Raw genomic sequence first — 57428 nt, 5'->3', positions numbered from 1 at the left:
TCGGGTAGATGCCGGCGTTGTTGACCAGGACGTCGACCTCGACCCCGTCGGATGTCAGCCGCTGCGCGCAGCGACGGACGCTGTCGGCATCGGTGACGTCGAGCTCCACCGCCCGTGTCCGGGCACCACTCAGCGCCTTGGCGGCCGCGGTGCCGCGGGTGAGGTCACGGGCGCCCAGGACGACGTCGAGGCCGGCGCGGTCCAGCTGACGGCAGGTCTCCAGACCGATTCCGCGGTTCGCGCCGGTGACCAGCGCGGTCCGGGGGCGTACCGGATTCACTGTGCGAACTCCTCTGTGGGCAACAAGTGTGAAGGGAGTGTCCCTGGACGTCAGAGGACGTCAGACGGCCACGTGCCCGGATTGCAGGGCACTGTCGTCGCGCAGGGCACGGATGATGGGAGACGGGTCCGTGTAGGACTTCCAGCGGACGATCCGGCCGTCGCGGACCGTGAGCCATTGGACGAATTCGATCTCGAACGTGGCGCCGGTGGCCCGCACGCTGGACAGTTCATGGACGACGCCCGCGGCCTCACACCCGTCGACCACCAGGTTCACCAGTTTCTCGCCCCGCACGTCCACCGCGTCGTGGAATATCTTCAGCGTGGCGAGGACGGCGTCCCGGCCGCGGTGGGTGCCTATCCACTTCATGTCGTCGTTGTAACTGGGGACAGGAATGTAATTGATCCACTCGACGTCCTCGGCGAGCGTGTCGACGGCGGTGTCGAAGTCGCCCGATGTCAGTGCGTCGAACCACCGTTGAGCGACTTTCCTGGTCTCTTCCGTGGCGTTGCTCATGGACTCTCCTCGAAGTCGCCGCTCAGGAATTGTCGGACTGAGCCTGCGCGGCGCGGGCGAACAGATGCTGGTTGCCGTCGGCCCAGGTGGCCGTCATCACGATGCCGTCGATGCGCCAGCCTTCCGCCGTCCGCTCCAGGCCGATGCGGTACGTGCCGGCGAGCGTCCACAGCGGTCCGCCGTGCTCGTTGGGCATGCGGTGCGTGGCCTGGAACATCGCGGTCGCCACCGCGCGGTCGCCGTCCACGTCGACCAGGAAGTTGCTGAGCAGGTGCTGGGTGGCGGCGAACTGGCCGAGCAGCCCCGACCAGGCGCTGATCAGGTCCTTCCTGGACACGGGGCCCGGCTCACCGCCGTTGAGGCTGGTGTAGTCGAGCATGATCTCGTCGCTGAAGACACCGTCCAGCGACCCCCATTCGCGCTGGTCGATGTACCAGCCCATGCGGGTACACGTCTCGACGATGTCCAGGCGGTCGGCCACGGAACTCACGGCGTGTACTTCCTTTTCAGTGGTAGAGATGTGCCATTTTCTTGGTCCAGCGATGATCGCTGAGCAGGGCGGCGCCGATGAGGACACCGAGCAGGACGACTTCGGCCACCGCGGATTTCATATGGCCCACCGGAATGGCCAGTACGGCGAGGAACGCGGCGGTGAAGTGGAAACGTTGCGGGCCGATCTTCAGAATTCCGTGGAACCAGGCGATGCCGCCGAGATACAGCGCGACACCGCCGGCCAGCGCGACGGAAGGGGCCAGGCCCAGCGGATCGTAGGGGTGCACGATGGTCTTCTTGACGGCCGCGGCGATGAGGATCAGCCCCAGCAGCATCGGGACGTGCGCGTAGAAGAAGGCGGCCAGCGCCAAGCGCGAACGGGGCACCGCCTCTTGGCGCTCCAACGCGAGTTCGGCACGGTAGGCCTTCTCCGACTCGTCGAAGTACACCCACCACAGACCGGCCGGGATGACGAAGATGAGTACGGCGGTGGTCACCACGGACGGCGGGGTCTGGCCACCGTCGGTGCCGATGCCGAGCGCGAGGAACGAGTCGCCGAGCGCGATGATCATCAGCAGTCCGTGCCGCTCCACGAAGTGGCCCGGCTTGAGCTCGAAGCCCGATACGCCGGTCACCACGGGCGCGATGACCTCGAGTCCGACGGCCGTGATCCACAGGGCGTAGACGATCCAGCCGTCGAGAAAGCCCGCGCAGATGATGAGGGCGGCGCCCACCGTGTGGAACGGGGCGATCCGCAGCATGTTGCGGGCGGCTCCCGGGCCGCCGAAGGCGAAGAGGGCGGCGTGCACGGAGACGATCACCAGGTAGCCGATGCCGAACGCCACGCCGTTGCCGTGGAAGGCGTTGGGCGTGGCCAGACCGATGACCAGGAACGACGCCATGCCCAGCAGCAGCAGCACCCGGTGGTGACGGCGGTGCGGCGGAAGGTGGTTGGTCAGCCACGCGTACCCGCCGTACATCCACCACAGGAGCCAGAAGATCAGCAGTACCTGGCCGACGCCGCGCGGCGTCATGTCCCGGCTGAGCACCCGGGCGAGTTGTGTGAAGTTGAAGACGAAGGCCAGGTCGAAGAAGAGCTCCAGAGTCGTGACCCGGGCTCCGCTTTTCGGGGAGGGTTCCGCGGACGAGACAGCGAACTTCGCGGGTTCTTCTGCCCTGCCCTCGGAATGCGGGGCCGGCATCGATTCCGAACCAACCGGGACGCCTTCTACATCTCGTACGGAAGTCGTGTGAGACATGTCTGCGAAGGTAATGGCGGCAGTGGTGGTGCGGTCAACGCGATCACACAGACATCAAGAGGTCGGGGCGCGGGCCGTCGCCGCGACGCTCCAGCACGGAGTCGTAGACGGCCTGTGTCCGCTGCGCCGCGACGTCCCAGCCGAACTCCGTGCGCGCCCGCGCGAGACCGGCCGCGCCGAGCCGGGCGGCGTGGTCCGGGTCGGCGAGGAGCCGGTTCACCGCGGCCGCGAGGTCGGCGGCGAAGTGCCGGGGGTCCAGGGGCGTGCCGCTGCCGTCCTGTTCCTGCTCGACGGGGACCAGCAGCCCCGTCCCGCCGTCCGCCACCACCTCCGGGATGCCGCCCGTCGCGGTGGCCACCACCGCCGTCCCGCAGGCCATGGCCTCCAGATTGACGATGCCCATCGGTTCGTAGAGGGACGGGCAGACGAAGACGGACGCATGGGTGAGGAACTGCAGCAGGGAGGTCCGGTCGAGCATGCCGTCGATCCGTACGACCCCGTCCCGCACCCGGCGCAGCTCGTCGACGAGCGCCGCGGTCTCGGCCGCGATCTCGGGGGTGTCCGGCTGCCCGCAGCAGAGCACGAGCTGGGCGCGGGGGTCGAACGCGAAGGCGGCGCGCAGCAGTTGGGGCAGCCCCTTCTGGCGGGTGACGCGGCCGACGAACAGGACGAGGGGCCGGTCGGGGTCGACCCCGTACCGCTCCAGTGCCGCGGTGCCGTGGTCGGGCCGGTACGCCCGGGTGTCGATGCCGTTGTGCACCACGTGCACCCGGTGGGGATCCACCTCGGGGTACACGCGCAGGATGTCCTCGCGCATGCCGTGCGACACGGCGATCAGCGCGTCCGCGCTCTCCAGCGCCGACCGCTCCACCAGGGACGACAACGCGTAGCCGCCGCCCAGCTGTTCGGCCTTCCAGGGGCGCAGCGGCTCCAGGCTGTGGGCGGTGGCGACATGGGGGATGCCGTACAGCGTCTGCGCGAGCCGGCCCGCCGCGTTGGCGTACCAGGTGTGGCTGTGGACCAGGTCCGCCCCGGCGCAGGCCGCGGCCATCTCGACGTTCACGCCGAGGGTGCGCAGAGCGGGGTTCTGCTCTCCCGGCAGCTCGCGCTCCGCGTAGGCGCTCACGTGCCGTTCGTCGCGCGGCGCACCGAAGCAGCGCACCCGCAGATCGACCAGGGCGCGCAGCTCCTTCGCGAGTTCCGCGACGTGCACACCGGCGCCTCCGTAGATGTACGGAGGGAACTCCTTGGTGAGCAGGTCGACACGGAGGCGCGGCGAAGGGGCGGCGGGCGGCTGCACATACATGACGACTTCCCTTGGTCCGTGGGTCGGTGGCGGGCGGTGGCGCGCGGCTCGTGCGGACCGATGGCATCCGGGCCCGGCGCTACACGGCGGACGGCGGCGCGATGACGGGCCAGCCCCGCTCCTGGGCGAGCCTGCTGCTGTCCGCGCTGCAGGCGATGACGCGCGGGTTCCCGACGACACTGAGCAGCCCGGTCCCGGCGCACGGGTCCCCGTAGCCGAAACAGCTGGCCGGATCGATGCACAGCCGGGTCATCGCCTCGACGACCGACGTGCACGTGTCCAGGTCGCGGGTGGCGGAGGGGGGCAGCCGCAGCAGGGTCCCCCCGGCGGACAGCTGCTCCGGTACCGGCCGGCCGGCCTCCACGACCAGGACGACGAGGTCGCCCTCGGCCCGGTGGCCCGCCAGCGCGTCCCGCAGCGCCATGTCCTCATGTGCCGAGCGCCGCGGATGGGTCAGGTCGAAGAAGGCCGCACGCCCATTCGGTCGGAACATGCCCCACTCCTGTCTCGCACCCGCAGGCAGTCGTCCCGCTGCCGTCACTCGGCGTGACCATAGTCAAGGCCGGAAGAGATCGCGACAAGCGGAGTCGGACAACCTGAAGTCGCCGTGGCCCGGCGGCGGGAGCACCGAAGATGTGACTTCCTTCACCCGAGATGGAGACAATTGTCAAACTTCCTGTAAAATCTCGCCGACCCGGTACCACCCAGCAGCAGCACCCAGCGGCAGCACCCGCCGACGGTACGCGGCAGGCACCCGCAGCAGGCCCCGAGGAGACATTGTGGACAGCACCGCCGAAGACGGTGAAGGCACCGGCCGACGGCTGCGCGAGCTGCGTCGCGCTCGCGGTCTGAAACAGCAGGACCTCGCCAGCGACGACGTCTCGGTGAGCTACGTCTCGCTGATCGAGTCCGGCAAGCGGACACCCTCCGCGGCGGTCGTGGCCCTGCTCGCCGAGCGCCTCGGCTGCACCCCCGGTTATCTGCTCACCGGTCAGGACGACACCCGCACCCGCGAGCTGGAGCTCAAGGCCGCCTTCGCCGACCTCTCCTTGCACAACGGCGCCCACGGCGAGGCGCTCCAGGCCTTCAGCGAGGTCCTCGCCTCCGCGCCCGTCCTGCCGGACGCCCTGGTGCGCCGGGTCCGCCTGGGCCAGGCGCTCGCGCTGGAGCGGCTCGGCCGCCTCGAAGCCGCCGTCCAGGCCTTCACCCTGCTGTACGAGGACCCCTCGTGCGTGGCCGGATCGGCGGAGTGGAGCCTGCTGGCCACGGCCCTGTGCCGCTGCCACCACGCGCTCGGCGACCAGGTCCTGAGCGTCGAGACCGGCGAGCGCGCACTGCGCCGGCTCGACCGGCTCGGCCTGGACGCCACCGACGACCACCTCCAGCTCGGGGCCGCCCTGGTCGACTGCTACCGCACCCGCGGCGACCTGGCCAGGGCGCGCCTCCTGGCCGACCGCCTCACCAGGATCGCCGACGACCGAGGCGGCCGGACGGCCCAGCGGGACATCTACTGGAACGCCGCGCTCGTGGCCCGGTCCCAGGGCCGGACCGACGAGGCCCTCGCCCTGGCCGAGCGGGCCCGCGCGCTGCTCGCCGAGAGCGACCACGTACGCCACCACGCCCTGCTGCGCCAGGTGCACGGCACGCTCCTGCTCGACGCCGCGCCCGCCGACCCCGAGCGAGCCCACCGGCTGCTGGAGCACGCCCATGCGCAGCTGGTGGAGGTGGGCACCGCGCTCGAACAGGCCACGGCGCAGACCGCGCTGGCCTCGGCGTGCCTGCGGCTGGAGCGGGCCGGTGACGCACAGGTGCACGCGGCCAAGGCGCTCGGCCTGCTGGGCGAGGAGCCGCGCGCGGAAGCGGCGCTCGCCCGGGCCGTACTGGCCCGGGCCCAGTTCGACGCGGGGGAGGACGCCCAGGGCGAGAAGACGCTGCGGACCGCCGCCCAGCACCTGCGCGAGCTGCCCCCGGCCCGCTCGTCCGCCGCGGCCTGGCGCCGGATCGCGGACATCTGGCAGCAGCGGGGGCAGGCCGCCGAGGCCGCGGCCGCGTATCAGCAGGCGCTGGCCGACGCCGGTCTGCCCGGCCTGGTCAGCGAGCCCGCACACCCATGAAGACACTGGCCATGACGGCCGGTTCGGCGCTGCGGTTGACCCAGGAGTGCCGGTTGCCGCGCAGGACGACGCAGCTGCCGGGGGCCGGCCGGGTCTCGGAGCCGTCCTCCAGGACCACCCACAGCTCGCCCTCCAGGATGATCGACATGTCGGCGGGATCGGCGTCGGGACCGACGATGCGCGGATCGAAGGTGAAGTCGAGGAAGACCTCGGTGGCTCCGGCGTCGTGCATCTGCTCGATGTCCGACCGGATCTGACCGAGCGAACCGTTGCACGGGGCGCGACCGGAGGCCGCTTCGGAGCCGAGGAAGACGGTGGCCCGCACGACGATGCGCAGCTCGTCGGGGGAGCGCCCGGCGCGTTCGGCGGCGGCCCGGGCCCCGGTCGCGGCATCGGCGACCTCCGCCACGGTGACGAAGCCCGGACTGACCCAGCCCTGACCCAGCCCTGGGCCAGGCGTCCGGCCCGCGTCCAGGCCTTCTCGGTGGAGCCGCCGAGCAGCAGCGGGAAGACCGGCCGGACGGGCCCCGGCCGCACCAGGGTGCGGGGCAGTTCGGTGAACTCGCCGCGCCTCGGCCCCTTACAGCCGGGTCGGGCTGCCCGGCGGGGCGATCTGACCTTGCGTCATAGTCGACTCCTTGTTCGGTGACCGACCGAGATTGACTTTTTGATGGCTTGAATGTCAACGAGGTAGTCATACTCGGTGCACGTGAAATGACTCGCTACTTGACAAGTAGTCAAAGCGCTCGCTTACCATGCATCACGGAGCGCAATGAGCGCTGGCAGGACCCTGGAAGGGAGACCCATGACCCCCAACGGTGATGTGCGTGTCGAGGGGGTGACCCTCCCCAGTGCCGGGGTCGACCTGCGCGGCGATCTCTACCTGCCGACGTCGCAGTCGGCGGGGCAGGCGGCCCCGGCCGTGCTCGTGGTCGGCTCGTGGCTCACGGTCAAGGAGCAGATGGCGGGCCGGTACGCCGCCGGTCTCGCCCGGCGCGGACTGACCGCGCTCGCCTTCGACTTCCGCGGATACGGGGAGTCCAAGGGCGATCCGCGGGACTTCGAGTCGCCGGAGCGCAAGATCGAGGACATCGTGAGCGCCGTCGCCCACCTGCGCTCCCGGGCCGACGTGGACGCGTCCCGGATCGGCGCGCTCGGCATCTGCGCCGGCGCCGGGTACGTCGCGGTGGCCGGCTCCCGCGAGCCGCAGCTGCGCTCCGTCGCCATGGTCGCCCCCTGGCTGCACGACGCGACCCTGGTCGAGGCGATCTACGGCGGCCCGGACGGCGTCCGCGAGCGGATGGCCCAGGGCGAGGCGGCCCGCGCGACGTACGAGTCGACGGGCGAGGTCGAGTACATCCCGGCGGCCAGCGCCACCGACGAACGGGCCGCCATGTACGGGCCGTTCGACTACTACCTGCAGGCCGACCGCGGAGCCGTCCCGCAGTGGGGCAACCGGTTCGCCGTGATGAGCTGGCCGCAGTGGCTGACCTTCGACCCCATCGCGGTCGCCCCCCACTGCACGGCCCCCACCTTCATGCTGCACAGCCCGGACGCCGCCGTCCCGGACGGCGCCCGCCGCTTCCACGAGGCGCTGCCGGCCTCCAAGGAACTGCGGTGGACGACGGGCAGCCAGTTCGACTTCTACGACCAGGAGCCGACGGTGGAACCGGCCCTGGACTCCGTGCGGGACCATTTCGAAAGGACGCTGTGACCAGGCGAACCGCCGCCGCTCCCGGCTCCGGCCCGACGGCCGGGCCGCGGCCGGTGCTCAGCCCCGACGCCACCGTCCTCGTCGCCTGCCTCGCCTTCTTCGTGATCACGCTGGACACGACGGTGGTGAACGTCGCGCTGCCGAGCATCGGCGCCCAGTGGGACGGCCAGGTCTCCGCGCTGCAATGGGTGGTGACGGCGTACACCCTGCTCTTCGCCGCGCTGCTGCTGTCGGCGGGCGCGATCTCCGACCGCATCGGAGCGAGCCGGGCCTTCACGATCGGCCTGTCCGTCTTCACGCTGATGTCCGCGCTGTGCGGCCTCGCGCCCAACCTCGACGTGCTCATCGTCGCGCGGGCGATCCAGGGCGCGGGCGCGGCAGTGATGATGCCGGCCTCGCTCGCCCTGGTCCGGCAGGCCTATGACGACCCGGAGCTGCGCGCCCGCGGGATCGCCTGGTGGACGGCGGGCGGTGGGGCGGCCGTCGCCGCGGGCCCGGTCGTCGGCGGCGCCCTGACCTCGGGGCTCGGCTGGCGGTGGATCTTCTTCATCAACCTGCCCGTCGGCATCGTCGCCCTCGTCGGCATGGTGCGCGCCCCGCGCTCCCCGCGCGGGCGGGCCCCGATGGACCCGGCCGGCCAGATCACCGCCGTGCCGGCCCTCGCGGCCCTGGTCTTCGCCGTGATCAACGGCGGCTCCGGCGGCTGGACGGCGCCGGCCACCCTGGCCGGCTTCGGGGTCGCGATCGTCGCCGGGGCGGCCTTCCTGACCGCCGAGTCCCGGCAGAGCGACCCGGCGGTGCCGCTGACCTTGTTCCGCAACCCCGCGGTGGCCGTGTGCACCAGCGCGGGCCTGGCCCTCAACCTGGGCTACTACGGACTGGTCTTCGTCTTCACGATCTTCTTCCAGGAGCACCGCGGCGCCTCGGCCCTGGTGGCCGGACTCATGTTCGTCCCGATGACGGCCTTCACCACGATGGTCAACCTGCTCGCGGGCAGGCTCACCAACCGCCGCGGGCCGCGCTTCCCGCTGATCCTCGGCCAGATCATCCAGACCGTGGGCATCCTCGGGCTGCTCGCCGTCGACGAGAACACCCCGACGCCGCTGCTGTTGGTGCTGCTCGTCCCGCTGGGCATCGGCGGCGGCCTGGCGATCCCGCCCCTGACGACGGCGATGCTGGAATCGGTCCCGCACGAGCGGGCGGGCCTTGCCTCCGGCGTGCTCAGCGCCGCCCGCCAGTTCGGCGGCGCCATCGGCGTGGCCCTGCTGGGGGCGCTGATCGCCGACTCGGCCCACTTCATGACCGGGATGCGCATCAGCCTCGTCATCGCGGCCGCCGTCCTGGTGGCCACGACGCTGGGGGTGTTCCGCTTCCTGCCCGCCGGCCACCAGCACGCGGACTCCGCGGAGCCCGCACCGGCCGGGGCCCGGAGCTGACACGTCCGGTCCCGCCGCCTTCCTCGCCCCCCCCGGGGGGCGACAGGGGGTCATGACGCGGGCGCCCGGTACCGCCCCCGGCACGGGGTGGACGACCTCCGTGCCGTTCCGCGGAACCGGTGCTCGTCAAGCACTTCGCCTGACCGTGCCGCCCGCGGAGACCTAGGCGGCCCCCGCCACCCCCGGCAGCACCGTCGCCAGGATCTCCTCGACGCGCTCGGTGATGTCCTGGCGGTCGTGCAGGACACCCGAGATGTGCTGTGCGCCGAAGAAGGCGGCGACGATGACGCGGGCGAGCATCTCGGGATCGGTCGACGCCGGCATCTCGCCCGCCTCCACCGCCTCGCGCAGCGCCGTGGCGACCATCGCCTGGTACCCGCGGTAGGGGACCGGCAGGTCGATGCCGATGTACGCGCGCTCGATCTGCAGCCGGGCGCCGGCCTGGATGGTCATGTTGTCGCGGAAGGCGCGCGCGGTGCGCAGCAGCAGCTGCTGGACCCGCGCCACCGGCGGCAGGGCCTCCGCCCTGACCGCCGTGGCGATCGAGTCGAGGTAGGCGTAGAAGTCGTTCGCCACCGCCTGGGCCAGGGCTTCCTTGTTGGCGAAGTGGAAGTAGACCGCGCCCTTGGTCATGCCGGCCAGCTCGGCGACGTCCTGCACGGTCACCGGCGGGAAGCCCCGGGCGGCGAAGGCCTGGGCGGCGGCGGCCAGCACCGTCTTGCGGGTGCGGACGGCCCGCTCCTGCTTCAGCTCCTTGACCGGGCGGGCACGGGTGCCGGCCGACGCCGTGGCTGACGTCCTTGTCGGCTGGGCAGAGTCCATCGGGCTTCCTCGCTCTTGTGGGGCCGTACATCCAGGTGCCGGACCGGCCACCCTCTTGAAATATACCTGCGTGAAGGTATTGTACGCGGCCTGTAGCTGATTGGAGTCAGTCATGCAGTTGGAAGTGCCGGGGGACGCCTCCGAGATGACGTCTGAACCACAGGTACGACCCTTGTCCCACGACCAGCCGGTCCCGCGCCACCTGGTCCACCGGGCGGCCGTCGCGGAGGTGTTCGTCACCGACGCCGTACGGACCGGTGAACACACCTTCCGCGTCGCGGCCCAGTGGCCCCGCGACCACGCGCTCTACGGCCCGGGGGCCGGCGCCGTCAGCGATCCGCTGCTGTTCGCCGAGACGCTGCGCCAGGCGATGGTCTACCTGGCGCACGTGCACCGCGGCATCCCGCCCACCCACCAGTTCCTCGGCAACGCGAGTTCGTTCGAGATAACCGACCTGGAGGGCCTGCGCGCCGGCGGCGCCCCCCTTGACGTGGAGTTGGAGGTGACCTGGCGCTGGACCCCGGAGTGCCGGGCGCCGCAGCGCTTCGGGTTCCACGTCGAGGCCCTGCTGCTGATCGACGGCCTGGTCCGCGGGCGCGGCTCGCTCGGTGTCGTCACGATGGACCGGCGCCTGTACGCGCGGCTGCGCGGCCAGGACACGGCGACGAGCCGCCTTCAGCCGGACGCGACCCTGCGCCGGCTGTCCGCGGCGACCGTGGGCCGGCAGCGCGCGTGGGACAGCGTCCTGGGGGTCGGCCGGGACGGCCGGTGGCAGGTGCGTGCGGAGCCGCGGCACGCCGTCTACTTCGACCACCCCACCGACCACCTGCCGATGATGGTGATGCTGGAGTCGGTGCGGCAGGTCGGTCACGCGGTGCAGCGCACCTCCGGCGACGGCGCCCGGGACGGTTTCCTGATGGTCGGCGCGGCCGGCACGTTCCACGCGTTCGCCGAGTTCGACGCGCCCCTGTACGTCGTGCCCCGCAGGTCCCTGGTGCCCACCGGCACGCAGCGGCGGTTCGACGCACGCGTCGACCTGGTCCAGAACGAGGCCGTCGTCGCGGAGTTCACCGCCACCTGGGAGCGCGCCCCGCACGCGGTGCGCAGCCGTCCTCTCGTGCCCGCTCAGGCCTCCGCCCCCCAGGCCGGCAGTCTGCTGGGGGCCGGCGCCAGGAAGGCGTCCCACAGGCCGCGCACGCTCGCCGGCACGCCCTCACGGCCCGTCGGCGCGATGTAGTAGGAGCCCACCAGCAGGATCAGGACGAAGTCGGTCAGCAGCGGCGCCGCTGACCGGGGCACATCGTCGTGCCCGCTGCGCCGCAGCGCGTCCTCGACGAACGCCCGCAGGGCCACGAAGGCCGGTGGTTCCTGCGGGCGGGAGAGCGACTGCTCCACCGTCAGGCGCAGCGCCGCGCCACTGCGCACGTCGGAGGCGAGCAGGTCGGCGAGGACCAGGGAGATCTCGCGTACGGAGGACACCCCCACGGCGGGGGCCGAGCCCGAGCGCACCCGGGCGATCAGCCCCTGCACCCCCGTCTCCAGGTGGGCGACCAGGGCCTGCGCCAGGGCGTCCTTGGAGCCGAAGTGCCCGTACACCGCCCCTTTGGTCAGACCCGTGTGCTCGGCCACCCGCTGGATGTTGGCGCCGAGGTAGCCGTGTGCGGCGAACTCCACCGCCGCGGCGTCGAGCACCAGCTCACGGGTGCGTCTTGACCTTTCCTGCTTCACCGATGACTCCTCGCGGCCCGACGGAATCCGACATCCCGACATCCCGACAGCTCATTCATACGTTCTCGAATGCATTTTTCTTACCAGAACTCAGGAGACTCGTTGTGTCCTCCACCGTTCTTCGAGCCGACGACGGCGTCCCCGCTGCCGGCACAGCCCGTCCACCCCTGTCGCACCCGCCTGCTCCGCCCGGCGCCGCTGCCCTGCGGGACACGGCCCTCCTGGCCCGCGCGGACGCCCCCCGGGCCGACGCCGAACAGCGGCTGGCCCCCGCCACGGTCGAGGCCCTCGGCCGCTCCGGCCTGCCCGCGCACTTCGTCCCCGCGCGCTGGGGCGGCGGCGACGCGACCTTCACCCGGCTGCTGGAGGAGGTGTCCCTGCTGGCCGAGCACTGTCCGTCCACCGCCTGGTGCGGGGCCCTGTTCGCCGCCCACGGCAGGTTCTGCGCCTACCTGCCCGAAGCGGGGCAGCGGGCGATCTGGCGGGACACGCCGCACACCCGGATCGCCGCGGCGATCGCACCGCCCGCCGGCACGGCGCGCGCCGGCGCCGACGGCTGGACGCTCAGCGGGACCTGGCGGCCCGTCAGCGCGGTCAGCCACGTGCAGTGGGTGCTGCTGGCCGCACCCGTGACGGACCCCGCGGGCGCGGCGGGCTCCGCCGTACGGGTGTTCGCCGTCCCCGCCGGCCGGCTCGTCGTCGAGGAGTCCTGGGACGCCGTCGGCCTGCGGGCGACCGCCGGGCACACGGTCCACGCCCGCGCCGTGCACGTCCCCGCACACCTGACCTTCGACCTGGCCGAGATGCTCGCGGGCCGCGCCGGACCCGGGCGCTCGCGCACCCACGCCGCCCCCGCCCAGCTGGCCGGCGGCCTGATGTTCTGCGCCACCGCGTACGGTGCGGCCCGCCGCGCCCTGCACCTGTGGACGCAGTGGGCCACGACCCCCGCGAAGACCGGCGCCGTACGCACCACCGCACCGGCCGTCGCCACCACGCTCGCGACCGCCTCCGCGCGGATCGAGGCGGCGGGCCTGCTGCTGGAGCGCGCGGCGCACCGCGCCGACACCGAGCCGGTCACCGGGAGCCTGGTCGCGACGAACCAGCGGGACGCCGCCGTCGCGGCGCAGATGCTGGCCGACGCGGTGGGGGAGCTGGTGCGCGGCGGGTCCCACATGCTCGACGCACGCGGGGAGTTGCAGCGGATGTGGCGCGACGTGCACACGGTCGCCGCCCACGCGGTCCTGCGCGTCGAGGCGACGGCCACCGCCTTCGCCGCGGCCGTGGGCGGCGCCGGGCACGGGGCGGGATCGCTGCGCGCGCCCGCGGGGGACGCCCCCCGCTGAGTGAGGACGCCCCGGCAGGGCCGGCGGCGATGACGCTCGGAGGTGCGCCATGACGGTCACCTCCGGGCGGGCTCCGCGGGACGGGACGCCCGCCGCTCCGCCGCCGGGCGGGCGCTCATGGCCCGCTCGCGCTCGAGGTAGAAGCTGATCTTCCAGTCGAGTTGGCGCAGGATCGCCGTCACCCCCTCCACCTGGGCGCTCGCGCGCGAGCGGTGCACCTCCAGCAGGTGGCGCCGCTCGGCGACCGTGGCGTCCCCGCCGCGGGTCAGCTCCATGTACCGGCTCATCTCCGCGAGCGGCATCCCGGTGCTGCGCAGCTGGTTGAGGAACTCCAGCCAGCGCAGGTGGGCCGGGTGGTAGGCCCGCTCCCCGGCGGCCGGCGCGGGGTCGGTGCCGAGGTCGATCAGCCCCTCGTCCTCGAACCAGCGCAGGACGTCCGGGGTGAGTCCGGTGAGGCGGGCCAGCTCGTCCCGCGTGTAGGTGATGGACCGCGACGAGGAGGGCATTCGGACGTCCTTTGCTCGGAAGGTGCGTGCTCTGGGGCGGGTGGGGGCCACTGCTGCCGGCGGCCGGGCCCGGGGAGCGGGGCACGGTGCGCGCCGCGGCCGGTCGAGGACGCGTACGAGCGGACGGTCCACCGATCGCCCGTGTGCGAGCCGTGGGGTCCGGGCCGAGAGGTCCGGGCATTTTTGATTCCTTCGTAAAGGTATTTTATGGCGTCGCCAAGCGCAACTGTCCGTCGCGACCGGCGATCGGCGCGGGGGAGTGAGCGGCGGGGGCGGCGTCGCACGGTGCGAGGTCGGTACGCCGCTCCGCGCACGGGACTCCAACCATCTGGTTGGTTGATGCGGCGTGCGTCAGCGACGCGCCTCCGGAGGCCCGGGTGCCCGCGGGCGGCTCGCGCCGGCTCACACGGCGCTGCGCTCCCCGATGACGCTGTCGATGATGGCCTCGCCGTGCCGGACGATGCTGGTCCGCAGCAGGCTCCAGCTCGCCTCGGTGTCGTGGCCGGGGCCGAGCATCAGGCGCCGCTGCTGCGGCACGATGAAGGGCCAGGACGACAGGCCGACGAGTTCGAGCAGGATGCGCGCCGCCTCGGTGGGGTCCTCGATGCCCAGCGCCATGCTCAGGGCGACGGTCTTGCGGACGTAATAGGTCTCGCGTTCCTTCTCGTCCGGGATCGGGCGGTCGCGGTAGTGCAGCCCCTCCCAGGCCAGCAGGGAGACCAGGTCGCCATGGGTGCGGTGGTAGTCGAAGACGTCGCCCACGTAGGAGCGCAGCCCCTCCTCGGTCGTCGGGATCGGCACCAGGGACCCCATGTGCTGGTACACCTTGCTCATCACGGCGGAGAAGAGCATCTCCTTGTTGCCGAAGTAGGCGTAGATGCGCTGCTTGTTCACGCCGGAGCGTTCGGCGATCCGGTCCACGCGGGCGCCGGCGAGGCCGAACTCGGAGAACTCCGCCTGCGCGGCCTCCAAGAGCTTCTCGCGGGTCTGCTGACTCTTGGCCGTGGGTGTCATGGAGGAAGGGTAGCGCAGGGGCCAACCAACTGGATAGTTGGCTCCGCCGAGGCCAACCGCCGAGCCGCCTGGACCTCAGATAAAAACCAACTGGATGGTTGTATTGGGGGCGGCGCCGCTCTAGCCTGGGGCCACCGGAACCGCCGCCGAGAGCGAGGCGGGCCCCGAGCTCTACGACATTTCGCCATCACCGCAGGCCCCGCCCCGCCCGGGCACGTCCTTCCGAGGAGATCCAAAATGCCGAGCGCGACCGAGCCCCTCCTGCTCGTCGGCGACCGATTCGCCGGATTCACCGCCCAGGACGGCGTCCAGACCGTCACGCAGCTCATCGACGGCCTGCGCCAGGGCCGCTACGACCACGGCCACGGGCCGATCCGCATACGGGCCGGCCAGGGCGTCACCGCGGAGGACCACCGGGCGGTCCGGGACGCGTTCGTCCGGCGCGGCCGCGCGGGCGACCTCGACTTCCCCTACGCCGAGCCGGCGCTCGCGAACCGCGGCGAGGCCCACAAGCACCGCGCGGCCAACACCCTCGTCGCCGACCTGCGCCGCGCCGACGAACTCACCTTCACCGCCGCCCTGCGCCTGCACGACGACAACGAGATCCTGCTCGACCACCAGACCGGCGAGCACGTCCAGGGGATGGTCGCCGTCGAGGCCGCCCGGCAGATGTTCCTCGCCGTCAGCGAGCGCTACTTCGCCTCCCGCCACCCGCAGCGGCGCTACTCCTACGTCATCGAGTCGATGCACACCGACTTCGAGAACTTCCTCTTCCCCCTCGACGCCACCGTCGAGTACCGGCTCACCCGCGCCGACACCGCGGACCCGGCCCGCCTGGCGTTCGCCGCCGACATCAGCATCCTGCAGGCCGGGCGCCGTTCCTCGGTCACCGCGGTCGCCTTCACCGCCTTCGAGACACACGTCCTGCAGGCCAAGGAGCACCGTCGCGCGCGGCACGCCGTCGCCCACCAGGCCCGGGAGGCGGGCACCGCGGTCCCGGCGGCCGCCTCCGCGCCCCTGCCGCAGCCGGCTCTCGCCGCCGTCTGACCGGCCCGGTGTCCGCGGTGCGCCGGGCGGCAGGCCGCCGCTCACCTCCCGTGCGCCGAGCAGCGGACCGCCGCCCCCGGAACGCCGGCCGGTGATGTGCGCACCCATCAGCTCCCCCGCTGCGCGCCATCGCCGGCCGGCTCACCACCCACGTCCCGCATCGGAGCGACCATGCCCCTCCCCGAGGCGACCTTCGCCACCGCCCGCACCCGCAGCTACGACCTGAGCGTCACCACCCAGGGCCCGCTCCACCCGCCCAGCGAGATCGTCGACGAGAACGGCGACTCCGTCGTCATCGGCATGACCGACCGCGCGGCGCCGGACGGCAGCGCGGTGGTCTCGTCCGACAGTGCGCCGCCCGTGCGCCATGGGGACGGCACCGCGGTCCGCGAACCGCTCCGGCTCGCCCAATGGGCCAGGGCGCGCGGTCAGTTGACCGTGCACGTCCCAGGGGACCGCCGCACGGCCGACTTCTCCTTCACCTTCACCGGCCTCATCCCCGACAGCCTCTACGCCGTCATGTCGCTGCGCGAACACGGCCTGGACCCCGCGGGCCCCGCCCGTCCCGGCCCCCTGGGCATCCCCGGCGCCTTCCTCAGCGACCGGCACGGCACGGCCCACTACCAGGCCACCCTGCTCAACCCCTTCCCCGGGCGAGCCGCCGGCTCCTCCCGCATCACGAACGTCGTCGTGCTGTGGATGAGCAACCAGCTGACCTCCTGCGGAGCCACCGGCTCCCGCGGCCCGGGCGGCGACCTCCATGCCCAGCTCACGCTCCGGGGCCCCGCCTTCCAGGAGTTCACGACCGTCTCCGGGGGCTGAGAGCCCGGGGGGTGCGGGCCGGGCGTCGGGGCGCGGACGGAGTTCACAGGCAGGCTCTCAGCCCCCGCACCGCCCGGTCGGCGTCCGCGACGGCCTGGAGGATCCGGTCGGTGCGCGCGAGCAACGCGGCCCCCGCCGGGGTGAGTTCGACCGGCAGCCGCCCGCGGCGACGGAACAGCTCGGTTCCCAGTGCCCGCTCCAGCCCCCGGATCTGACCCGTGAGCGTGGACTGGGCGCAGTACAGGTTGCCGGCCGCCTTCGTGAAGCTGCGCGCCCGCGCCACCTCGCGAAACGCCCGGAGCTGGTGCAGTTCCATCCTCAGTTCCCCTTCCTGGCCGGAGCCCGTCACCCGACCGGTTCGCCGCGTGCTGTCCAAGATACCTCCGCGAATGTATTTTATTGACCAGCACGTCCCTGCGATGCGCGAAGGCCCGCAAGGGGAGTGTGGAGCGCCGAACCAGAAATCCCTGGCGGCTCCGTCTGGACATAAGATACCTTCGCGAAGGAATACGTACGGCACGGAGACTCAAGGGGTGGGGACCACATGAGCAGCACGGCCACACGGACCGAACCGGCATACCTCGTGTTCAGCGACGTCGACGAGACGCTCATCGACTGCAAGAGCGTCTTCGACTTCCTGCACTTCGCCCTCGTACGCCTGCACGGCGCCGAAGGGGAGACGCTCTACCGGACGACCCGTAGCCGCTTCGAGACGATGGCCGCCGCAGGCGTGGCCCGCGCCGAGCTCAACCGGGCCTACTACCGGACGGCCTGGGCCGGCTACCGCGCGCAGCGGCTCACCGAGCTGGGACGGGCCTGGTTCGCCCAGCGCGGCGCGCAGTCCGGCTTCTTCATCGAGGAGACCCTCGACGCGCTCCGCCGCCACCAGGCGCAGGGTGCCGCGGTCGTCCTGGTCAGCGGCTCCTTCGGGGCCTGCGTCAACCCGATCGGCGAGGCGGTGGGGGCCGCGCGCGTCCTGAGCACCGTACCCGTCGTTCACCAGGGCGTCCTGACGGGCGAGGTCGACCAGTCCATGATCGGTGAAGGCAAGCGCGCCGCGGTGCTCCGCGTCCTGGCCGAGCACCCCTCCCTCGACCCGCAGGCCTGCTACGCCTACGGCGACCACCCCTCCGACGCCCCGATGATGGACTGCGTCGGCAACGCGCGCGCCGTCGGCGACGACCCCGGGCTCCACACCTACCTCGCGCAGCGCGCGTCGACCGCGGCGCGGGACCGCATCCGCGGGGCAGCGGCGTTCACCTGCTGGTCGACGGGGCGCGCCGAGCACCTGGTGGCCGGCCCGGGCGTCTGCGCCCGGGCCTGCTGACCGCCGCCTCCCCGTGAGGTCTTCGCGCCCCGGGTGCCGGTACCTGCCGGCGCCCGGGGCGCGAAGGCCGGTGGCGGGGGCGGGCCGGAGCCCTACTTCCCGGCCGTCCCCTTCTTGGCCGGGCGGGGCAGGAGCAGCCCCGTGCCCGCGGCCGTCACGAGCAGCATCACCACGCTGATGACGAAGCTGGTGTGCATGCCGCGCTGGAAGTGCGCGGTGTCGGCGATGAGCGCGCCGAAGGCCGCGACGGCAATGCAACTGCCCACCTGACGGAAGGTGTTGAGCATGGCCGCCGCCGTGCCCGCCCGCTCGCCGTCGATGTTCTCCATGATGGCGGCGGTCAGCGACGGCACCGCGAAGCCGCCGCCCAGACCGATCGGGACCAGCAGGAGCACCGGGATCAGGTAGGACGTGGAGGAGGTCACGGTCAGCATGAGCAGGCTGCCCGCCGTCATGATCAGCTGCCCGATGGTCATCGGCAGCCAGGCACCCTTGCGCCCGGCCAGCTTCACACTGGCCATGTTCACCACGGAGATCAGCGCGCACATCGGGATGAACATGGCGCCCGTGCTGATCGGGGAGGCGCCGCGCACCTGCTGGAAGTACATGCCGAGCAGGAAGATCGCGCCGTAGAAGACCGCGTTGACGGAGAAGCCGGCCGCCAGGCAGACGACGACGATGCGGGACTTGAAGATGCTCAGCGGCACCATCGGGTGGCCCAGGCGCGTCTGTCGGCCGGCGAAGACGACCGCGGCCACGACGGTCAGGACCAGGGAGCCCAGGACGGTGGCGCTGCTCCACCCCTCGCGGCCGCCCTCGATGACGGCGTAGGTGAGGCTGGACAGGGACGCGACGACGGAAAGCTGGCTGAAGAAGTCGATGGGCGCCCGGCGGCGCGTCGAGGCGGGGATGCGGGTCAGCAGGGCGAGACCGACGGCCCCGACGGGGATGTTGAGGTAGAAGACGGCGCGCCAGCTCAGACCGCTGGTGAGCATGCCCCCGATGACCGGCCCGAGGGCGACGGCGACGGAACCGGCCGCGGTCCAGATGGCGATGGCGCGGGCCCGCTTGCCGGGGTCGGAGCAGGTCTGCCGGATCAGCGCCAGGGAGGCGGGGACCATGAGCGCGGCGGCGCCGCCCTGGACCATGCGGGCACCGATCAGCGTGCCGAGGTTCGGGGCGACGCCACAGGCCAGGGAGGCGACGGTGAACAGGCCGAGCCCCCAGGCGTAGGCGCGGCTCGCGCCGATGCGGTCCGAGAACGTGCCGGCGGTCAGCATGAACGCGGCGAACATCAGCGTGTATCCGTCGACGATCCACTGCAGGTCGGCCATCGAGCCGCTGAGGCTGTCGGAGATGGCCGGCAGGGCCACGTTGACGACGGACCCGTCGAGGCTGATGACGAAGAAGGCGAGCAGGGACGCGGCGAGGACGATGCCCTGGGACGAACTACGGCGCTTCGTGGGCGGGTTGGGTACGCGGACCGGTTCGGACAGGGGATGGTCGGCGCGGGGCGGCCGGGTCTGTACGGGGGCGGGCGTGCGCACAGGGTTCCTCTCTTCACCGGGGACTTCCGGTGGGGGTGGGGCGGGGCCGGACATGGCGAGGCGGGGGCGAACCTCAGGCGGGCCGGCGAGGAGTGACAGGCATGAAGCTAGCCGGTTACGGATCCTTCCTGCAACCATCTAGTTGGTTTTAAAAGGGGAGCACGCGCGGAAACCGTTGCCGCGACGCCGTGCGGTGGAATCGCCCCTTCGCTTGGATGTCCCACGTGGGGGGCGGCGGGAGGGTGCTCGGGGGCGGACCGCGAGCGACTCCGCGGCCACCGATAAAACCAACCGGATGGTTGTAATCATGCGACTGCACCCGCTACCGTCCGCGTCGGCGCCCCCCGGGGCCCCGGCGGCGTCTCCCGCACTTCCTCCGCTCATACTTCTTCCGGCGGACCCGCCCCTGACCGCCCCCCGAGGAGAGTTCCCGATGCCCACCACCACCGCGCGACCGCGGGCCTGGCTCACCGACCTGCCCGTCCTGCTCGTCGCCGTCGTCTGGGGCTCCAGCTACCTCGCCACCAAGGGCATCGCCCGCCCGGACGCCGTACTGAGCCTGCTGCTGCTCCGCTTCCTCATCGCGATCCCGCTGCTGGCGTTCGCCGCCCGCCGGGCCCTGCGCGCCCTCACCCGGCCCGAACTGCGCGGCGGCCTGCTCCTCGGCGCCATCCTGGCCGCGGTGTTCCTGCTGGAGACCTACGGCGTCGTCCACACCTCCGCCACCAACGCCGGGCTCATCATCAGCCTCACCATGATCTTCACGCCGTTCGCGGAGGCCGCGGTCGCCCGCAGGCCCCCGGCGCCCCGCCTCGCCGGCGCCGCGGCCCTGTCCATCGGCGGTGTCGCGCTGCTGACCCAGGGCGCCGGGTTCACCGCTCCGTCCCCCGGCGACCTGCTCATGCTGCTCGCCGCGCTCGCCCGCACCGCGAACGTGCTGGCCACGCACCGCCTTCACGCGGTGCGCACCACCGACGACGCCGCACTGACCTGCCTGCAACTCACCACCGCGGTCGCCGTGTTCGCCGTCCTCACCCCCCTGGACGGTACGACGCCCTGGAGCCTGGCCGCGCACTACAGCGCGGTGCAGTGGCTGGACCTCCTCTACCTCGCCCTGATGTGCACTCTCCTCGCCTTCTTCGTGCAGCTGTGGGCCGTACGCCGCACCAGCCCCTCCCGCGTCAGCCTGCTCCAGGGCACCGAACCCCTGTGGGCGGCCGTCATCGGGATCGCGCTCGGCGGCGACCGCCTCGGCTGGGCCGGTCTGCTGGGCGCGGCACTCGTCCTGGCCGGCACGTTCTGGGGCCGCCGCGTCACCGAGGCCCCCGCCCCGCCCCCGGACGTGCCCCCCGTGCACCCGGCCGACCGCCGGGTCCGATCTGCGACAATCGAACGATGAACGCCGCATCCACCGCCCTCGAACCCGTCCTGTCGATCCAGGCCCGGGACGAGTACCGCGCCCTCAACGACGAGCAGGCCAGCATCGTCGACCGCGCCATCGGGATGCTCGCGCGCAACCCGGAAGCCCGCGGCACGGTCGAGGAGGGCCAGGGAGCCCGCCGCGCCTTCGTCTCGCAGGACCTCCAGATCCGCTACGGCACCCACGAGAACTACCTCGTGATCGCCGAGATCATCGTCACCGGCGGCGGCTTCCTCCTGGGCGCGGGCTCCTGACCCTGGCAGCCGCGGCCGGGTACTAGACCCGCGCCGACTCCCCGGGCAGCACACCGGACACCCGCAGCAGCTTGCCCTGCCGGTTGCTGACGTAGACACAGCCCTGGTCGTGGTCCGGCACGACACCGCACACGGTGCCGAGTCCGTCGGCCACCACCCGCCGGCGCCCCTTGCCCTCGCCGTCCGCGATGTCGACCTCGTACAGCCATCCGTCGGCCGAGTCCGCCACGTACGCGTGCGCGGCCCCGCCCGCCGCCACCCGGACGCTGTACCCGAGACGGGTCGCCAGCCTCTTCGGCGCGCGGGCGGCCGCCTCGTCCGCCGCCAGCTCGACCTCGTACAACTCCCCGCGGTCGTACTGCCCGACGTACGCCCTTCCCCCGCTCAGCGCCACGCCCGCGGCCCGCGGTACGTCCCAGGTGCGTTCCTTCACCGCCCGCTCACCGCTCACGTCGTACTCGATCAGCTTCCCGGCGGAGAGATCGCTGACGTAGACCCTGCTGCCCGGCAGGTCCAGCGCCACCCCGTACGCGTACATGCCCTCGGCGACCACGACCGGCCGCGCGGCACCGGAGCCGGACAGGTCCACGGTGCACAGGCGCCGGCCGCTGTAGTCGGCGTAGTAGGCCTTGCCGCGCGGCAGGTCCAGCGCGACGTCATTGATGTCGCCCAGCCCTTCCAGGACCGACTCGGTGCGCCCGTCGGCTAGACCGACCGTACGGAGCCTGCCGCCGCCGCGGTCGGTGACGTACGCCTTCTGCTGCTGCGGGTCCACCGCGAGTCCGTCACCCGAACCCAGCCCGGAGGCGAGCTCGACGGGCCGCTCCCTCTCGCTCTCCTTCTCCTTGCCGGAGACTTTGTGCAGCGGGTGCAGCTTCTCGACGAAGTCGATGTTCTCCAGCTCGAAGACCTCGTGCACCCCGGCCAGCGTGGAGACGACTTCGGCCTGCCCTTTCTGGAAGAACGGCTTCTCCTCGTCGTTCAGGTCGAACGTCGCCTTGTCCGAGCCGGTCTCCCCGAGCTTCCAGGCGATCACCCGGGCGAACTCCGGATGCCGGTCCTGCGGCCCCTGCGGGCGGACCTCCTTCACCTTGACGGGCTCGGGATAGTACAGAGCCACCCAGCCGCCGAAGGAGACGGGGAACTCGTAGTCGAACCGGCGCACCTGGCGCCGCTGCGTGGCCAGGACGTCGACGCGGCTGGCCACGTCACCGCTCACCGTGGACGTGGTCTTGAACGCGGTGCTCAGCGAGCCGCTGACCGAACCGGTGATGCCCAGCATCAGCTGCGCTGACAGCTCCCCGGTCCCCGTGGCGGTCCCGGTCGCCGTCGCCGTGTTCGTCGACTGCGACTGGGACTCCTTGTCCATCCCGATGTTGTCCTTGCTGTTCTTCACGGTGGTCTTCTCGGACTGGTTGGCCGCCATGCTCTGCTGGAGCTGCTGCTGAAGGGCCGCGGTGACCTTCGCCCCGAAAGTGAGCTGCACCTGCCCCTGAAGGGACCAGCTGATCGTGTTCGTGATGGAGAACTCGACCGAGTGCGACCAGTGTTTGGCGACGGGGTCGGTGCGGTTCACGTACGTCTGCTTGGAGATCACGTCAGGAGGCGGCTGCGCGATGTCCCCGCGCTCCTCGATGAGCGGCACCCCCACGGTCATGTAGGCGTACCACCCCCGCTCGTGCGCCGTGGCCTGCTCCTCGGGGAAGCCCTCGAACCGCCCGCGGTTCAAGGAGAAGCCGACGGGGGAGACGTACCGCTCCGCGCCGTCCGGATCCTTCTTCTCGGCCGGCCTCTCCAGCTTCTTCTTGTCCCGCTCCAGGATGGCGGCCGCCCGCTCGGCGACACCGAGCTCCTTCAGGTTCCGCCCGGTCAGCGGGTGGCGGACGAACCGTTCACCGAGGTGCGCGGTACTCACGTTGTTCTTGGTGGCTTCACCCATGCTTCTGCGGCCTCCTTGTACAGACGGGACGCGACGACCGTCACTGCTCGGTGCCGGAGGGCTTGTTGGTCTCCGGCGGAGTGACAGGAGGCTCCTGCTCGGACTTCCCCTGCAACGTCTCCCGCTCCTCGGCCCCCACCTTCGGCCGGTCCCGCTCCGCGATCTCCACCTGCACCTTCTTGAAGGAGGTGTCCTTGGACGACGAGGCCATATCGGAGGTCGATCCCGGGCTCTCGCTGGCCGCCCGCTGCGTCTCGCCGGCGCTCTGCGTGTTCTTGAACAGAGGGGCGAGGAAGGTGTTCACGAGGGTGAGCGCCTCGGGCGAGGTCTCCCGCATGATCTTCGGATCACGCACCGCATCCGGAATTCCCTCGTAGAGTTCCGGATCCACGCCTTCCCGTTCGGGCCGGGCGCCGGGAATTCGCCCGGCGGCGCTCCGCGCGGCGTCCTCGGCGGACTTCGCCTCACTTCCGCCGCTGTCGAAGATGTTCTTGAACGTCATGGATCTCTCTCCGCCTTCCGTGAGTTCGCGCGGCCTGGCGGTCGGGCCCGATCGAGTGACTCACCCCCTGGTACGGCGCCGCCCCGGCCACCCCTGGCCTCCGCGCCACGCCAGCTTCCCCGCACCCCCCTCCGCGCACACAAGGCGCAGGCACCCCGCGCTTTCCCGGACGCACTGTCGTCCGCGTGCGCCGCGAAGCCAGGCACGACACACCTGCGCCCGACACGGCGCGCACCAGGCCGGGCGCCCGGAAGGCGCCTCCACACACCCCTGCGAAAACGTTTGACCGAAGGAGATGTGCCAGAACAGCGCCCGGACCAGGCGTTGGTGACAGAGAGACACTCTGCGCCGCCTGTGACAGAACGAAGACGTGGCGGGGAGCCGCCTGTGACTCGGTGCGCGGTACAAATACTTTCGACCGCAGCACAGCGCAGACTCTGGGGGAACACCGTGAAGTACACCCGCGCCACCGCTCTCGCCGCCATCGCCGTCGCCACCACCCTGTCGCTCACGGCCTGCGGCGGCGGAGCTACGGGCAAGGACACGTCCGCGAAGGGCTCCTCCGCCTCCGGGTCGTCCGCCGCGTCGAAGCAGTCCCCGTCGGCGGACGCGTCCGCCCCCGCGTCCGCGTCCGCGGGCAACGACGCGAAGGCGCAGGGCGACACGACGTCCGGTGACGCAGCGGCGGGCAGTGCCCGGGCGGGCTCCGGCAAGGACACCGAGGCCGGTGCGGCGAACGGCTCGACCGGGACCAGCAGCAAGATCACGTTCTGCAGGACCGCGGACCTGGCCATCGACGCCGTGGACGCCGCGCCCGGCGGAGGCGAGGGCCGGATCGACATCACCATGGTCAACCGCGGGTCGAGGACCTGCTCGGCGACGGGCTTCCCGGGCGTCGACATCACGGACGCGGACCACACCTCCAGCCCGATCGAACGCGGCCCGGCCCAGCCCCGCGTCACCACCCTGAAGCCCGGCGACGCCGCGATCTTCGACCTCGCGTACACCGTCGACCCCAGCGGCGACGGCCTCACGACCCCGACGGCCATCATCGTGACGCCCCCGAACGAGACCCACCCGGTCACCCTCAAGTGGCCCGCGGGCGCCGGAGCCATCAAGGGCGCCTACACGGACGTCCAGGTCTACCCCACGCACACGACGAAGTGACGCGGCGCCCGCACCCCTCGGCAGCGACCGAAGCGACTGAGTCTCCATCTATGACTCACATGTGCACCACTGGTTCGCGCTGATAGTTCGGAACTCGCGTCGCTAGAGTCGCTGTCACAGGGATCTTACGGCTCTGACCTGGTGTTTCCATCAGCTTCTGACGGCAGCTACCGAAGCGTCCCCGTCGCTGGACCGCCGGTCTCCACACCCGCAGCCTCCGCACCACCCGGCAGAGCGAACCAGCGTGACGCCGTTCGGTCGCTGCCCGGTGGCCGTCAGCTCTTGGGCAGCTCGATGCCGAGTTCGCGCATGGCGTCGGACGGGGGCCCGCCCTCGGACCGCTCGGTCTTGTACCCCTTGGTGCCCGCACCGAGGGTGCGGGGGTCGACCGCCTCGGAGGGGGCCGCCGACGCGTACAGCCCGTCCGGCCGCTGGTCGCGGTCGTGCGGGAGGAGCCAGAAGACCCGGCGCAGGAAGGTGCCCGAGGCGCGGGACGCGCGGGCGTCGGCGGAGAGGGTCGCGTAGCCGACCATGCGGCCGTCGCGGTGGTAGGCCGGCCGGCCGCGGCGGGTGGGCAGCCGGTCCAGGCTCTGGCGGACGTAGTCGAGGGCGTCGATGTCCTCGAGCCAGATCAGGTCCTGTTCGTGGGCGATCTGGCTGGGGTCGATCAGGGAGCTCATGCTGTTGCTTCCTCCGCCTCAGCGTTCAGCCCGATACCCGGATAGTACTTCCGCTGGTTCGACAAGATCATTTCTCTGGGGGAGGAGAGGCCGACGGTCTCCCGTACCCGGGCCGCGAAGGCCCTGGACGAGACGGGGTTGGCACCCTCCAGGGAGCACCACTGTTTGTAGGACGTGTACAGCTGGGCCTGTTCCGCCCGCATGGCGGGATCCAGCGTGCAGCGCTCCGTGAGGAACCGGCCGGTGTGGTCCTCGGTCTCCGCGTACGCGGTGGTCGCGGTCCGCACCTGCTGGGGACCGGTGAGGTCCCGCTCTCCGGTGAGGTAGCGCCGGGCTCCGGTGATGAGCCAGTGCAGGATGGCGGGGCCCTCCTCGGTGACCAGGACGTCGGCGAGGTTGTCGACCTTGCGGTGGTCGGCGACGACCCGCTCGAAGGGGATCAGCTTCATCCTGCGCCAGAACGCGTATCCGCCGGTGTTCACCTCGGGGCGGTGGTTGCCCAGCAGCCACAGCTTGTGCGTGGGCGTGAAGGAGAAGAAGTCCTGGCGCATCCGGCGGGCCTTGATGCGGTCGCCGCCGGTGAGGAGCTTGACGCGGGCCTCGTCGAAGCGGTCACCGGGCTTGAGCTCGGAGCAGACGATGATCCGCCGCCCGTGCAGCTCCGCCAGGTCGGTGGGGTGCCCCTCGAACGGTTTGGCCATCAGGAAGCCGGGAGGCGCCGCGTCCGCGTAGTCGCCGAGCAGCTTCACCATGACGTCGAGCAGCACGCTCTTGCCGTTCTTTCCCTGTCCGTACAAGAAAGGCATGATCTGCCCGCCGACGTCCCCGGTGATGGAGTAACCCAGCAGCAGGTGCAGGAAGTCGATCATTTCCTTTCCGTCGGTGTCCTCGCCGAACGTGTCCAGGAGGAAGCGCTGCCAGCGCGGGGCCTCCATGGCGCGCGGGGCGAGCGCGGTGGAGCGCGCGTGCAGGTGCTTGTCCGGGTCGGGGCTCTGCAGGACGCCGGTGCGCAGGTCGACGACGCCGTCGGGGGTGCACAGGGCATAGGGGTCGGCGTCGAGCAGCGCCGCGTTGAGCACCATGCCGGGGGCCGCTTTCGCCTGCATGAGCATGGCCTTCATGCCGGACGTCGACAGTGCGCGGCGGCGGTGCCGGCGCAGCACGGTGGGGGAGTGGCGCCCGCTCGGGTCCTCCTCGGCGAGGGACTCGGCCATCTCGCCGGCCGCCCACAGGACCGCGTCGTCCTCGTCCGTCTCCCAGCGGAACCCCGACCAGCGATACCAGCCGAGCCCGGGGACGTGCCGGAAGTCCCGGCCGTAGAGGTGCACGAACAGCTTGGCGTTGCCGCGGTCGCTCAGCGAGTCGGGCAGCAGTCCGTAGGAGGTGACTCCGGTGGCGGGTGCGGGTGCGGGCCGGTTCTGGGCGGGCAGCGCGGGCGGGCCGAGAATCTGCTGGGCGATGGCCACCGGGTCGAACTGCCCCTCGCCGGGGTGGTTGTGGTTCACGGGCGGCCGTCTTTCAGGGCGAGGGGACGTCGTACGCCCAGCTCAACCAGCATGTAACGCTCCCCCCAGCGACCAAAGCGACGCACCATCGGAATATGTTGCGCGCACAGGTTAACTCTTCGGGGAGACCGCAGCCGGGGGCATGACCGCGACGGAAGAGCACAGCGTTCGGGTAGGTACGGCTGTGCGTCGCTTCGGTCGCTGGCAGCACGTGCCCGCCGCGCCCGCACGGGCCGGCAGCGACCGAAGCGACTGAATCCGCGCAGGGGTGAAGCGCCGCGGCGGACCGAACGGCGCCCCCGTCGGGGGCGCTGCTCGCGGGCCGCCGGGCGGCGCATCGCGCGGGGGGCTTCTCGCGGTCTAGAGGGGTACGACGGTGGCCAGCGCGGAGAAGGCGGGGCGCTCGTACTGGTGCGCCTCGACCGACACCGTCGTACTGGTCCGGCCCGCGGCGGCTCCCACGGAACTGCGCACACGGCAGGGGGAGTCGAACTCCACGTACTGGTTGAACGTGACGTCCATACCGCTCACGACCGCGGGTTCGGTCCGGCTCAGCGCCGCGTGGGCGCACTGCCGGACCGCCTCCAGGAGCAGCATGCCGGGGGCGTGGTCGAGCGGGTGGTCGAACAGGATGGGGTGGGCCGTGTCCATCCGCAACAGCCATTCCCGCGGCGCGTCGGTCACGGCCAGGACGACATCGCGGGGCCGGGCCCGTCCGGCCTGTGCGGGCGGGACCGTGTCGGGGAGCAGCGAGACCGCAGCGGCCTGCATGAGCGACGCTGCCTCCGTGCGGCCGCGCCGCAGGCGTTCGTAGACAGCGGGGGCGTGGCACCCGAATCCGGTCTCGGCGACGGCCATCAGCTGGCCGTCGCGGAAGACCTCGATGGCCATCGACATACGCGTGGGGACGGCGCGCTGCCGCTTGATGTCGTGACAGCGCACACGCAGTTCGAGCTCGGCCGGGCGCTGGCGTATGTCCATCTCCTGCGGGTTGACCGAGTACTGGAAGCGGCTCCAGCTCAAAAAGTGCCCCATCGGCATCCCGTAGGCCGCGTGCGCGAGCAGGGGGAAGGTCTGGCGGATCGTCTCGCACAGCAGCATCGGGTCGTACAGACCGGTCTCGTCCGCGTAGAAGCTGTGGAAGCGGGGCCACTGGGCGGTGACGCGGAAGGTGTCGGCAGCCGTCTCCTGCCAGCCCGTGAGGAAGACCTCCGCCAGTGCTGCCCGGTGTACGTACTCTCTGGCCACTGTGGTGGTCAGGGCGAGCCCAGGTTGTTCAGAACGCGCAGCTGTAGCCAGCATGTTCACTTGTACCCCCTGTGGTGAGGCCGCCCCGAACGTGGGCTGGCCGCGTTGATCTGTAAAATAAGGGTTGTTCGTTTTCTTTGTCGAGGGAGTGATGGACCCGTGAAGTCAAAGGTTCGTCAAGAACGCGCGGTCCGGACTCGTGAGGTGATCCTCCAGGCGGCGGCCGAGGTTTTCGACGAGGTCGGTTACGCCAAGGCCAGCATCCGCATGATCATGGAGCGGGCCCAGGTCACCCAGGGGGGCATGTACTTCCACTTCAAGTCCAAGCAGGGCATCGCCGAGGCCGTTGTCGCCAGCCAGCAGCAGTTCGTCCAACTGCCCGACGGCACGGACGGACTGCAGCGGCTCGTCGACATCACCTTCCACCTGGCCGGTGAGCTGCAGACCAACGCCCGGTTCCGCGCCAGTGTCCGACTGGCGGTGGAGCAGGAGGAGTTCGGCGGCGGCCGCGACGCCACGGCCTACGTCGAGTGGGCGGAGCAGTTCCACCGCCAGCTCCTGGCCGCGCGGGCCCAGAACGAGCTCCGCTTCGGCGTGGACGAGCAGGAGTTCGCCACGCTGCTGATGGCCGCCTACACCGGGGTGCAGATCTTCTCCAACATCTCCACCGGACGCGACGACCTGGTCGAGCGGGTGGCCTCGCTGTGGCGGTACTTCCTGCCCGCCCTCGCCCAGGACGACGTCATCAACCGGCTGCGCATCTCGCCGCCCGTCTCGCTCCACACCGTCTCGCTCCCCGTCACGGAGAAGGCATGAGGCCGCGATGCGCATAGTGATGACGGGGGCCACCGGATTCATCGGCTCGGCCGTGCTGCACAGCCTGGCCCGGGTCCGCGACGCGCAGCCGGGCGGCCTCCACCTCACGGCGCTGGGACGCGAGGCCAGACACACGGGGGCGGCGGCCCCCTGGGACGCCTGGCACCCCGCGGACCTGTCCGCGCCCGCGTCGCTGGCCCGCTCCTGCCAGGACGCCGACGTCCTGCTGCACCTGGGCGGCACGCTGAGCCCGGACGCGCGCACGTGCCACACCGTCAACGTGGCAGGGACCGCGGCCCTGATGGCGGAGGCGCGGCGGGCGCGGGTCCCGCGGATCATCCACCTGTCCACCGCCGCCGTGTACGGCAGAGGGCCGCACCACGGACTGGACGTCGACGAGATCGAGCCCGCTCCCGTCTCGCCGGCCAGCGCCTCCCGTCTGGAAGCCGAGCGCCACACGCTCGCGGCGGGCGCGACCGTGCTCCGCCCCGGCCTGGTCCTTGGCCCCGGTGACCGCTGGGTCGTCCCCGCGCTCAGGGAACTCGCCGAGCGGGTGCCGGCCCTGTGGGACGGCGGCCGGTCCCGGCACTCGGCCGTCACCGTCGCCCGCCTCGCCGACCTCATCACCGCCCTGACGCTGCGCGCCGAGCCGCTGCCGGCCGGCGTCCTGCACGCCAGTCATCCGCGTCCCGTCACCACGAGGGAGCTGCTCACGTCCCTCGCCGAGCTCGGTGTGCTGGGCCCTCTCACCGCGTCATGGTCCTGGGACCGGTGCCTCGCCGCCTTCCGCGCCGCCGACGGAAGGATCAGTGAACGCCAGTTCCATCTCCTCGCCCAGGACCACTGGTACCTCAGCGAAGCCGCCTGGCGCCGGGCCGGTGTCGACCCCGGGCCCCCGCCCCACCTGGAGCTCGTCCGGGCCGCCGACTGGTACCGCGGCCTCGTCACCGCCTAGAGCACCCCGCTCGGCGCGGCACCGCCGGGCTGCGCCCCCCGGAAGGCCAGCTCGCACACTTCCTTCAGCGGCCGGCTGTCACGCGGCGCGGCCGCGGAGGAGCGGCGCCGCGCCTCGGCGCCGCGGGCCAGGTACTCGGCGAGATCCACCACGTGCTGGGCCAGTACGTCGGCCCCCAGCAGGCCGTCGGCATCGGCCCGCCGGACCAGTTCGGCGACCGTGGGCAGCCAGACGGCCGTCAGCAGGTCCACCGCCGACCGCTCGTGCGCCAGCCGCAGCGCCGCACGCACCATGACGTCCTGCTCCAACAGGTCGGCGAACGCGACGACGAGTTCGGTCACCGCCCGGACCAGGGCGTTCGCGGACTCGGCAGCCTTCAGCACCGTCGCCGCGCGCTCCCGGCCCTCCCGCTCCACCGCATCGGCGAGATCCGCCTTGCTCGCGAAGTGGAAGGTGATGGCGCCGACCGACATCTGCGCGGTGTCGCACACCTGGGCCAGGGACGTGGAGTTGTAGCCGGCGTGGTCGAAGTGGTGCGCGGCGGCTTCCAGCAGGATCGCCCGCGTCTTGGTCGCACGCACCTGTCGCTTGGCCATGTTGTCTCCGGCGTCGAGTCATGACGGGTGGGGACCGCCGTCGGCTGTCTTGGGCGGGGGCCCCGCCTTCACTCCCGCTGCCTGCGGGGACTGCAGTGTGTAGCGCCGTCCGAGCACACAGCAACACAGAGTTGCCGAAGCTGAAGGATCTTTCCGCGCGCCTGCGGTCCGTGGGGGACGAAGGGGTACCGGGTAGCGGCCAAACTAGCCCAACTGTCGCGATAGTGCGCCGACTTCCTGAAGTTGCGTCGGAGGGCACCCCGCCACTGGAAAAAAAAGGGTCGATCGTTATTCTTTTCGTGTGCCGGTGGAACGCCGGCGCACAGAAGGGGGAGGATCTCGTGGACGGACTCACGCCGCAGAGACAGCAGCAGCTTCGCGCGTTCACCGCCGAGCTGTTCGTCGGACTTCCGCGTGCGGACCAGCGCCGGTGGGCCAGCACGTACTTGGAGGGGCTGCTGACCACGCCGGGCAAGAAGACGCTGCGCCGCATGGCCGAGGCGCTCGGCGCCTCGGCCAGCGCCTCCCAGAGCCTGCACCAGTTCGTCAACGCGAGCCCCTGGGACTGGGGCCCGGTCCGTGACCACCTCGCACGCTGGATCCTGCGGCACCACACCGCGGACAGCCTCGTCATCGACATGGCCTACCTGCCCAAGCGGGGCAGCCAGTCCTGCGGCGTCCACGCCCGCTACATCCCCGGCCAGGGCGTCGGCTCCTGCCAGCTCGGCATCGCCGCCATGCTCGCGGGCCGCCACCACATCGCCCCCGCCGACTGGGCCCTGCACCTGCCCGCCGCGTGGACCGAGAACGAAGCCGGCCGCGCGCGCACACGTGTCCCCGCCGAGGTGTCCGCGAGGACAGCCGCCCAGCAAGCTCTCGACCTGGTCGACGCACAGGACCGCGCGGCCACCGCGGGGCTGCCGGTCGTGGGCAACTTCGTCGACGCGGACGAGATCGGCTCCCTGGTCAAGGGACTCACCCTGCGCGGCAGGGAATTCGTCCTGGCCGTACCCGCGACGGTGCGGCTGCGGACCGAACGCGGGGCCACGGTGCGGGCGGGCCAGCTCTGGGAGGCCGGCCAGCGGGCACGCGAGGAGTCGCCCGATCCCGCGGCCGACTGGCTCACGCCCCCGGCCATGGCGACCGCCACAGTCCGGCTCATGCCCTACCCGGGCACGAGCCCCTCGCTCCAGCTCATGACCGTCAGGCCGGCCGGTGGCAGCCGCAGGCCGCAGCTGTGGCTCAGCAACATCCGCGACCGCCGGCGCATGTACCTGCTGGCCGGGCGCCTCGACGACTCGGCGCGGCTCATCAGAGGTCTCGAGGCGGACTTCGGTCTTGCGGACTTTGAAGGCAGGTCCTACCCGGGGTGGCACCACTACATGACCCTGGTCTCCGCGGCCTGCGCGTGGAGCCAGGTGAGCCGCGCCTACGAAACCGTGTGAGCCGTGCTCCGCGGCCTGCGGGGCCCCTTCACAGACCGGCTCTCAGGGCGTCGAGGCGCGCACGGACGTCGCGCACGAGCCGGTCGCGCTGGCCCACCAGATAGAAGTGGTCGCCGGGCAGGACCGTGAGGGAGAAGTCCACCGAGGAGGCTCTGGACCACCCCCGCATGAGCTCCGCCCCCACGTCGGGGTCGGCGTCGCCGAGATAGGCGACGACCGGGGACGGCAGGGCCACGCACTCCCGGGGCGGGTAGCCGTGCACGACCTTGAAGTCGGCGAGCAGCGCGGGCAGGACGAGCTCGCGCAGGTCGGGATCGTCCAGGAGCCCGGCATCGGTCCCGCCCAGCCGGCGGACCTCGGCCAGCACCGCGTCCACGTCGTCCGGATCGGGCAGGGTGTCGTCGGCCACGTCCGGCGGAGTGCGTCCGGAGACCAGCAGAGCGCTCACCCGGACGCCGTACCGCCGCCACAGCCGCAGCGCCGTCTCGTATCCGAGCGAGGCGCCCATGCTGTGCCCGAAGATCGCCAGCGGGAGATCGGTGAAGCCCCGCAGCGCGGCGCAGAGCTGGTCGGCGAGACCGTCCATGGTGGTGACCACCGGGTCGCCGATCCGGTCATGGCGGCCCGGGTAGCGCGCGACGAGCACCTCGACGTCGTCGCCGAACTGCCGCCCCCATGAGTGGAAGAAGGCCGCCGAGCCTCCCGCGTGGGGCAGGCACAACAGACGCAGCCGCGGCGCGACGGCACTGGGATGCCGCTTCACCCATTCACTGGCGCACAGATCGAGCATGACAGAGCCGCCCTTCGCTGCCGGACACATCAATTCCCAACCCGCAGACCTTAGCGGCGCATTCGGAAATCACCCGCATTGTGTTCCGTCCCGGTGGATCCCGTGCGTCCTGTCGACGGGACATCTGCACCGGTGGGGCTCGCCCTTGCACTGCCGGGCCGGGCGTCCTTAGCGTGGGGAAGGGTGTGCTGCAGACGGTGGGAGAGGAATCTCCGGGTGAGGCATGGTCATTGGCCTGGTGCGGACACCAGAGATCTGCACGAGAATTGCGGCATTCCTGACTCGATACGCCATCGAGCCACCAACATGACCGGAGTGATGTGTGGCGTTCTCACGTCATCGAATCGGGAGAATTTTCCATGGATGCAACTTCGGCGGACACCTTCGATGTAGTGGGTATCGGATTCGGCCCCTCCAACCTCTCTCTCGCCGTCGCGCTCGAGGAGCTGGGCCAGGGCTCGTCCGGCAACCCGGTCTCCGCGCTCTTCTTCGAGCGGCAGGACGACTTCGGCTGGCACCGCAACATGCTGCTCCCGTCCGCGACGATGCAGATCTCCTTCCTGAAGGACCTGGCGACGTTCCGCAACCCCACCTCGAAGTACAGCTTCGTCTCCTTCCTCCATGGCGCCGGCCGCCTGGCCCGCTTCGTCAACAACCAGGACTTCTTCCCCACCCGCCGGGAGTTCCACCAGTACCTGGAGTGGGTGGCCGCCGGCTTCCGCCACCAGGTCCGCTACTCCCACGAGGTCACCGCGATCCGCCCGGTCACCGACCCGGCCGGACCGCACGGGTGCCTGGAGGTCGAGGTACGGCACACCGGTGACCGGTCGGTACGCGTGGTGCGCGCCCGCAACGTGGTCGTCTCCACCGGCCTGGCCCCCCGGCTGCCCGAGAACGTCGCACGGGACGAGCGGGTGTGGCACAGCTCCGAGTTCCTCACCAAGTACCGCGCCGCGGACCCCGCGCGCCTCAACTCCGTCGCCGTCGTCGGAGCCGGGCAGAGCGCGGCGGAGATCACCCGCTTCTTCCACGACGAACTGCCGCACGCGCAGGTGTACTCCGTCATCCCCTCGTACGGCTACGCGCTCGCCGACGACACCCCCTTCGCCAACCAGGTCTTCGATCCCACCGCGGTCGACGACTACTACTTCGGCACCGACTCCGCCCGGCAGGCCTTCTGGGACTACCACAAGAACACCAACTACTCCGTCGTCGACGACGACGTCATCCGGGACCTCTTCCGCCGCTCGTACGACGAGGCCGTCAGCGGGGACCAGCGGCTGCACTTCCTCAACCTGACGCGGGTCGGCGCGGTGGAGCGGGTCGGCGAGCACACCCGCCTGACCCTCACCCGGGGAGAGGCGAGGGAACTGGACGTGGACGCCGTCGTGTTCGCCACCGGCTACCACGCCATGGACCCGGCGCGGCTGCTCGGCGACTACGACGCGCACTTCCTGCGCGACGCGCAGGGCAAGCACCAGATCGCCCGGGACTACCGTCTGGTCACGGCCTCCGGCGAGCCCCACGGCCGGGTCTACCTCCAGGGCGGCACCGAGCACACCCACGGCCTGACGTCGTCGCTCCTGTCGAACCTCGCCACCCGCAGCGGCGAGATAGCCGACTCGATCCTCGGCTTCCGCCTCATCGAGCAGGAGCTGGAGCTGCCGGCGGACGAACGGGTCGCCACCGCCGGCTGAGCCGCGCACGCGGGAGGGGCCGGGCACCCATCGGTGCCCGGCCCCTTCTGCTGTGACGCCCTAGGAGGCGCTGGTGACCATCGTGACGTCGCTCTCCATGGCGATCCGCAGGCTCTTGGGACGCAGATCCAGCCAGTTCTCCTCCACGTACGTCAGGCACTCCTGGCGGCCGCTCTCACCGAACACCACGCGCCAGCCCGCGGGGACATCCGCGAACGTCGGCCAGATGGAATGCTGTTCCTCGTCGTTCACGAGGACGAAGAACCGTCCCTCATCGTTGTCGAAAGGGTTGCTGCTCATAGTCCCTCCAGGACGTAGACAGAGATGGGAACTGTGCGAGACGCCGCTATGTCACCAGGTGTTGTGCCGCACAAATGCCGCCTCCGGAAACCTGGTTCAGACGTCAGCTTGGCAGTCGCCCGGCCGGGCGTGCAATAGACGTGTGTCCTGTGGACAGGACAGGGCATCATTCGGCGCCCATGCTTTCCGGAATGCCTGCCATAGGGTGTTGTATTTCGGTGCACATGCAATGCGCGTCATGCCTACCGTGAATTCTTAGACCGCTGTCCGCCCGACGGACGGCGGGAGGGGGACGAATGACCCTGCGAGTGGCAGTGGCTGGAGCCAGTGGCTACGCGGGAGGTGAGATCCTGCGGCTTCTGCTCCATCACCCCGAGGTACGCATCGGGGCGCTCACCGCGGCCGCGAGCGCCGGTCAGCGGCTGGGAAGCATCCACGCGCACCTGCCCCAACTCGCCGAGCGGACGCTGGAAGCCACCACTCGCCAGACCCTCCAGGGCCACGACGTGGTGTTCCTGGCACTGCCGCACGGCGGTTCCGCCGCACTCGGCAAGGACCTCGACGACATCCCCCTGGTCATCGACTGCGGCGCGGACTTCCGGCTGAAGGACGCCGCCGCGTGGACCCGCTACTACGGCAGTGAGCATGCCGGGACCTGGCCCTACGGCCTGCCCGAACTGCCCGGCCAGCGCGAGCTTTTGCGGACGGCCCGCCGCATCGCCCTGCCGGGTTGCTTCCCGACGGCCGTCACCCTCGCCCTGGCCCCCCTCTTCCGCGCCGGCCTGGCGCAGCCGGCCGTGGACATCGTCGCCGTCACGGGAACCTCCGGAGCGGGCAAGGCCCTCAAGCCGCATCTGCTGGGCAGCGAGGTCATGGGCTCGGCCACCGCGTACGGCACGGCGGGTACCCATCGGCACACCCCGGAACTGCGGCAGAACCTGGCGGCCGTGGCGGGCGCGCCGGTCGAGGTGTCCTTCACGCCGGTGCTCGCGCCGATGACCCGCGGCATCCTCGCCCTGTGCGGCGTCCAGGTCCGCGACCACGCCACCGCCGAGGGCATCCGCGCGGCCTACACGGAGCACACCGCGGACGAACCCTTCGTGCGGCTCCTGCCCGAGGGCCAGTGGCCGAGCACGGCCTCCGTGCTCGGTTCGAACGCCCTGCACCTGCAGATCGGGCTCGATGCGGACCTGCGGCGCCTCACCGCCGTCGGTGCCATCGACAACCTCACCAAGGGAACCGCCGGAAACGCCGTTCAGTGCATGAACATCGTCCACCGATTTCCCGAAGCCACCGGGCTCACCACCACAGGAGTCGCACCATGAGCATCACGATGCCGCAAGGCTTTGTCGCGGCCGGCGTCGCCGCCGGCATCAAGGAGACCGGCGCCCCCGACCTCGCGCTGATCGTCAACCAGGGGCCCAGCAGGGCGGCCGCCGGCGTCTTCACCTCCAACCGCGTCGTGGCCGCCCCCGTCACCTGGTCGCGACAGGCCCTGGCGGACGGCCGGATATCGGCCGTGATCCTCAACTCCGGTGGTGCGAACGCCTGCACCGGCCCGGCCGGACGGGCGGACACCGAGCGGACCGCCGCCGAGGTGAGCGCCCTCCTCGACATCCCCGCCGACGAGGTGGCGGTCTGCTCGACCGGCCTCATCGGCACCCGGCTGCCCATGGAGCACGTGCTCGCCGGAGCGGAACGCGCCGCCGCGGCGCTGTCCACCGCCGGCGGCGAGGACGCCGCGATCGCCATCATGACCACCGACGCCGTGCACAAGACGGCCGTCGTCCAGGCGGACGGCTGGAGCGTCGTGGGCATGGCGAAGGGCGCCGGCATGCTGGCACCCGGGCTCGCCACCATGCTCGTCGTCCTCACGACCGACGCCGACGTACCCGCCGCCACCCTGGACGCCGTGCTCCGTGACGCCGTCGCCGTGACCTTCGACCGCATCGACTCCGACGGCTGCATGTCGACCAACGACACCGTGCTCCTGCTGTCGTCCGGTGCGAGCACCGTCCGCCCCGCGGACCGGGTCTTCGCGCAAGCCGTGCGAGAGGTCTGCGCCGACCTGGCCCGCCGGCTGATCGCGGACGCCGAAGGCGCCACCAAGGAGATCCGCATCGACGTCGTCGGCGCCGCGAGCGAACAGGACGCCGTCGACGTCGGCCGGTCCATCGCCCGCAACAACCTGTTCAAGTGCGCCCTCTACGGCGAGGACCCCAACTGGGGCCGGGTCCTGTCCGCCATCGGCACCACGCAGGCCCAATTCGACCCCGACCTGTTGAACGTGGCCATCAACGACGTATGGGTCTGCAAGGGCGGCACGATCGGCGAGGACCGGTCCGGCGTCGACCTCACCGGACGGGACGTCGTCGTCACCGCCGACCTGTCCGCCGGGTCCGCCCGCGCCACGATCTGGACCAACGACCTCAGCGTGACCTACGTGCACGAGAACAGCGCCTACGCCTCATGAGCACTCTTCCCCTCACCTCCGCCACCGGCCGGCGCGTCGACACCCTGGGCGAGATCGCCGTGATCAAGCTCGGTGGGAGCACCATGGTGGACACCGGCCTGCGCCGTGACTTCGCCCGCGACGTGGTGCACCTGCACGAAGCCGGCCTCAGACCGGTCGTCGTCCACGGCGGCGGCCCGCAGATCAGCGGCGAACTGCGCCGCAGGAACATCGGATCCGAGTTCAGGAACGGCCTGCGCGTCACCTCCGAGGACGCCATGGACGTCGTACGCATGGTGCTCGCCGGCGTCGTCCAGCGTGAACTCGTCGGCCTGATCAACGAGCACCGCCCGCTCGCCGTGGGCATCACGGGAGAAGACGCCGACATGCTCGTCGCGTCCCGTCTGCGGCCCGAGATCGACGGTGAACTCGTCGACATCGGCAGAGTGGGAGCCATCACCGACGTCGCGCCGCAGCTCCTGGAGAGTCTGCTCGCCGACGGCCTGATCCCCATCGTGTCGTCCATCGCCCGCAGCGCGGAGGACGCACGGGTCTACAACGTCAACGCCGACACCGTGGCCGCGGCCCTCGCCACCGCCCTGCGCGCCTCGAAGCTGCTCCTGGTCACCGACGTCGCCGGACTGTACGCCGACTGGCCGCACACCGAGGACGTCCACGAGCGGCTCAGCGCGAAGGAACTGGAGGACCTGCTGCCCGGCCTCTCCTCCGGCATGGTCCCCAAGATGCGCGGGTGCCTCGACGCGGTCCGGGGCGGCGTCCGCAGCGCACACGTCATCGACGGACGCGACCCCGGGGCGATCCTCACCGCCATGCTGACCGACCGCCCCGTCGGGACCACGGTCCTGCCCGATGACTCAGGAGCCACGTCGTGACGACCAACGCCACCCTGCGCCGGCGCTGGACCGACGCCATGATGCCCACCTACGGGACGCCGCGCACCGCACTCACCCGCGGGTCCGGCACGCGGTACTGGGACGCGGACGGCAACACCTACCTCGACTTCGTGGGCGGCATCGCCGTCAACGCCCTGGGCAGCGCCCACCCCGCGGTGGTCGACGCCGTCACACGGCAGATCGCGCGGCTCGGCCACGTGTCGAACCTCTACATCAGTGAGCCCGCCCTGCACCTGGCCGAGGCCCTGCAACGGCTCACCGGCCGCGAGGCACGCACCTTCCTGTGCAACTCCGGGGCCGAGGCCAACGAGACCGCGTTCAAGATGGCCCGGCTCACCGGCCGCCCCGAGATCGTCGCCGCCGCCGGATCGTTCCACGGCCGCACCCTGGGCGCCCTCGCCCTGACAGGACAGCCCGCCAAACGCGCGCCCTTCGAACCGCTGCCGGGCGGCGTCCGCCACGTCCCCTTCGGTGACGTGGAAGCCCTGGCGGCTGCGGTCGGCCGGCGCACCGCCATGGTCATCCTGGAACCCATCCAGGGTGAAGGCGGCGTCATCGTGCCCCCGGACGGCTATCTGCGGGCCGCCCGCGAGATCACCCGGGCCGCCGGTGCCCTGCTCGCACTCGACGAGGTGCAGACCGGCATCGGGCGCACCGGGCACTGGTTCGCCCACCAGGCCGACGCCGACCCCGACATCCTCACGCTGGGCAAGGCGCTGGGCGGTGGCCTCCCCCTCGGAGCGGCCCTCGCCTTCGGCCGCGCGGCGGAGCTGCTCGGCCCCGGCAGTCACGGCTCCACCTTCGGCGGGAACCCCGTCGCGTGCGCGGCCGCCCTCGCCGTACTGGACACCATCGAGCGGGACGGCCTCCTGCGGGCGGCGCGGGAACAGGGTGACCGCCTGCGCACCGGGATCGAGGCGCTGCGCCACCCGTGGGTCGCGCAGGTCCGCGGCCGGGGACTGCTGCTGGCCGTCGCGCTCACCGGCCCTCACGCCAAGGCCGTCGAGGACGCTCTGGCGGCCGAAGGAATCCTGGTGAACGCCATCGGCCCGGACGTGCTGCGGATCGCCCCGCCGCTGACCGTCTCCGACACCGAGGTGCGGACCTTTCTCCGGGCCGTGTCCGCCGTCCTCCACGACATGACCGGCACACGGGCCGCGTAGCCCGCCCGAGACCGGACCTGCCTGCCCAGACTCGCCGAAGGAACATGATGACGCAGTACCGCCAGGTGCCCGCCCAGGTCGATCTGCCCGCCCTCGAGCACGCGGTGCTCGACTTCTGGCGCGAGCAGAAGATCTTCGCCAAGACCCTGGAGCAGTCCGAGGGGCGCCCCGAGTGGGTGTTCTACGAGGGCCCGCCGACCGCGAACGGGATGCCGGGCGCCCACCACATCGAGGCCCGCGTCTTCAAGGACGTCTTCCCGCGTTTCCGTACCATGCGCGGTTACCACGTGGCTCGTAAGGCGGGCTGGGACTGCCACGGCCTGCCGGTGGAGCTGGCGGTCGAGAAGGAGCTCGGCTTCAGCGGCAAGAAGGACATCGAGGCGTACGGCATCGCCGCGTTCAACGACAGGTGCCGCGAGTCCGTGACCCGGCACACCGACGCCTTCGCCGACCTGACGACCCGCATGGGCTACTGGGTCGACCTCGACGACGCGTACGTCACGATGGACCCGCAGTACATCGAGTCGGTGTGGTGGTCGCTGAAGGAGATCTTCGGCAAGGGCCTGCTCGTCCAGGACCACCGTGTCGCCCCGTGGTGCCCGCGCTGCGGCACCGGCCTCTCGGACCACGAGCTGGCGCAGGGCTACGAGACCGTCGTCGACCCCTCGGTCTACGTCCGTTTCCCCCTCACCTCCGGCCCGCTGGCCGGCCAGGCCTCCCTGATCGCGTGGACCACCACGCCCTGGACCCTGATCACCAACACCGCCGTCACCGCCGGCGCCGACATCACCTACGTCGTCGCCACCGACGGACAGGAGAAGGTGGTCGTCGCCGAGGCGCTCCTGGCCACCGCGCTCGGCGAGGGCTGGGAGACGACCGGCGAGTCGTTCACCGGCGCCGAGATGGAGCGCTGGAGCTACCGTCCTCCCTTCCGGGCCGTACCGATGGAGGGCGCCCACATCGTCCTGAACGGCTCGCACGTCACGACCGAGGCCGGAACGGGACTCGTCCACACCAACCCGGCCTTCGGCGAGGACGACTACAAGGTCTGCAAGGCCTACGGTCTGCCCCTGGTCAACCCGGTCCGCACCGACGGCACCTTCGAGGAGGACGTCCCGCTCGTCGGCGGCCAGTTCTTCAAGGACGCCGACGCCACCGTCCTCAAGGACCTCCAGGCCCGCGGCCTGCTCTTCCGCCACGCGGACTTCGAGCACAGTTATCCGCACTGCTGGCGCTGCCACACGGCGTTGCTCTACTACGCGCAGCCGTCCTGGTACATCCGCACCACGGCCGTCAAGGACCGTCTCCTTGAGGAGAACGAGAAGACCAACTGGTTCCCCGACACCGTCAAGAACGGCCGCTTCGGCGACTGGCTGCACAACAACATCGACTGGGCCCTGTCCCGCAACCGCTACTGGGGCACCCCCCTGCCGATCTGGCGCTGCGAGGACGACCACCTCACCTGCGTCGGCTCCCGCGCGGAACTGACCGAACTGACCGGCACCGACCAGTCCCGGCTCGAACCCCACCGCCCCTACATCGACGCTGTCACCTTCCCCTGCACCCACGACGGCTGCACACACATCGCCACCCGCGTCCCCGAGGTCATCGACGCCTGGTACGACTCGGGTTCGATGCCCTTCGCGCAGTGGGGCTACCCCTACAAGAACAAGGAACTCTTCGAGTCCCGCTACCCCGCCCAGTTCATCTCCGAAGCCATCGACCAGACCCGCGGCTGGTTCTACACCCTGATGGCCATCGGCACCCTCGTCTTCGACAAGTCCTCCTACGAGAACGTGGTCTGCCTGGGCCACATCCTCGCCGAGGACGGCCGCAAAATGTCCAAACACCTCGGCAACACCCTCGACCCCGTCCCACTGATGGACCGCCACGGCGCCGACGCCGTCCGCTGGTTCATGGCCGCCGGCGGCTCCCCCTGGGCAGCCCGCCGCGTCGGCCACGGCACCATCCAGGAAGTCGTCCGCAAGACGCTCCTCACCTACTGGAACACGGTCGCCTTCCAGGCCCTGTACGCCCGCACCGCGGGCTGGGCGCCCAGCGCGGCGGACCCGGCCCCGGCCCAGCGCACCGTCCTGGACCGCTGGCTCCTGTCCGAACTCCACCAGCTCACCACCGACGTCACCCAGGCCCTGGAGGCGTACGACACCCAGCGCGTCGGCAAACTCCTGTCCACCTTCGTCGACGACCTCTCCAACTGGTACGTCCGCCGCTCCCGCCGCCGCTTCTGGCAAGGCGACAAAGCCGCCCTGCGCACCCTGCACGACGTAGTGGTGACCATCACCCAGCTGATGGCCCCCCTCACCCCCTTCATCACCGAACGCGTCTGGCAGGACCTCGTCACCCCCGTCACCCCCGACGCCCCCGAATCGGTCCACCTGTCCTCGTGGCCCCAGCCCGACCCGTCGGCGATCGACCCGACCCTGTCCACCCAGATGGACCTCGTACGCCGCCTGGTGGAACTGGGCCGCGCCACCCGCGCGGAATCCGGCGTCAAAACCCGCCAGCCCCTCTCCCGCGCCCTGATCGCCGCAACAGGCTTCGAAACGCTCTCCCCCGAACTGCGCGCCCAGATCACCGAGGAACTCAACGTCACCTCGCTGGCCACCCTCGCCGAAGTCGGCGGCTCCCTGGTCGACACCACCGCGAAAGCCAACTTCCGGGCGCTCGGCAAACGCTTCGGCAAGCGCGTCCAGGACGTCGCGAAAGCCGTCGCCGCGGCGGACGCGGCGGCGCTCTCCCTCGCCCTGCGCGAGGGCACCGCGTCGGTCGAGATCGACGGCGAGACCCTCACCCTCGCCCCCGACGAGGTCATCATCACCGAAACCCCCCGCGAAGGCTGGTCGGTCGCCTCCGACTCCGGCGCCACCGTCGCCCTCGACCTCGAACTGACCGAAGAACTGCGCCAGGCAGGACTGGCCCGCGACGCGATCCGCCTGATCCAGGAAGCCCGCAAGAACAGCGGCCTGGACGTCGCCGACCGCATCACCCTGCGCTGGACCTCCACCGACCCCGCAGTGATCTCCGCCCTCTCCGAACACTCCCGCCTCATCGCCGACGAGGTCCTGGCGACGGACTTCGCCCAGGGCGAGGCGGACGACACCTACGGCGAACCCTTCACCGACGAAGGCCTGCACCTCACCTTCCGCCTCCGCAAGGCATAGTCCCCACGACCAAGGGGGTGGCCCCGCCGGGAACTCCGGCGGGGCCACCCCCTTCATGTCCGCGGATCAGGCCCTAGGCCGGCGCGAGCACCAGCTTCGCCGCGACCACGTCGGCGACTCTCTCGGCCTGGTCCTCCAGATAGAAGTGGCCCCCGGGAAAACGGTGGATCTCCGCACCCGAGGTCGAGTTCAGCCGCCACTGCTCCAGTTGGTCCGCGCTGAAGACGTCGTCGGCCCCGCAGCACACCACGATCTCCGCCTCGGTGACGCAGCGGCGCTGCTTGTTGAGGAAGGACTGGGAGAGGGCGAAGTCCGCGCGCAGCAGCCGGGCGGCACGCTCGCGCAGCTGGGCGTGGCCCCTGACCCGCTCGTCGACGACGCCTCCGGACGCCTCGGCGATCCGGAAGATCTCCTCGTCGTCGGTGGCCAGCGCGGAACCCTCGAAGGGCAGGACGGCACCGACGGGACCGGAGTTCGCCGAGGCGAACAGCGTCGGGCAGCGCACGCCCCCCTCCTGCTGCTCCAGGCGGGCCACCAGGCCGAGCCCGAGGTAGGCGCCCAGGCTGTGCCCGAACACCGCGAACGCTCCGTCGACGTGCGCGGTCCGCTCCACCAGCCAGTCGACGGCCTCCTCAGCCGTGGTGGCCGGCTGCTCCCGCCAGGACCGGCCGCGCCCCGGCAGATCGAGCAGGACCGGTTCGATGTGGGCGGGCAGAGCGGCGACCAGTGCGTCGAACACCCTGGCCGAACCGCCCGCATGATGCAGCAGGAGCAGTGGGAAACGGGTCACGGGAGGTGCCTCCTGGTCGATCGGCGGGGGTAGGCGGGTGCGACGGCCCGGTCGGGGCGGGGCCGGCGGCTCGCGCTTCCGGCCCCGCCACCGCGTCAGCCCTGCTGGTGCGGGACGAACCGGAATCCGCGCCGGCTCTCCTCGGCGACACGGTTGTGCCCGTACTCGTCGACGCCCGAGACCAGGACGGTCCCGTAGTTGTCGAGCGTGATCCCGCCCCCGTACTCGTTGACCTCGTCGGTGCCCGGGTAGACCTGCACCTGCGTGGGCACGAACCGTGCGGCGTACCCCATGCGGTAGTCCTTCTTGCCGCCGGTGTGCGGCAGGGACGCGTGCATGAGCGTCGACCAGAAGATCACGCACTCGCCGGGCTTCATGACCAGCGGGAAGGCCTGTGACTCGTCCGGCGTCCAGTCCGGGTCCTTCTGCAGCTGCCGGTAGTCGTAGCCGAAGAAGCCGCGCTTGACGCCGTCCTTCTCCCGGGCGTTGAACGCGTCCGCGTCGTAGGCCATGCCCTTGGACTCGTCGTAGTTCATGTGCTTGTGCGTGCCCGGCATCAGCTGCAGGCAGCCGTTCTCCCGGGTGGAGTGCGTGAACGCGGTCCACACGGTGATCGTGCCGCCAAAGGCGGGCAGCCCGTCCTTCGAGGGCCACACGATCTGCGGACTCCCGCTGGCGTGGGCGAAGTTCGCCGCCTGGTGCCAGTCGGTCCCCTCGTCGCCCTGGAACTTGGGGAAGAACTCCGAGCGCCAGCACAGCAGGTCCGGGCCCAGGATCGAGGCGACGCGGTCGACTATCTCCCGTTTCATGATGTGCTCGGACAGCGCGTCGATGTCCAGGTGCCGGTCGTAGTTGGAGATGCTGCTGGCCTTGCCCGACCCTTCCGGATAGATCGCGTGCGAGCGGTCGCGCAGCTCGCGCTGGATCGTCTTCCAGCGCTCCTCCATCTCCTCGACCTCATAGATCTTGATCGGGCCGAGGAACCCGTCGCGCTCGAACTGCTCCAGCTCCTGCCGGGACAGGGGGAACGTCTTCTGCTCGGTGGTGATCGTCATCGTCCGTCAGCCGTTCTTCGTCCGCGAATTGAGGTCTTCCATGACAGACGCCGCCGTGGCGCCGAGGCTCTTCTCGAAGAGGACCTGCAGGTCGAGTTCGACGCCGTAGGCGTCACTGACCCGCTGGTTCAGCTCGATCGCCAGCAAGGAATGGCCGCCCAGGTCGAGGAAGTTGTCGGCTGCGGTCGCCGGCTCCTCCAGGACCTCCGCCGCCCATTCGACGACCGAGCGTTCCACGGCCACGGGGTCGCTTACTTCCTCTGATGTCAACTGACTCATGCGCGTGCTGTCTCCTCTGTCCAGACCTGGGCGACGGCCGCCCGGTCGACCTTTCCGTTGACCGTGCGCGGCATCTCCGCGAGGGACAGATAACGCGCAGGCTGCATGTACGACGGCAGCAGTTGCTTGATGTGCCGGCGCAGGTCGTGCGCGGCCACCGCCGGCAGGTCCGCACGCGAGGTGTAGGCGCAGACCAGCCGGGCGTCGGAGGCCTTGAACTCGTGGACGCAGACCACCGCGTCCACGATCGCGTCGTGCCGGCGCACGGCGGTCTCGATGTCGCTCAGCTCGATCCGGTAGCCGCGCAGTTTCACCTGCAGATCGGCTCGGCCGTCATAGACCAGACTGCCGTCGGCGGACCGGCTGACGAGATCACCGGAGCGGTAGAAGCGCACCGGAGCACCGCCGGCACCGTCGGCCACGACGGGAAACTTCTGTGCGGTCAGGGCCGGGCGGTTGAGGTACCCCTCGGCCACCTGGGGGCCGGCGAGCCACAGTTCGCCGATCTGTCCCGGTGCCACCTCCTGCCCGGCGTCGTCCACGACCCGCGCCACGAAGCCGCGCAGCGGCTCACCGATGACGGACACGTCGCCGGCGAGATCCTCCTCGGTGACCTCGTGGAAGGTGGTGAACACCGTGGTCTCGGTGATGCCGTACCCGTTGACCAGGCGCGGCCGGGCCAGTCCGTACCGCTTGGCCCAGGCCCGCAGGCTCGGCGGTGACAGCTTCTCGCCCCCGAAGACGACGTAGCGCAGCTCCGGCAGGTCGGTGTCGGCGCGGCCCGCGGCCTCGGCCAGCGCGGTGAAGGCCGTCGGGGTCTGGTTGAGCACGGTGATGCCCCGGCCGCGGATCAGCTCCAGGCTCCGCTCGGGGGAGCGCGTGGCCCACTGCGGCATCACCACCAGCTCACCGCCCGTGCCCAGCGCCCCCCACATCTCCCAGACGGAGAAGTCGAAGGCGAGCGAGTGGAAGAGCAGCCAGCGGTCCCGGGGGGTGAAGCGGAAGACCTGCGCGGCGCTGTCCAGCAGCGCCAGCACGTGCCGGTGCCTGATCGGCACGCCCTTGGGCCGGCCGGTCGTCCCCGACGTGTAGATGACGTACGCGCTCTCCCCGGCCCCAGGCCCTGACGGTGTCCGCGCCGGCTCCGCGCGGACGTTCCGCGCGGCCGCGACGTCCGCCGCACCGACCACGGCGCCGATCCCGGGCGGCGGCGGCTCCTCGCCCCACGAGCCGACCAGGACCCCCGCTTCGCTGTCGCGCGCGATGAACTCGCGCCGGGACAGCGGATGCCGCACGTCCACCGGTACGTACGCGGCACCGCACTTGAGGATGCCCAGCACCGCCGCCACCGCGTCGACGTCCGGTTCCATCCGCAGGACCACGCGGTCGCCCCGCCGTACGCCCCGCGCGCGCAGCAGCGCGGCCACGGCGTCCGACCACCGGTCCAGCGCGGCGTACGTGAATGTCTCGTCGGTGCCCGACAACGCGATCCGGCCGGGCCAGTCATGGACCGATCGCGCGAATCTGCCGACCAGATCGTCGGCGGGGTCGGGCCCCGGCCGCTCTTCGCCCCTGGGTTGCAACATTCATCCCCTCAAGTCACGGCACGCGCAGTGGACGCACGGCGCACCGACGGTGTCAGCGGAACGTGATGGCACCCGCAGGGCACAGCTGGACGGCTTCGCGCACCGCGTCGCCCGCCTCCCGTGAGGGGGCAGGGGAAAGCAAAGTCACGATGCCGTCCTCATCGCGTTGGTCAAAAACTCCGGGAGCGGCCAGAACGCACTGGCCCGCCCCGACACAAACCTCGGTGTCGACCTCGACATTCGATTCCACGGAAAACCTCTCGCCCACTCGGTTCTCGGATGAAGGGGCGTCCAGCGGCATGGTCCTGGGCGCGCGCTATTTCGGGAAGGCGCCGACGGGAGATGCGCCGCACATCGGGCCTGCGCCGCACCGTACCAATGCCGGGACTCCCGGCACCTGAAAGGGCGGCTGTCCTGTCGACCGGACAGCTTCGAATGCGGCCGCTCAGGTGGAGCCGGCAATCCGCGTGATACAACCGAAAACCGTCTGCCGGACGCGGTGCAATTGAACCGGAGAGCTGCCCGAGAGGCACAGAAAAAGGAGAAGGCGCGCATGTCCGCAGCGTCGGTCACGCAACGCAGATCGTGGCTCGTCCACCGTCATGGCGACGATGCGTCCCAGGGAAACTTCGCGGCCGGACTCGGTATGACGGGAACGCTCGACGTCGGCGCGCTCGAAGCGGCCCTGGCCGACGTGGCCGACCGGCACCCCGGGCTGCGCACCCACTACCCGGCGGACCCGGACGGTCGGCCCGCCCCCCGCACGGCACCCGCCGGCCGGCGTGTCCGCCTGCCTCCGCAGCCGGCCGGGCGGACGGACCTGGCCGACGTCGTGGCGGACGAGCAGCGCCGCCCCTTCGACCTCGCCGTCGAAGCCCCGCTGCGTGCCCGGCTGCTCCGCCACGGACCGCACCGGCACTCTCTCGTCCTGACCTCCCATCAGATCGCTTACAGCTCGCGGTTCCTGCCCCGGCTGCTCGGCGACCTCGGCCACGCCTACAGCGCGCGCCGCCGGGGCACCCCGCCCCGCTGGACGGCGCCCGCCGCCGACCTCACCGCGCCCCTGACCGAGAGCGGGACCCCCGACCCCTTCTGGCAGCGTGAACTGGCCGGCCTGCACGGCCCGATGCCGCTGCCCGCCGCCCGGCTGCGCACCCCGCACACCAGCCCCGCCGCGCACACGGTGACCCAGGCGCTGGCGGCGGCACCCCTCACCGGCCTCGCCCGCACCCTGGGCGTCCCGCCCGACCACGTCCTGCACGCCGCCGTCGCGGTCCTGCTGCACCAGACCGGCAGCGGGGACGACGTCATCCTGGCCACCGTCAGACCCGCGGCGTCCCGCACCGGTTCACCGGACGACCTGGCGCCGCTCCGCCTCGAACTGGCCGGCCACCCGACCTTCGCCCACCTCGTGCGGCAGACGACGACGCGACTGCACCGCGCCCGCCGCCACGACGTCCCCTTCGCCCGGCTGCTCGGCGCACCCCAGGGGCGAGACGCCTCGACGCCGCTGCTGCAAGTGGTGTCCGAGACCCGGCCCGGTTCCGTGCCGGTACGGCTGCCGGGCCTGACCACCGCCGTGCACCTGAGCAGCCCGCACAGCACCCCGCACGACCTCCACTTCACCCTGCACCTGCCGGACGACGAGCACCGCGGCACGGCACACCTCTCCCTCACCTGCGCCCGCGACCGCTTCCACCCCGCCACCGCCCGGGCCCTGGCCGAGGCCCTCGCCGCCGTCCTCGCCGCCGCGGCCGCCGACCCGGCCGCGCGCACCGGCCGGCTTCCCCTGCTGCCCGCGGCGCGACCGTGGCCCCCCGCCCCCGCGAACCCGCCCCGGCCGCTGCCGGCCAGGACCGTGCCCGGCCTGCTCGGCCGCCAGGCCGAGGCGACACCGGACGCCGTCGCCGTGACGGACGCGGACACCGCACTGACCTACCGCGAACTCGACACCGCCGCCTCGGCCCTGGCCCACCGGCTGCGGCAGGCCGGCGCCCGCCCCGAGAAGATCGTGGCCCTGGCGGTGTCACGCACCACCGACCTGGTCGTCGCCACCCTGGCGATCCTCAAGTCCGGTGCCGCCTACCTCCCGCTCGACCCGCGCTACCCCGCGGCACGCCTCGAACTGATGCTGTCCGCGGCGGCCCCCTGCCTGGTGCTGACGGACCGTGCCACCAGCTCCCTCCTCCCGGACCACGCCCTGCCCGAACTCTTCGTCGACGCCGTCGCCCAGGACCCCGACGACGGGCCTCGGGACCACGGACCGGCCACCCGCGGCGACAACCTGGCCTACGTGATGTACACGTCAGGGTCGACCGGTGTCCCCAAAGGTGTGGCCGTCACCCACGCCGGCGTCGTCAACGGCGTCTCCCAGCTGACGCCGCTGGTGGGTATGGGCCCCGGGGCGGTGATGCTCGCGTGCACGTCGATGAACTTCGACGTCTCGGTGTTCGAGATCGTCACCGCGCTCAGTACCGGCGCCCGCGTCGACATCGTCCGTGACGTGCTCTCCGTCGTGGAGCGCGGCGGCTGGCGCGGCGACGTGCTGCACACGGTCCCCTCCGCGTTCGGCGAGATCCTCGACCAGGTCAGTGACAGCCTGCACGTGCGGACCATCATCTGCGCGGGCGAGCGCCTGCCGGCCGAACTCGTGGCCCGTATCCGGCAGGAGCTGCCCGCCACGACCGTGATCAACGCGTACGGGCAGACCGAGAGCTTCTACGCCACGGCCCACACGCTGCCCGCCGCCCCCGCGCCCGAGGGCCCCGTGCCCATCGGGACCCCCCTGGGCAACATGCGGGCCTACGTGCTCGGGCCGGGCCTCGTCCCCGTGCCGCCGACCGTCGCCGGCGAGCTGTACGTCGGCGGCGAGGTGGGCCGCGGCTACCACGACAGGCCCGCACTGACCGCCGAACGCTTCGTCGCCGACCCGTACGCCCCCGGGCGGCGCATGTACCGCACCGGCGACCTGGCCCGCTGGAACACACGGGGCGAGCTGGAACTCGTGGGCCGGGCCGACGCGCAGGCGAAGGTCCGCGGGATACGTGTCGAACCGGCGGAGATCGAGGCGGTGCTCACCACCCACCCCGGCATCGCCCAGGCCGCGGTGACCGTACGCACCCGCGAGGGCGACCGGCACGGCACCGTGATCGCCCACATCGTCCCCGCACCCCCGCAGGACGCCCCCGGCGACCTGACCACGCGCGCCCTGCGGCGCTACGTGGCCGACCGCCTGCCCGCCGTCATGATCCCCCGCGTCTTCGTCACGCTGGAGCGGCTGCCGCTGACCCCCAACGGGAAGCTCGACCGCTCCCGGCTCCCGGACCCCGCACCGCGGGCGCCCCGGCCGCAGAAGTCACTCAGCTCTTGACAGGGTTCACGACGCCCCCCTGAATTCCGGCGGGCCGGCCGTGACTCCGCGAAACCGAATCGCTGTCCTGTTGCCAGGACACCACGCATTTGGCGAAGTGGCGGCGACCGGGACCCCCGGGCCATGGCCTCTATTGCCAACCAGTTCGGCTCCTAGTTGTCTGGTGGTCGGCCCCGGCGCGCGACACCTTCCAGCTCTCCAGGTGAATTCGAAAGCGCCGACGAAAGACCTCAGTTCCCTTCGGAGCATGGCCACCGTCCATGACGCTCCGTCCCATCACGAGCCGGGAGTGCAGCGTGAGCACCGTGTCCATACAGAGAGCCGTCGACGAGAAGATGCGACGTGCGCGTGCGGCCCAGTCCGTCGTCGCGAACTGGTCGCAGGAGCGCATCGACGATCTCGTGGCAGCTGTCGGCTGGCACTGCCACCGCGAGGACAACGCGCGCCGGCTCGCCGAACTCAGCTTTCTCGAAACCGGTCTGGGCGACCGGGAACACCTTTACGAACTGCAGCGCAAACGAATCCTCGGACAACTCCTCGAACTGCACGGGCAGTCCACGGTCGGCACCGTGGAGGAAATTCCCGAACGAGGACTGCGCAGACTCGCCAAGCCCGTCGGGGTGATCGCCGCCGCCAGCCCCGCCACCGCCCCGAGCCCCGGCATCATCTGCAACGCACTGCCGATGCTGAAGACCCGCAACGCGGTCGTCTTCACCCCCAACCCCCGCGCGCGGGCCAGCGCCGCCGAAACCCTGGAAGTGATCCGGCAGGCCCTCACCGAGGTCGGCGCCCCGCCGGACCTGGTGCAATGCCTGCCCGTAGGAGGCCGGGAAGCCACCGAGCAGCTGATGGCGGCCGCCGACCTCGTCGTCGCCGTGGGAGGCCCGGGCACCGTACGCCGCGCCTACCGCAGCGGCACACCGGCCATCGGCGCCGGAGTCGGCAACTCCACCGTCCTCGTCGACGAGAGCGCCGACATCGCGCTCGCCGCCCGCTGCATCGACAGCGGAGGCGGCTACAACAACGGCACCTCCTGCTCGTCCGAGAGCAACGTCCTGGTCCACCGCTCCGTCGCCGCCGAACTGCGCGCCGCCCTGCGCTCCGCACACGCGCACGTGTGCACACGCGAGGAGACCCGGCGCGTCCGCCGCACGCTGTGGAACGACGACCACACACTCAACCGCGACCTCATCGGCAAGTCCGCGCACGTCCTGGCGCAGGCCTGCGGCATCACCCTCACCGCCCCCGGCCCCGTCACACTGGTCCTGGACGGCGACGACCCGCAGGCCCCCGGACCGATCCTGCAGGAGAAGCTCTCCCCCGTCGTCACCCTCCTCACCTACGACCACTTCAACGCCGCCGTCCGCCAGGTCGACGACATCCTGGACCACTGCGGGCGCGGCCACAGCGCCGGCATCCACTCCCGGCTGCCGGCCCGCGTCGACCAGTTCGCCCAGGCCCTTCCCACCTGCCGGATCGTCGTCAACCAGTCGACCATGACCAACAGCGGCAGCCTCACCAGCGGCGTGCCCTTCACCTCCACGCTCTCCAGCGGGACCTGGGGCGGAACCAGCGTGTCCGGAAACGTCACCTGGCACTCGTACGTCAATCTCACCACCGTCACGGAACCCATCCCCGAGCGCGTCGCGGACCCCGTTCTCCTCTTCGGCCGGCACGGAACACAGGCCGGCCAGGAAGAAACCGCCGAGCGGACCCACGAGCGGACGCTCGAGAAGGCCTCCTGAACGACGGCGCGGCTGACCGTCACCTACCGGGCCGTGCCGAGGCATGCCCGGAAACAGTAAGAAACCCATTCAAATCCCGTCGTGCTGGGGGAGTGCCGAGTTATGTCTGCCCGTCGCCGTGTGCCGTTGACCGCTCCCCAGCACGGACTGTGGCTGCTCCATCAGATGGCCCCGGACTCCCCCGTCCTCACCGTCGGCGAAGTGCTCGACATCAAGGGCCCCCTCTCCCCGGACCTCTACCGCGACGCGATGCGGCAGCTGATCGACGAGGCACAGACCCTGCGCATCCGGATCGGCACCGCCGACGACGAGGTCTTCCAGTACCTCCTCGACGCGCGCACCGTGCCGATCGGGTTCCACGACTTCAGCGACGCCGCCGACCCGCGCGCGGCCGCCGAAAGCCACCTGCGCACCGTGTTCACCCGGCCCATCGACCCCACCCGCGAGCCGCTGTTCACCCCCGAACTGCTCAAACTGGCCGACGACCACTACCTCTCCAGCCACCGCTTCCACCACCTGGCCATCGACGGCTGGAGCATGGGCCTCACCGCCCGCCGGCTCGCCGAGATCTACACGCTGCTCGCCGCGGACACCCCGCTGACCGCCACGCCCTTCGCCCCGCTCCAGGACCTCCTCGACGAGCACGCGGCCTACCGCGACAGCGACGCCTACCGGCAGGACGGCGAGTTCTGGCGGCACTACCTCACCGACGTACCCGAAGCGGCCCGGCTCACCAACGCCACCCCCCACCTGCCGACGGGCCTGCTGCGCCGCTCCGTCGAACTGAGCCCGCGGGCCACCGGCCGGCTGCGCGACCTCGCCCGCGGCCACGGCCTGCGCCGCTCCACGCTCGCCATCGCCGCTGCCGCCGCCTACATCCACCGCATGACCGGCGCCGCCGAACTGGTCCTCGGCCTGCCGGTCGCCGCACGGACCAACGCCCACGTCCGCTCCGTGCCCGGCGTCGCCTCCAACGTCGTCCCCCTGCGCATCGCGATCACCCCCGAGGTGAGCATCGACGACTTCCTGCGGCAGGTCGCCGACACCATCGCCGGCGTCCTGCGCCACCAGATGTACCGCTACGAGGACCTGAGCCGCGACCTCAACCTCGTCGGCACCCGCGCCCAGCTCGAAGGCCCGGTCGTCAACGTCATGAACTTCGACTACGACCTGCGCTTCGCCGCCGCCCCGGCCAGTGGCACGTACTACGGCGTCGGCCCGACCCAGGATCTCGCCTTCCAGTTCCTCGACCGCGCCGACCGCGACGGCTGGGAGATCGAACTCAAGGCCAACGACGCCCTGTACACCGTCGCCGAACTCGACACCCACAACGAGCGTTTCGCCGCCTACCTCACCGCCCTGGCCGACGCACCCACGCACACGCGCCTCGGTGACCTCGACGTCCTCCTCCCCGCCGAGCGCGCCGCGCTCACCACCTGGAACGACACCGGCACCGCGACCCCGTCCGCGACTCTGCCGGACCTCTTCGCGGCGCAGGTGGAGCGGACTCCTGACGCGGTTGCGCTGATCAGTGGGGACGAGCGGCTCTCGTATGCGGAGCTGGACGGGCGGGCCAGTCGTCTGGCGCGTCATCTGATGGCGCACGGTGTGGGTCCGGAGGATTTCGTGGCGGTCTATCTGCCGCGGACCGCCGATCTGGTGGTGGCGTTGCTGGCCGTCTCGAAGGCGGGTGCGGCGTATGTGGGGCTGGATCCGGCGTATCCCTCGGAGCGGGGTGCGTTCATGCTCGCGGATTCGCGGGCGGGTCTGGTGGTGACGGCGGCCGGGGTGGCGGACTCGCTGCCGGTCTCCGGTGTCCCGACGGTCGTGATCGACGATCCGGAGACCCGGCGGGTGGTGGCCGCTCGGCCCGCGCACCCCGTCGCGGACGCGGAACGTACGCGTCCGCTGACTTCTGACCGGCCTGCCTATGTCTTCTACACGTCGGGTTCCACGGGTCGGCCCAAGGGTGTGGTCGGTACGCACATCGGTATGGTCAACCGGCTCGACTGCGGGCACCGGGAGTTCCCGTGGGGGCCGGGTGAGGTGGGGTGCGCGAAGGCGTCGCTGGCGTTCGGGGAGTCGACCAGTGAGATCTTCGGTCCGCTGTTGCACGGGGCGGCCGTCGTCCTCGCCGACCAGGACCAGATGCGTACGGGCCATGCCCTGGCCGCGCTGATCGAACAGCACGGGATCACCCGCGTCACCCTGGTGCCCAGTCTGCTCAACACGCTCCTGGAGGAGGGCCTCCTCGGCCCCCGGGCCGGGGAAGCGATGTGGACCAGCAGCGGCGAGGCCCTCTCACCCGCCACCGCACGCCGCTTCCTACAGGCGTTCCCGGACGGGTACCTGCTGAATTCCTACGGGTTCTCCGAAGCCAGTGCCGACAGCGTGTGGACCCGGGTCACCGCGCACGATCTGGAACAGGGCGCTCTGCCCATCGGCCGCCCTCTGGCGAACACGCAGGCGTATGTACTGGACTCCGCGCTGCGCATGGTCCCGCCGGGCGCTGTCGGTGAGCTGTACGTCGCGGGAGCCGGCCTGGCCCGCGGCTATGTCAACCAGCCCGCTCTGAGTGCCGAGCGTTTCGTGGCGAATCCCTTTGCGGTGGGGGAGCGGCTGTACCGGACGGGTGACCTGGCGTGCTGGGGTGCGGACGGGCGGTTGTCGTACGCGGGCCGGGCGGACGACCAGGTCAAGGTGCGCGGTATCCGTGTCGAGCTGGGCGAGGTGCAGGCGGCCCTCGCCGCCCACCCCGACGTCAGCCAGGCCGCCGTCGTCGCCCGTGCCGACCAGAACGGCGACCGTCAGCTCGTCGCCTATGCGGTGCCGGTCTCGGCTGATGTGGTGCTGGACGGTGGGGTGTTGCGGGGGTTCGTGGCGGAGCGGTTGCCGGAGTACATGGTGCCGTCGGCGGTGGTGGTGCTGGAGCGGCTGCCGTTGAACGCGAACGGGAAGCTGGACCGGGGTGCGTTGCCGGATCCGGTGTTCGTGGGCGGGGTGTACCGGGCGCCGAGGACCGCGCGGGAGGAGGTCCTGTGCGGGCTGTTCGGGCAGTTGCTGGGTGCGGACGTGGTCGGCGTGGACGACTCCTTCTTCGATCTGGGGGGTCATTCGCTGCTGGCGACGCGGCTGGTGTCGCGGGTGCGTGCGGTCTTCGGAGTGGAACTGACGGTACGCACGGTGTTCGACGCGCCCACGGTCGCCGAACTCGCCTCGCGCCTGGACGGCGTCCAGGTCCAGCGGCCGGCCTTGCGCCCACGTGAAAGCGCCGGGCCGGTCGAGCTGGCCTACGCCCAGCAGCGGTTGTGGTTCCTGGACCAGATCGAGGGGGCCGGCGCCGCGTACAACATGCCCTACGCCGTCCGCCTCACCGGAGCGGTCGACACGGTCGCGCTCGAAGAAGCGCTGAACGACGTCGTCGCCCGCCACGAGGTGCTGCGCACCACCATCACCGTCACCGACGGCGAACCGGCCCAGCGGATCAGCGCGCGAGCCCGCGTCGGACTCGACATCGTCCCCGCCGACGAGGACGGCCTCGCGGAGCAGCTCACGGCCGCGTCGGCACTCCCGTTCGATCTGGCGGTGCAGGTTCCGGTGCGGGCGTATCTGTTCCGTACGGGGGTGGAGTCGCAGGTTCTGTTGTTGGTGTTGCATCACATCGCGGCGGACGGGTGGTCGATGGCGCCGTTGCTCGGGGATCTGTCGCGGGCGTATGGGGTGCGGTGTGCGGGTGGTGTGCCGCAGTGGGATGCGTTGCCGGTGCAGTACGCGGATTACGCGGTGTGGCAGCGGGCGGTGCTGGGGTCCGAGGAGGATCCGGCGAGCGTGATGAGTGCTCAGCTGGAGTATTGGCGTGGGGTGTTGGCTGGTGCTCCGGCGGAGTTGGTGTTGCCGTTCGACCGGGCGCGGTCGGCGGTGGCGTCGCAGCGCGGGGGCAGTGTGCCGTTCGCGGTGGATGCGGAGGTGCACGGGCGCCTGACGCGGCTGGCGCGTGAGCACGGGGTGTCGTTGTTCATGGTGTTGCATGCGGCGTTGGTGGTGACGTTGTCGCGGGTGGGTGCGGGTGAGGACGTGCCGGTGGGTGCGGCGCTGGCGGGTCGTGCGGATGAGGGTCTGGACGATTTGGTCGGGTTCTTCGTGAACACGGTGGTGCTGCGGACGGATCTGTCGGGTGATCCGACGTTCGTGGAGTTGTTGGGGCGGGTGCGGGAGGTGCATCTGGGTGCGCATGCGCATGGGGATGTGCCGTTCGACCGGTTGGTGGACGCGTTGGGTGTGGAGCGTTCGGCGGCGCGTCAGCCGTTGTTCCAGGTGATGCTCGTCCTGCAGAACAACGCGCGCGGACGCCTCGACCTCCCCGGTGTGACCGCCACCAACGTCCCCGTGAGCACCGGGGCCACCAAGTTCGACCTCACCCTCCACCTCACCCCCGGCACGGACGCCGGCGCGCCGGAGCTGGCGGGTTCCTTCGAGTTCAGCGCCGACCTGTTCGACCAGCACACCGTCGAGCGGCTCCAGCGGCGCTTCGCGCAGCTGCTCGACGCCATGGCGTCCGACCCCGACGGCAAGCTCTCCCGGCTGGAGGCGCTGCTGCCGGACGAGCGTGCCGCTGTGGAGGGACGGAACGCCACGGGCGTCGAACCGCGGGTGGCGTCGATCCCGGAGGTGTTCGCGGAGCAGGTGGCGCGGGCGCCGCAGGCGCTGGCCGTGGAGTTCGGGGACATCCGACTGTCCTACGCCCAACTGGATACGCGGGCGCGGCAGTTGGCGTGCTGGCTTCGCGAGCGGGGTGTGGGTGCGGAGTCGTTGGTGGCGCTCCGGATGAAGCGGTGCGCGGAGCTGGTGATCGCGGAGCTGGGCGTCGCGATGGCGGGTGGCGCGTATGTGCCGTTGTTCCCGGACTGGTCGCAGGAGCACTGCGCGCGGCTGTGCGAGCAGGCCGGGGTGGTTCTGACGCTGACCGCGGAGGACGTCACCGCTTCGGCCGGGGGGCCGGCCACGGGCCTTGGTGTGGTGGTGCGTCCTGATCAGCTGGCGTATGTGATGTTCACGTCGGGGTCGACGGGTGTGGCGAAGGGGGTGGCGGTCCGGCAGCGGGATGTGGTGGCGCTGGCGGCTGATGGTGTGTTTGCGGGTGGGGCGCATGGGCGGGTGTTGGTGCATTCGCCGCATTCGTTCGACGCGTCGACGTATGAGGTGTGGGTGCCGTTGCTCAATGGCGGTGCGGTGGTGGTGGCGCCTCCGGGTCGGGTGGATGCGGGTGAGCTGGCGGCTCTGGTCCGTTCCAGCGGGGTGAGCGCCCTGTGGCTGACGGCTGGTTTGTTCGGGGTGATGGCGCAGGAGTTCCCGGAGTGTTTCGCCTCGGTGGTGCAGGTGTGGGCCGGTGGTGATGTGGTGTCGGCGGCGGCGGTGCGCCGGGTGCAGGAGGTGTGCCCGGGGCTTGTGGTCGTCAATGGTTATGGGCCGACGGAGACGACGACGTTCGCGGCCTGTCACCGTATGGACGCCCTGGGCGTGGACGTGTCGGACGTACCGATCGGGCGCCCGCTCGACGGAATGCAGGCGTATGTCCTGGACGGCCGGCTGCGGCAGGTGCCGCCGGGCACGGCGGGGGAGCTGTATGTGGCCGGTGCCGGGCTGGCCCGCGGCTACCAGAACCGTGCGGCCCTGACCGCGGAACGTTTCGTGGCCAGTGCTTTCCGTCCCGGTGAGCGGCTGTACCGCACGGGCGATCTGGTGCGCTGGAGCGGCGCGGGCGACCTGGAGTATCTGGGCCGGGCGGATGACCAGGTGAAGGTGCGGGGTTTCCGGATCGAGCTGGGCGAGATCGAGGCCGCGTTGGCGGCTCACCCGCAGGTCGACCGGGCCCTCGTGATCGCCCGGACCACGACCACCGGCACCAAGCAGCTCATCGGCTACGTATCGCCGGACCGCCCTGGGCTGCTGCCCGCTGCTCGGGAGTTGCGCGAGTTCGTGGCGGAGCGGTTGCCGGAGTACATGGTCCCGGCGGCTGTCGTGGTTCTGGACGCGTTCCCGCTGACGGTGAACGGCAAGATCGATCGGAGGGTTCTTCCGGAGCCGGTGTTCTCGGTGGTGGAGCCGGGGCGTGTGCCGGGGACGCCGGCCGAGGTGGCGTTGAGTGGCTTGTTCGCCGAGGTGCTGGGCCTGGAGTCGGTGGGCGTGGAGGAGTCGTTCTTCGACCTCGGTGGCGATTCGATCGTGGCGATCCAGTTGGTGGCGCGGGCGCGTGCCGCGGGGCTGGTGTTGTCGGCGCGGGACGTGTTCCGGTGGCGGACGGTCGA

Annotated in this window: 49 protein-coding genes (1 of these 49 running past the window's edge); 23 read left to right on the top strand and 26 right to left on the bottom strand. The window is 71.3% G+C overall.

Annotation, left to right across the window (positions count from 1 at the left end; genetic code table 11):
* From ACIBW6_RS22310 to ACIBW6_RS22285, 6 genes are all read right to left on the bottom strand, one after another.
* A protein-coding gene (locus ACIBW6_RS22310) for an SDR family NAD(P)-dependent oxidoreductase (protein ID WP_399062200.1) crosses the window boundary here: on the bottom strand, positions 1 to 280 show its 5' end (the start). The gene continues 416 nt to the left of window position 1, outside the view; the window shows 280 of its 696 coding nt (coding positions 1–280); its start codon is at positions 278 to 280; its stop codon lies beyond the left edge, outside the window.
* A 60-nt stretch (positions 281 to 340) separates the two neighbouring features.
* Positions 341 to 796: a nuclear transport factor 2 family protein gene (locus ACIBW6_RS22305; protein WP_399062198.1), complete on the bottom strand. Its 456-nt coding sequence runs from the start codon at positions 794 to 796 to the stop codon at positions 341 to 343.
* Positions 797 to 818: 22 nt separating this feature from the next.
* Entirely contained in the window at positions 819 to 1286 is a 468-nt protein-coding gene (locus ACIBW6_RS22300; RefSeq protein WP_399062196.1) for a nuclear transport factor 2 family protein, read from the bottom strand.
* Between the two features lie 16 nt (positions 1287 to 1302).
* Entirely contained in the window at positions 1303 to 2490 is a 1188-nt protein-coding gene (locus tag ACIBW6_RS22295; protein WP_399062194.1) for a low temperature requirement protein A, read from the bottom strand.
* A 100-nt stretch (positions 2491 to 2590) separates the two neighbouring features.
* Positions 2591 to 3853, bottom strand: coding sequence for a glycogen synthase (gene glgA, locus ACIBW6_RS22290; protein ID WP_399062192.1), 1263 nt, complete (start codon positions 3851 to 3853; stop codon positions 2591 to 2593).
* A 79-nt stretch (positions 3854 to 3932) separates the two neighbouring features.
* On the bottom strand, positions 3933 to 4346 hold the full coding sequence (locus ACIBW6_RS22285; protein WP_399062190.1) for a hypothetical protein: 414 nt from the start codon (positions 4344 to 4346) through the stop codon (positions 3933 to 3935).
* A 286-nt stretch (positions 4347 to 4632) separates the two neighbouring features.
* Between ACIBW6_RS22285 and ACIBW6_RS22280 the strand changes: the two genes are divergently transcribed.
* Positions 4633 to 5967 (top strand): helix-turn-helix domain-containing protein, encoded by a 1335-nt coding sequence (locus tag ACIBW6_RS22280; RefSeq protein ID WP_399062188.1) that lies wholly within the window; start codon positions 4633 to 4635, stop codon positions 5965 to 5967.
* On the opposite strand, the gene ACIBW6_RS22275 is transcribed toward ACIBW6_RS22280, so the two are convergent.
* On the bottom strand, positions 5945 to 6376 hold the full coding sequence (locus ACIBW6_RS22275) for a hypothetical protein (RefSeq protein WP_399062185.1): 432 nt from the start codon (positions 6374 to 6376) through the stop codon (positions 5945 to 5947). The two genes, ACIBW6_RS22280 and ACIBW6_RS22275, sit on opposite strands and share 23 nt — an antisense overlap.
* 396 nt (positions 6377 to 6772) lie before the next feature.
* Between ACIBW6_RS22275 and ACIBW6_RS22270 the strand changes: the two genes are divergently transcribed.
* Positions 6773 to 7681 (top strand): alpha/beta hydrolase, encoded by a 909-nt coding sequence (locus tag ACIBW6_RS22270; protein WP_399062183.1) that lies wholly within the window; start codon positions 6773 to 6775, stop codon positions 7679 to 7681.
* On the top strand, positions 7678 to 9117 hold the full coding sequence (locus ACIBW6_RS22265; protein ID WP_399062181.1) for an MFS transporter: 1440 nt from the start codon (positions 7678 to 7680) through the stop codon (positions 9115 to 9117). The genes ACIBW6_RS22270 and ACIBW6_RS22265 overlap by 4 nt, the downstream gene beginning before the upstream one ends.
* A gap of 162 nt (positions 9118 to 9279) precedes the next feature.
* On the opposite strand, the gene ACIBW6_RS22260 is transcribed toward ACIBW6_RS22265, so the two are convergent.
* A complete protein-coding gene (locus ACIBW6_RS22260; protein WP_399062179.1) occupies positions 9280 to 9939 on the bottom strand; it encodes a ScbR family autoregulator-binding transcription factor in 660 nt (219 codons plus the stop codon).
* Positions 9940 to 10111: 172 nt separating this feature from the next.
* On the opposite strand from ACIBW6_RS22260, the gene ACIBW6_RS22255 reads away from it, so the two are divergent.
* Positions 10112 to 11176, top strand: a complete 1065-nt coding sequence (locus tag ACIBW6_RS22255) for a ScbA/BarX family gamma-butyrolactone biosynthesis protein (protein WP_399062177.1) — start codon at positions 10112 to 10114, stop codon at positions 11174 to 11176.
* Here the strand turns inward: ACIBW6_RS22255 and ACIBW6_RS22250 are convergent.
* Positions 11065 to 11667: a TetR family transcriptional regulator gene (locus tag ACIBW6_RS22250; RefSeq protein WP_399062175.1), complete on the bottom strand. Its 603-nt coding sequence runs from the start codon at positions 11665 to 11667 to the stop codon at positions 11065 to 11067. The genes ACIBW6_RS22255 and ACIBW6_RS22250 overlap by 112 nt on opposite strands.
* 104 nt (positions 11668 to 11771) lie before the next feature.
* On the opposite strand from ACIBW6_RS22250, the gene ACIBW6_RS22245 reads away from it, so the two are divergent.
* On the top strand, positions 11772 to 13010 hold the full coding sequence (locus tag ACIBW6_RS22245; protein WP_399062173.1) for an acyl-CoA dehydrogenase family protein: 1239 nt from the start codon (positions 11772 to 11774) through the stop codon (positions 13008 to 13010).
* A gap of 56 nt (positions 13011 to 13066) precedes the next feature.
* Here ACIBW6_RS22245 and ACIBW6_RS22240 read toward each other — a convergent pair whose 3' ends face one another.
* Positions 13067 to 13516 carry a MerR family transcriptional regulator gene (locus tag ACIBW6_RS22240; RefSeq protein WP_399062170.1) on the bottom strand — a complete coding sequence of 150 codons (450 nt, stop codon included), beginning with the start codon at positions 13514 to 13516 and terminating at the stop codon, positions 13067 to 13069.
* A 402-nt stretch (positions 13517 to 13918) separates the two neighbouring features.
* Positions 13919 to 14530: a TetR/AcrR family transcriptional regulator gene (locus ACIBW6_RS22235; protein ID WP_399062168.1), complete on the bottom strand. Its 612-nt coding sequence runs from the start codon at positions 14528 to 14530 to the stop codon at positions 13919 to 13921.
* A 237-nt stretch (positions 14531 to 14767) separates the two neighbouring features.
* On the opposite strand from ACIBW6_RS22235, the gene ACIBW6_RS22230 reads away from it, so the two are divergent.
* Together ACIBW6_RS22230 and ACIBW6_RS22225 are read left to right on the top strand one after the other, a co-directional pair.
* Entirely contained in the window at positions 14768 to 15577 is an 810-nt protein-coding gene (locus ACIBW6_RS22230; RefSeq protein WP_399062167.1) for an AfsA-related hotdog domain-containing protein, read from the top strand.
* A gap of 171 nt (positions 15578 to 15748) precedes the next feature.
* On the top strand, positions 15749 to 16399 hold the full coding sequence (locus ACIBW6_RS22225) for a hypothetical protein (RefSeq protein ID WP_399062165.1): 651 nt from the start codon (positions 15749 to 15751) through the stop codon (positions 16397 to 16399).
* A 43-nt stretch (positions 16400 to 16442) separates the two neighbouring features.
* Here ACIBW6_RS22225 and ACIBW6_RS22220 read toward each other — a convergent pair whose 3' ends face one another.
* Entirely contained in the window at positions 16443 to 16715 is a 273-nt protein-coding gene (locus ACIBW6_RS22220) for a LysR family transcriptional regulator (RefSeq protein WP_399062163.1), read from the bottom strand.
* A gap of 228 nt (positions 16716 to 16943) precedes the next feature.
* Here ACIBW6_RS22220 and ACIBW6_RS22215 point away from each other — a divergent pair, with 228 nt between their 5' ends.
* Positions 16944 to 17726 (top strand): HAD-IB family hydrolase, encoded by a 783-nt coding sequence (locus tag ACIBW6_RS22215; protein ID WP_399062161.1) that lies wholly within the window; start codon positions 16944 to 16946, stop codon positions 17724 to 17726.
* Between the two features lie 92 nt (positions 17727 to 17818).
* Here the strand turns inward: ACIBW6_RS22215 and ACIBW6_RS22210 are convergent, their stop codons facing one another.
* Positions 17819 to 19273 carry an MFS transporter gene (locus ACIBW6_RS22210; RefSeq protein WP_399062159.1) on the bottom strand — a complete coding sequence of 485 codons (1455 nt, stop codon included), beginning with the start codon at positions 19271 to 19273 and terminating at the stop codon, positions 17819 to 17821.
* Positions 19274 to 19706: 433 nt separating this feature from the next.
* On the opposite strand from ACIBW6_RS22210, the gene ACIBW6_RS22205 reads away from it, so the two are divergent.
* Both ACIBW6_RS22205 and ACIBW6_RS22200 read left to right on the top strand, forming a co-directional pair.
* Positions 19707 to 20672, top strand: coding sequence for a DMT family transporter (locus ACIBW6_RS22205; protein WP_399062157.1), 966 nt, complete (start codon positions 19707 to 19709; stop codon positions 20670 to 20672).
* Positions 20669 to 20947 carry a hypothetical protein gene (locus ACIBW6_RS22200; RefSeq protein WP_399062155.1) on the top strand — a complete coding sequence of 93 codons (279 nt, stop codon included), beginning with the start codon at positions 20669 to 20671 and terminating at the stop codon, positions 20945 to 20947. The genes ACIBW6_RS22205 and ACIBW6_RS22200 overlap by 4 nt, the downstream gene beginning before the upstream one ends.
* Positions 20948 to 20969: 22 nt before the next feature.
* Here ACIBW6_RS22200 and ACIBW6_RS22195 read toward each other — a convergent pair whose 3' ends face one another.
* Together ACIBW6_RS22195 and ACIBW6_RS22190 are read right to left on the bottom strand one after the other, a co-directional pair.
* Positions 20970 to 22886 carry a hypothetical protein gene (locus tag ACIBW6_RS22195; protein WP_399062153.1) on the bottom strand — a complete coding sequence of 639 codons (1917 nt, stop codon included), beginning with the start codon at positions 22884 to 22886 and terminating at the stop codon, positions 20970 to 20972.
* A 40-nt stretch (positions 22887 to 22926) separates the two neighbouring features.
* The gene (locus ACIBW6_RS22190) at positions 22927 to 23388 is read right to left on the bottom strand and encodes a hypothetical protein (protein ID WP_399062150.1); all 462 of its coding nucleotides are present in this window, start codon (positions 23386 to 23388) and stop codon (positions 22927 to 22929) included.
* 450 nt (positions 23389 to 23838) lie between these two features.
* Between ACIBW6_RS22190 and ACIBW6_RS22185 the strand changes: the two genes are divergently transcribed.
* The gene (locus tag ACIBW6_RS22185) at positions 23839 to 24555 is read left to right on the top strand and encodes a DUF4232 domain-containing protein (RefSeq protein ID WP_399062148.1); all 717 of its coding nucleotides are present in this window, start codon (positions 23839 to 23841) and stop codon (positions 24553 to 24555) included.
* Between the two features lie 275 nt (positions 24556 to 24830).
* On the opposite strand, the gene ACIBW6_RS22180 is transcribed toward ACIBW6_RS22185, so the two are convergent.
* From ACIBW6_RS22180 to ACIBW6_RS22170, 3 genes are all read right to left on the bottom strand, one after another.
* Entirely contained in the window at positions 24831 to 25235 is a 405-nt protein-coding gene (locus tag ACIBW6_RS22180; RefSeq protein WP_399062146.1) for a DUF6009 family protein, read from the bottom strand.
* Positions 25232 to 26740: a phage/plasmid primase, P4 family gene (locus ACIBW6_RS22175; protein WP_399062144.1), complete on the bottom strand. Its 1509-nt coding sequence runs from the start codon at positions 26738 to 26740 to the stop codon at positions 25232 to 25234. Before ACIBW6_RS22175 ends, ACIBW6_RS22180 begins: the two co-directional genes overlap by 4 nt.
* Before the next feature lie 360 nt (positions 26741 to 27100).
* The gene (locus ACIBW6_RS22170) at positions 27101 to 27988 is read right to left on the bottom strand and encodes a ScbA/BarX family gamma-butyrolactone biosynthesis protein (protein WP_399062142.1); all 888 of its coding nucleotides are present in this window, start codon (positions 27986 to 27988) and stop codon (positions 27101 to 27103) included.
* A gap of 204 nt (positions 27989 to 28192) precedes the next feature.
* On the opposite strand from ACIBW6_RS22170, the gene ACIBW6_RS22165 reads away from it, so the two are divergent.
* On the top strand, positions 28193 to 28804 hold the full coding sequence (locus ACIBW6_RS22165; protein ID WP_399062140.1) for a ScbR family autoregulator-binding transcription factor: 612 nt from the start codon (positions 28193 to 28195) through the stop codon (positions 28802 to 28804).
* Positions 28805 to 28811: 7 nt separating this feature from the next.
* On the top strand, positions 28812 to 29759 hold the full coding sequence (locus tag ACIBW6_RS22160) for an NAD-dependent epimerase/dehydratase family protein (protein ID WP_399062138.1): 948 nt from the start codon (positions 28812 to 28814) through the stop codon (positions 29757 to 29759).
* Here the strand turns inward: ACIBW6_RS22160 and ACIBW6_RS22155 are convergent.
* The gene (locus tag ACIBW6_RS22155) at positions 29756 to 30355 is read right to left on the bottom strand and encodes a TetR family transcriptional regulator (RefSeq protein ID WP_399062136.1); all 600 of its coding nucleotides are present in this window, start codon (positions 30353 to 30355) and stop codon (positions 29756 to 29758) included. The genes ACIBW6_RS22160 and ACIBW6_RS22155 overlap by 4 nt on opposite strands.
* Before the next feature lie 341 nt (positions 30356 to 30696).
* Between ACIBW6_RS22155 and ACIBW6_RS22150 the strand changes: the two genes are divergently transcribed.
* Positions 30697 to 31800: an IS701 family transposase gene (locus tag ACIBW6_RS22150; RefSeq protein WP_399062134.1), complete on the top strand. Its 1104-nt coding sequence runs from the start codon at positions 30697 to 30699 to the stop codon at positions 31798 to 31800.
* A 28-nt stretch (positions 31801 to 31828) separates the two neighbouring features.
* Here the strand turns inward: ACIBW6_RS22150 and ACIBW6_RS22145 are convergent, their stop codons facing one another.
* Entirely contained in the window at positions 31829 to 32590 is a 762-nt protein-coding gene (locus ACIBW6_RS22145; protein ID WP_399062132.1) for a thioesterase II family protein, read from the bottom strand.
* Positions 32591 to 32949: 359 nt separating this feature from the next.
* Between ACIBW6_RS22145 and ACIBW6_RS22140 the strand changes: the two genes are divergently transcribed.
* Entirely contained in the window at positions 32950 to 34287 is a 1338-nt protein-coding gene (locus tag ACIBW6_RS22140) for a lysine N(6)-hydroxylase/L-ornithine N(5)-oxygenase family protein (RefSeq protein ID WP_399062130.1), read from the top strand.
* 60 nt (positions 34288 to 34347) lie between these two features.
* On the opposite strand, the gene ACIBW6_RS22135 is transcribed toward ACIBW6_RS22140, so the two are convergent.
* Positions 34348 to 34587, bottom strand: a complete 240-nt coding sequence (locus ACIBW6_RS22135) for an MbtH family protein (protein ID WP_399062128.1) — start codon at positions 34585 to 34587, stop codon at positions 34348 to 34350.
* 296 nt (positions 34588 to 34883) lie between these two features.
* On the opposite strand from ACIBW6_RS22135, the gene argC reads away from it, so the two are divergent.
* The 5 genes from argC to ileS are packed head-to-tail and all read left to right on the top strand — an operon-like array spanning position 34884 to position 42298.
* Entirely contained in the window at positions 34884 to 35912 is a 1029-nt protein-coding gene (argC, locus tag ACIBW6_RS22130) for an N-acetyl-gamma-glutamyl-phosphate reductase (RefSeq protein ID WP_399062126.1), read from the top strand.
* Complete coding sequence (argJ, locus tag ACIBW6_RS22125) at positions 35909 to 37060, top strand: bifunctional glutamate N-acetyltransferase/amino-acid acetyltransferase ArgJ (RefSeq protein WP_399062124.1); 1152 nt, start codon at positions 35909 to 35911, stop codon at positions 37058 to 37060. The genes argC and argJ overlap by 4 nt, the downstream gene beginning before the upstream one ends.
* The gene (argB, locus tag ACIBW6_RS22120) at positions 37057 to 37932 is read left to right on the top strand and encodes an acetylglutamate kinase (RefSeq protein ID WP_399062122.1); all 876 of its coding nucleotides are present in this window, start codon (positions 37057 to 37059) and stop codon (positions 37930 to 37932) included. The genes argJ and argB overlap by 4 nt, the downstream gene beginning before the upstream one ends.
* 38 nt (positions 37933 to 37970) lie before the next feature.
* The gene (locus ACIBW6_RS22115; protein ID WP_399062596.1) at positions 37971 to 39116 is read left to right on the top strand and encodes an acetylornithine transaminase; all 1146 of its coding nucleotides are present in this window, start codon (positions 37971 to 37973) and stop codon (positions 39114 to 39116) included.
* A gap of 47 nt (positions 39117 to 39163) precedes the next feature.
* Positions 39164 to 42298, top strand: a complete 3135-nt coding sequence (gene ileS, locus ACIBW6_RS22110) for an isoleucine--tRNA ligase (protein WP_399062594.1) — start codon at positions 39164 to 39166, stop codon at positions 42296 to 42298.
* Positions 42299 to 42371: 73 nt separating this feature from the next.
* Here the strand turns inward: ileS and ACIBW6_RS22105 are convergent, their stop codons facing one another.
* The 5 genes from ACIBW6_RS22105 to ACIBW6_RS22085 all read right to left on the bottom strand — a co-directional run bounded on the left by ACIBW6_RS22105 (position 42372) and on the right by ACIBW6_RS22085 (position 46309).
* Positions 42372 to 43088 carry a thioesterase II family protein gene (locus ACIBW6_RS22105; RefSeq protein ID WP_399062121.1) on the bottom strand — a complete coding sequence of 239 codons (717 nt, stop codon included), beginning with the start codon at positions 43086 to 43088 and terminating at the stop codon, positions 42372 to 42374.
* Positions 43089 to 43183: 95 nt separating this feature from the next.
* Positions 43184 to 44143 (bottom strand): chlorinating enzyme, encoded by a 960-nt coding sequence (locus ACIBW6_RS22100; RefSeq protein ID WP_399062118.1) that lies wholly within the window; start codon positions 44141 to 44143, stop codon positions 43184 to 43186.
* 6 nt (positions 44144 to 44149) lie between these two features.
* The gene (locus ACIBW6_RS22095) at positions 44150 to 44422 is read right to left on the bottom strand and encodes a phosphopantetheine-binding protein (protein WP_399062116.1); all 273 of its coding nucleotides are present in this window, start codon (positions 44420 to 44422) and stop codon (positions 44150 to 44152) included.
* Complete coding sequence (locus ACIBW6_RS22090; protein ID WP_399062114.1) at positions 44419 to 46008, bottom strand: amino acid adenylation domain-containing protein; 1590 nt, start codon at positions 46006 to 46008, stop codon at positions 44419 to 44421. Before ACIBW6_RS22090 ends, ACIBW6_RS22095 begins: the two co-directional genes overlap by 4 nt.
* Before the next feature lie 52 nt (positions 46009 to 46060).
* Positions 46061 to 46309: a ferredoxin gene (locus ACIBW6_RS22085; RefSeq protein WP_399062112.1), complete on the bottom strand. Its 249-nt coding sequence runs from the start codon at positions 46307 to 46309 to the stop codon at positions 46061 to 46063.
* 252 nt (positions 46310 to 46561) lie between these two features.
* On the opposite strand from ACIBW6_RS22085, the gene ACIBW6_RS22080 reads away from it, so the two are divergent.
* The 3 genes from ACIBW6_RS22080 to ACIBW6_RS22070 form a co-directional block, all read left to right on the top strand.
* A complete protein-coding gene (locus tag ACIBW6_RS22080) occupies positions 46562 to 49378 on the top strand; it encodes an amino acid adenylation domain-containing protein (protein ID WP_399062110.1) in 2817 nt (938 codons plus the stop codon).
* A 260-nt stretch (positions 49379 to 49638) separates the two neighbouring features.
* Complete coding sequence (locus ACIBW6_RS22075; protein WP_399062109.1) at positions 49639 to 51123, top strand: aldehyde dehydrogenase family protein; 1485 nt, start codon at positions 49639 to 49641, stop codon at positions 51121 to 51123.
* Between the two features lie 81 nt (positions 51124 to 51204).
* Positions 51205 to 57428 (top strand): amino acid adenylation domain-containing protein (locus tag ACIBW6_RS22070; protein WP_399062107.1); only part of this gene is annotated, 6224 nt, incomplete at its 3' end.

Origin of the sequence: Streptomyces sp. NPDC049813 (assembly GCF_044465085.1) — a bacterium.
Lineage (GTDB): Bacteria > Actinomycetota > Actinomycetes > Streptomycetales > Streptomycetaceae > Streptomyces.
This window is presented reverse-complemented; position numbering and strand designations above follow the sequence as displayed.

Bases quoted from the DNA above. Each gene is read 5' to 3' on its own strand.
- ACIBW6_RS22305 (WP_399062198.1), bottom strand. From the start codon at position 796: ATGAGCAACGCCACGGAAGAGACCAGGAAAGTCGCTCAACGGTGGTTC.
- ACIBW6_RS22295 (WP_399062194.1), bottom strand. From the start codon at position 2,490: ATGCCGGCCCCGCATTCCGAGGGCAGGGCAGAAGAACCCGCGAAGTTC.
- glgA (WP_399062192.1), bottom strand. From the start codon at position 3,853: ATGTATGTGCAGCCGCCCGCCGCCCCTTCGCCGCGCCTCCGTGTCGAC.
- ACIBW6_RS22285 (WP_399062190.1), bottom strand. From the start codon at position 4,346: ATGTTCCGACCGAATGGGCGTGCGGCCTTCTTCGACCTGACCCATCCG.
- ACIBW6_RS22270 (WP_399062183.1), top strand. From the start codon at position 6,773: ATGACCCCCAACGGTGATGTGCGTGTCGAGGGGGTGACCCTCCCCAGT.
- ACIBW6_RS22260 (WP_399062179.1), bottom strand. From the start codon at position 9,939: ATGGACTCTGCCCAGCCGACAAGGACGTCAGCCACGGCGTCGGCCGGC.
- ACIBW6_RS22240 (WP_399062170.1), bottom strand. From the start codon at position 13,516: ATGCCCTCCTCGTCGCGGTCCATCACCTACACGCGGGACGAGCTGGCC.
- ACIBW6_RS22235 (WP_399062168.1), bottom strand. From the start codon at position 14,530: ATGACACCCACGGCCAAGAGTCAGCAGACCCGCGAGAAGCTCTTGGAG.
- ACIBW6_RS22230 (WP_399062167.1), top strand. From the start codon at position 14,768: ATGCCGAGCGCGACCGAGCCCCTCCTGCTCGTCGGCGACCGATTCGCC.
- ACIBW6_RS22225 (WP_399062165.1), top strand. From the start codon at position 15,749: ATGCCCCTCCCCGAGGCGACCTTCGCCACCGCCCGCACCCGCAGCTAC.
- ACIBW6_RS22220 (WP_399062163.1), bottom strand. From the start codon at position 16,715: ATGGAACTGCACCAGCTCCGGGCGTTTCGCGAGGTGGCGCGGGCGCGC.
- ACIBW6_RS22215 (WP_399062161.1), top strand. From the start codon at position 16,944: ATGAGCAGCACGGCCACACGGACCGAACCGGCATACCTCGTGTTCAGC.
- ACIBW6_RS22205 (WP_399062157.1), top strand. From the start codon at position 19,707: ATGCCCACCACCACCGCGCGACCGCGGGCCTGGCTCACCGACCTGCCC.
- ACIBW6_RS22200 (WP_399062155.1), top strand. From the start codon at position 20,669: ATGAACGCCGCATCCACCGCCCTCGAACCCGTCCTGTCGATCCAGGCC.
- ACIBW6_RS22195 (WP_399062153.1), bottom strand. From the start codon at position 22,886: ATGGGTGAAGCCACCAAGAACAACGTGAGTACCGCGCACCTCGGTGAA.
- ACIBW6_RS22190 (WP_399062150.1), bottom strand. From the start codon at position 23,388: ATGACGTTCAAGAACATCTTCGACAGCGGCGGAAGTGAGGCGAAGTCC.
- ACIBW6_RS22180 (WP_399062146.1), bottom strand. From the start codon at position 25,235: ATGAGCTCCCTGATCGACCCCAGCCAGATCGCCCACGAACAGGACCTG.
- ACIBW6_RS22160 (WP_399062138.1), top strand. From the start codon at position 28,812: ATGCGCATAGTGATGACGGGGGCCACCGGATTCATCGGCTCGGCCGTG.
- ACIBW6_RS22155 (WP_399062136.1), bottom strand. From the start codon at position 30,355: ATGGCCAAGCGACAGGTGCGTGCGACCAAGACGCGGGCGATCCTGCTG.
- ACIBW6_RS22145 (WP_399062132.1), bottom strand. From the start codon at position 32,590: ATGCTCGATCTGTGCGCCAGTGAATGGGTGAAGCGGCATCCCAGTGCC.
- ACIBW6_RS22140 (WP_399062130.1), top strand. From the start codon at position 32,950: ATGGATGCAACTTCGGCGGACACCTTCGATGTAGTGGGTATCGGATTC.
- ACIBW6_RS22135 (WP_399062128.1), bottom strand. From the start codon at position 34,587: ATGAGCAGCAACCCTTTCGACAACGATGAGGGACGGTTCTTCGTCCTC.
- argC (WP_399062126.1), top strand. From the start codon at position 34,884: ATGACCCTGCGAGTGGCAGTGGCTGGAGCCAGTGGCTACGCGGGAGGT.
- argJ (WP_399062124.1), top strand. From the start codon at position 35,909: ATGAGCATCACGATGCCGCAAGGCTTTGTCGCGGCCGGCGTCGCCGCC.
- argB (WP_399062122.1), top strand. From the start codon at position 37,057: ATGAGCACTCTTCCCCTCACCTCCGCCACCGGCCGGCGCGTCGACACC.
- ACIBW6_RS22115 (WP_399062596.1), top strand. From the start codon at position 37,971: ATGATGCCCACCTACGGGACGCCGCGCACCGCACTCACCCGCGGGTCC.
- ileS (WP_399062594.1), top strand. From the start codon at position 39,164: ATGACGCAGTACCGCCAGGTGCCCGCCCAGGTCGATCTGCCCGCCCTC.
- ACIBW6_RS22100 (WP_399062118.1), bottom strand. From the start codon at position 44,143: ATGACGATCACCACCGAGCAGAAGACGTTCCCCCTGTCCCGGCAGGAG.
- ACIBW6_RS22095 (WP_399062116.1), bottom strand. From the start codon at position 44,422: ATGAGTCAGTTGACATCAGAGGAAGTAAGCGACCCCGTGGCCGTGGAA.
- ACIBW6_RS22090 (WP_399062114.1), bottom strand. From the start codon at position 46,008: ATGTTGCAACCCAGGGGCGAAGAGCGGCCGGGGCCCGACCCCGCCGAC.
- ACIBW6_RS22085 (WP_399062112.1), bottom strand. From the start codon at position 46,309: ATGCCGCTGGACGCCCCTTCATCCGAGAACCGAGTGGGCGAGAGGTTT.
- ACIBW6_RS22080 (WP_399062110.1), top strand. From the start codon at position 46,562: ATGTCCGCAGCGTCGGTCACGCAACGCAGATCGTGGCTCGTCCACCGT.
- ACIBW6_RS22075 (WP_399062109.1), top strand. From the start codon at position 49,639: ATGACGCTCCGTCCCATCACGAGCCGGGAGTGCAGCGTGAGCACCGTG.